At 68.9% G+C, this 56831-nt stretch carries 50 protein-coding genes and 3 pseudogenes; 24 read left to right on the forward strand and 29 right to left on the reverse strand.

Features of this window, described 5'->3' with window-relative positions:
• Together ACFYY1_RS24610 and ACFYY1_RS24615 are read right to left on the reverse strand one after the other, a co-directional pair.
• The coding region (locus tag ACFYY1_RS24610) for a hypothetical protein (protein WP_388589180.1) at positions 1-381 on the reverse strand (381 nt) is incomplete at its 3' end.
• 359 nt (positions 382-740) lie between these two features.
• Entirely contained in the window at positions 741-1577 is an 837-nt protein-coding gene (locus ACFYY1_RS24615) for a LysR substrate-binding domain-containing protein (protein WP_388589648.1), read from the reverse strand.
• A gap of 96 nt (positions 1578-1673) precedes the next feature.
• On the opposite strand from ACFYY1_RS24615, the gene ACFYY1_RS24620 reads away from it, so the two are divergent.
• Positions 1674-2168 carry a cupin domain-containing protein gene (locus ACFYY1_RS24620; protein WP_388589182.1) on the forward strand — a complete coding sequence of 165 codons (495 nt, stop codon included), beginning with the start codon at positions 1674-1676 and terminating at the stop codon, positions 2166-2168.
• 143 nt (positions 2169-2311) lie between these two features.
• A complete protein-coding gene (locus ACFYY1_RS24625; RefSeq protein WP_388589184.1) occupies positions 2312-2671 on the forward strand; it encodes a DoxX family protein in 360 nt (119 codons plus the stop codon).
• Between the two features lie 687 nt (positions 2672-3358).
• Here ACFYY1_RS24625 and ACFYY1_RS24630 read toward each other — a convergent pair.
• From ACFYY1_RS24630 to ACFYY1_RS24665, 8 genes and pseudogenes are all read right to left on the reverse strand, one after another.
• Complete coding sequence (locus tag ACFYY1_RS24630; RefSeq protein WP_388589187.1) at positions 3359-3490, reverse strand: hypothetical protein; 132 nt, start codon at positions 3488-3490, stop codon at positions 3359-3361.
• Between the two features lie 1382 nt (positions 3491-4872).
• A complete protein-coding gene (locus ACFYY1_RS24635; RefSeq protein ID WP_388589189.1) occupies positions 4873-5400 on the reverse strand; it encodes a GNAT family N-acetyltransferase in 528 nt (175 codons plus the stop codon).
• A gap of 420 nt (positions 5401-5820) precedes the next feature.
• Complete coding sequence (locus tag ACFYY1_RS24640) at positions 5821-6711, reverse strand: aminoglycoside phosphotransferase family protein (protein ID WP_388589191.1); 891 nt, start codon at positions 6709-6711, stop codon at positions 5821-5823.
• Positions 6712-8234: 1523 nt separating this feature from the next.
• Positions 8235-11792, reverse strand: a complete 3558-nt coding sequence (locus ACFYY1_RS24645; RefSeq protein ID WP_388589193.1) for an indolepyruvate ferredoxin oxidoreductase family protein — start codon at positions 11790-11792, stop codon at positions 8235-8237.
• A 446-nt stretch (positions 11793-12238) separates the two neighbouring features.
• Positions 12239-13906 (reverse strand): FAD-dependent monooxygenase, encoded by a 1668-nt coding sequence (locus ACFYY1_RS24650; protein ID WP_388589194.1) that lies wholly within the window; start codon positions 13904-13906, stop codon positions 12239-12241.
• Entirely contained in the window at positions 13903-14418 is a 516-nt protein-coding gene (locus tag ACFYY1_RS24655) for a VOC family protein (protein WP_388589195.1), read from the reverse strand. Before ACFYY1_RS24655 ends, ACFYY1_RS24650 begins: the two co-directional genes overlap by 4 nt.
• A 97-nt stretch (positions 14419-14515) precedes the next feature.
• Positions 14516-15082, reverse strand: coding sequence for a TetR/AcrR family transcriptional regulator (locus ACFYY1_RS24660; protein WP_388589198.1), 567 nt, complete (start codon positions 15080-15082; stop codon positions 14516-14518).
• Positions 15083-15155: 73 nt separating this feature from the next.
• Positions 15156-15620: pseudogene (locus ACFYY1_RS24665) on the reverse strand (transposase family protein).
• A gap of 234 nt (positions 15621-15854) precedes the next feature.
• Between ACFYY1_RS24665 and ACFYY1_RS24670 the strand changes: the two are divergent.
• The gene (locus ACFYY1_RS24670) at positions 15855-16778 is read left to right on the forward strand and encodes a fumarylacetoacetate hydrolase family protein (RefSeq protein ID WP_388589200.1); all 924 of its coding nucleotides are present in this window, start codon (positions 15855-15857) and stop codon (positions 16776-16778) included.
• Positions 16779-17477: 699 nt separating this feature from the next.
• Here the strand turns inward: ACFYY1_RS24670 and ACFYY1_RS24675 are convergent.
• Positions 17478-18236, reverse strand: coding sequence for a DeoR/GlpR family DNA-binding transcription regulator (locus tag ACFYY1_RS24675; protein ID WP_388589203.1), 759 nt, complete (start codon positions 18234-18236; stop codon positions 17478-17480).
• Between the two features lie 48 nt (positions 18237-18284).
• On the opposite strand from ACFYY1_RS24675, the gene ACFYY1_RS24680 reads away from it, so the two are divergent.
• The gene (locus tag ACFYY1_RS24680) at positions 18285-18668 is read left to right on the forward strand and encodes a DUF4406 domain-containing protein (protein WP_388589206.1); all 384 of its coding nucleotides are present in this window, start codon (positions 18285-18287) and stop codon (positions 18666-18668) included.
• Positions 18665-19339 (forward strand): NUDIX domain-containing protein, encoded by a 675-nt coding sequence (locus tag ACFYY1_RS24685; protein ID WP_388589208.1) that lies wholly within the window; start codon positions 18665-18667, stop codon positions 19337-19339. The genes ACFYY1_RS24680 and ACFYY1_RS24685 overlap by 4 nt, the downstream gene beginning before the upstream one ends.
• Before the next feature lie 405 nt (positions 19340-19744).
• Here the strand turns inward: ACFYY1_RS24685 and ACFYY1_RS24690 are convergent, their stop codons facing one another.
• The gene (locus tag ACFYY1_RS24690) at positions 19745-20755 is read right to left on the reverse strand and encodes an alpha/beta hydrolase (RefSeq protein ID WP_388589211.1); all 1011 of its coding nucleotides are present in this window, start codon (positions 20753-20755) and stop codon (positions 19745-19747) included.
• Positions 20756-20851: 96 nt separating this feature from the next.
• On the opposite strand from ACFYY1_RS24690, the gene ACFYY1_RS24695 reads away from it, so the two are divergent.
• Together ACFYY1_RS24695 and ACFYY1_RS24700 are read left to right on the forward strand one after the other, a co-directional pair.
• Positions 20852-21232, forward strand: coding sequence for a MerR family transcriptional regulator (locus tag ACFYY1_RS24695; RefSeq protein WP_388589213.1), 381 nt, complete (start codon positions 20852-20854; stop codon positions 21230-21232).
• Positions 21233-21294: 62 nt separating this feature from the next.
• A complete protein-coding gene (locus tag ACFYY1_RS24700; RefSeq protein ID WP_388589214.1) occupies positions 21295-22560 on the forward strand; it encodes an MFS transporter in 1266 nt (421 codons plus the stop codon).
• Positions 22561-22597: 37 nt separating this feature from the next.
• Here ACFYY1_RS24700 and ACFYY1_RS24705 read toward each other — a convergent pair.
• Both ACFYY1_RS24705 and ACFYY1_RS24710 read right to left on the reverse strand, forming a co-directional pair.
• Positions 22598-22816 (reverse strand): annotated as a pseudogene (locus tag ACFYY1_RS24705) (transposase); the annotation flags it as partial.
• A gap of 78 nt (positions 22817-22894) precedes the next feature.
• A complete protein-coding gene (locus ACFYY1_RS24710; protein ID WP_388589216.1) occupies positions 22895-23317 on the reverse strand; it encodes a DUF6223 family protein in 423 nt (140 codons plus the stop codon).
• Positions 23318-23511: 194 nt separating this feature from the next.
• Between ACFYY1_RS24710 and ACFYY1_RS24715 the strand changes: the two genes are divergently transcribed.
• From ACFYY1_RS24715 to ACFYY1_RS24725, 3 genes are read left to right on the forward strand one after another with little or no spacing between them, the layout of a single operon-like run.
• Positions 23512-24639: a sensor histidine kinase gene (locus ACFYY1_RS24715; RefSeq protein WP_388589219.1), complete on the forward strand. Its 1128-nt coding sequence runs from the start codon at positions 23512-23514 to the stop codon at positions 24637-24639.
• A complete protein-coding gene (locus ACFYY1_RS24720; protein ID WP_388589221.1) occupies positions 24636-25304 on the forward strand; it encodes a response regulator in 669 nt (222 codons plus the stop codon). The genes ACFYY1_RS24715 and ACFYY1_RS24720 overlap by 4 nt, the downstream gene beginning before the upstream one ends.
• A gap of 8 nt (positions 25305-25312) precedes the next feature.
• Entirely contained in the window at positions 25313-25462 is a 150-nt protein-coding gene (locus tag ACFYY1_RS24725) for a DUF6328 family protein (protein ID WP_388589224.1), read from the forward strand.
• A gap of 24 nt (positions 25463-25486) precedes the next feature.
• On the opposite strand, the gene ACFYY1_RS24730 is transcribed toward ACFYY1_RS24725, so the two are convergent.
• Complete coding sequence (locus ACFYY1_RS24730; RefSeq protein WP_388589225.1) at positions 25487-25939, reverse strand: hypothetical protein; 453 nt, start codon at positions 25937-25939, stop codon at positions 25487-25489.
• 173 nt (positions 25940-26112) lie between these two features.
• Positions 26113-26760 carry a TetR/AcrR family transcriptional regulator gene (locus tag ACFYY1_RS24735; protein WP_388589227.1) on the reverse strand — a complete coding sequence of 216 codons (648 nt, stop codon included), beginning with the start codon at positions 26758-26760 and terminating at the stop codon, positions 26113-26115.
• A gap of 134 nt (positions 26761-26894) precedes the next feature.
• Here ACFYY1_RS24735 and ACFYY1_RS24740 point away from each other — a divergent pair, with 134 nt between their 5' ends.
• The 3 genes from ACFYY1_RS24740 (at position 26895) to ACFYY1_RS24750 (ending at position 29378) form a co-directional block, all read left to right on the forward strand.
• Positions 26895-27857 carry an alpha/beta hydrolase gene (locus tag ACFYY1_RS24740; RefSeq protein WP_388589230.1) on the forward strand — a complete coding sequence of 321 codons (963 nt, stop codon included), beginning with the start codon at positions 26895-26897 and terminating at the stop codon, positions 27855-27857.
• A 47-nt stretch (positions 27858-27904) separates the two neighbouring features.
• Positions 27905-28717, forward strand: coding sequence for an aminoglycoside N(3)-acetyltransferase (locus ACFYY1_RS24745; RefSeq protein ID WP_388589233.1), 813 nt, complete (start codon positions 27905-27907; stop codon positions 28715-28717).
• A 211-nt stretch (positions 28718-28928) separates the two neighbouring features.
• Entirely contained in the window at positions 28929-29378 is a 450-nt protein-coding gene (locus ACFYY1_RS24750) for a hypothetical protein (RefSeq protein WP_388589235.1), read from the forward strand.
• A gap of 541 nt (positions 29379-29919) precedes the next feature.
• Here the strand turns inward: ACFYY1_RS24750 and ACFYY1_RS24755 are convergent.
• Positions 29920-30600 (reverse strand): response regulator, encoded by a 681-nt coding sequence (locus ACFYY1_RS24755; protein WP_388589237.1) that lies wholly within the window; start codon positions 30598-30600, stop codon positions 29920-29922.
• Between the two features lie 265 nt (positions 30601-30865).
• Here ACFYY1_RS24755 and ACFYY1_RS24760 point away from each other — a divergent pair, with 265 nt between their 5' ends.
• From ACFYY1_RS24760 to ACFYY1_RS24775, 4 genes are all read left to right on the forward strand, one after another.
• Entirely contained in the window at positions 30866-31837 is a 972-nt protein-coding gene (locus tag ACFYY1_RS24760) for an ABC transporter ATP-binding protein (RefSeq protein ID WP_388589239.1), read from the forward strand.
• A complete protein-coding gene (locus ACFYY1_RS24765) occupies positions 31834-32652 on the forward strand; it encodes an ABC transporter permease (protein WP_388589240.1) in 819 nt (272 codons plus the stop codon). Before ACFYY1_RS24760 ends, ACFYY1_RS24765 begins: the two co-directional genes overlap by 4 nt.
• 131 nt (positions 32653-32783) lie before the next feature.
• Positions 32784-34508 carry a sensor histidine kinase gene (locus tag ACFYY1_RS24770; protein ID WP_388589650.1) on the forward strand — a complete coding sequence of 575 codons (1725 nt, stop codon included), beginning with the start codon at positions 32784-32786 and terminating at the stop codon, positions 34506-34508.
• 95 nt (positions 34509-34603) lie between these two features.
• A complete protein-coding gene (locus ACFYY1_RS24775) occupies positions 34604-35269 on the forward strand; it encodes a nitroreductase (RefSeq protein WP_388589242.1) in 666 nt (221 codons plus the stop codon).
• 247 nt (positions 35270-35516) lie between these two features.
• On the opposite strand, the gene ACFYY1_RS24780 is transcribed toward ACFYY1_RS24775, so the two are convergent.
• The 3 genes from ACFYY1_RS24780 to ACFYY1_RS24790 all read right to left on the reverse strand — a co-directional run bounded on the left by ACFYY1_RS24780 (position 35517) and on the right by ACFYY1_RS24790 (position 36721).
• Positions 35517-36050: a DinB family protein gene (locus tag ACFYY1_RS24780; RefSeq protein ID WP_388589243.1), complete on the reverse strand. Its 534-nt coding sequence runs from the start codon at positions 36048-36050 to the stop codon at positions 35517-35519.
• Positions 36051-36063: 13 nt separating this feature from the next.
• Positions 36064-36345, reverse strand: coding sequence for an antibiotic biosynthesis monooxygenase (locus ACFYY1_RS24785; protein WP_388589246.1), 282 nt, complete (start codon positions 36343-36345; stop codon positions 36064-36066).
• Between the two features lie 130 nt (positions 36346-36475).
• On the reverse strand, positions 36476-36721 hold the full coding sequence (locus tag ACFYY1_RS24790; protein ID WP_388589249.1) for a hypothetical protein: 246 nt from the start codon (positions 36719-36721) through the stop codon (positions 36476-36478).
• Here ACFYY1_RS24790 and ACFYY1_RS24795 point away from each other — a divergent pair.
• The gene (locus tag ACFYY1_RS24795) at positions 36708-37100 is read left to right on the forward strand and encodes a hypothetical protein (RefSeq protein ID WP_388589250.1); all 393 of its coding nucleotides are present in this window, start codon (positions 36708-36710) and stop codon (positions 37098-37100) included. The two genes, ACFYY1_RS24790 and ACFYY1_RS24795, sit on opposite strands and share 14 nt — an antisense overlap.
• 121 nt (positions 37101-37221) lie before the next feature.
• Positions 37222-37560, forward strand: a complete 339-nt coding sequence (locus ACFYY1_RS24800) for an NAD(P)-binding protein (protein WP_388589253.1) — start codon at positions 37222-37224, stop codon at positions 37558-37560.
• Here the strand turns inward: ACFYY1_RS24800 and ACFYY1_RS24805 are convergent.
• The 3 genes and pseudogenes from ACFYY1_RS24805 to ACFYY1_RS24815 form a co-directional block, all read right to left on the reverse strand.
• On the reverse strand, positions 37557-38459 hold the full coding sequence (locus ACFYY1_RS24805) for a hypothetical protein (protein WP_388589255.1): 903 nt from the start codon (positions 38457-38459) through the stop codon (positions 37557-37559). The two genes, ACFYY1_RS24800 and ACFYY1_RS24805, sit on opposite strands and share 4 nt — an antisense overlap.
• A 237-nt stretch (positions 38460-38696) precedes the next feature.
• Positions 38697-39277, reverse strand: a pseudogene (locus ACFYY1_RS24810) (DUF6766 family protein).
• A gap of 150 nt (positions 39278-39427) precedes the next feature.
• Complete coding sequence (locus tag ACFYY1_RS24815; protein WP_266752715.1) at positions 39428-39670, reverse strand: hypothetical protein; 243 nt, start codon at positions 39668-39670, stop codon at positions 39428-39430.
• Positions 39671-40005: 335 nt separating this feature from the next.
• Here ACFYY1_RS24815 and ACFYY1_RS24820 point away from each other — a divergent pair, with 335 nt between their 5' ends.
• Positions 40006-40227, forward strand: a complete 222-nt coding sequence (locus tag ACFYY1_RS24820; RefSeq protein WP_388589258.1) for a hypothetical protein — start codon at positions 40006-40008, stop codon at positions 40225-40227.
• A 423-nt stretch (positions 40228-40650) separates the two neighbouring features.
• Positions 40651-41073 carry a hypothetical protein gene (locus ACFYY1_RS24825; protein ID WP_388589260.1) on the forward strand — a complete coding sequence of 141 codons (423 nt, stop codon included), beginning with the start codon at positions 40651-40653 and terminating at the stop codon, positions 41071-41073.
• A 210-nt stretch (positions 41074-41283) separates the two neighbouring features.
• Here ACFYY1_RS24825 and ACFYY1_RS24830 read toward each other — a convergent pair whose 3' ends face one another.
• The 3 genes from ACFYY1_RS24830 to ACFYY1_RS24840 all read right to left on the reverse strand — a co-directional run bounded on the left by ACFYY1_RS24830 (position 41284) and on the right by ACFYY1_RS24840 (position 50754).
• The gene (locus ACFYY1_RS24830) at positions 41284-41466 is read right to left on the reverse strand and encodes a hypothetical protein (RefSeq protein ID WP_388589263.1); all 183 of its coding nucleotides are present in this window, start codon (positions 41464-41466) and stop codon (positions 41284-41286) included.
• A gap of 51 nt (positions 41467-41517) precedes the next feature.
• A complete protein-coding gene (locus ACFYY1_RS24835; RefSeq protein ID WP_388589264.1) occupies positions 41518-45696 on the reverse strand; it encodes a carboxypeptidase regulatory-like domain-containing protein in 4179 nt (1392 codons plus the stop codon).
• Positions 45697-46371: 675 nt separating this feature from the next.
• Complete coding sequence (locus ACFYY1_RS24840) at positions 46372-50754, reverse strand: S8 family serine peptidase (RefSeq protein WP_388589266.1); 4383 nt, start codon at positions 50752-50754, stop codon at positions 46372-46374.
• A 484-nt stretch (positions 50755-51238) separates the two neighbouring features.
• Between ACFYY1_RS24840 and ACFYY1_RS24845 the strand changes: the two genes are divergently transcribed.
• A complete protein-coding gene (locus ACFYY1_RS24845) occupies positions 51239-51385 on the forward strand; it encodes a hypothetical protein (RefSeq protein ID WP_388589268.1) in 147 nt (48 codons plus the stop codon).
• A 77-nt stretch (positions 51386-51462) separates the two neighbouring features.
• On the opposite strand, the gene ACFYY1_RS24850 is transcribed toward ACFYY1_RS24845, so the two are convergent.
• Together ACFYY1_RS24850 and yidD are read right to left on the reverse strand one after the other, a co-directional pair.
• Entirely contained in the window at positions 51463-52320 is an 858-nt protein-coding gene (locus ACFYY1_RS24850; RefSeq protein ID WP_388589270.1) for a methyltransferase domain-containing protein, read from the reverse strand.
• Positions 52321-52826: 506 nt separating this feature from the next.
• Positions 52827-53192 (reverse strand): membrane protein insertion efficiency factor YidD, encoded by a 366-nt coding sequence (gene yidD / locus ACFYY1_RS24855; protein WP_388589652.1) that lies wholly within the window; start codon positions 53190-53192, stop codon positions 52827-52829.
• A gap of 254 nt (positions 53193-53446) precedes the next feature.
• On the opposite strand from yidD, the gene ACFYY1_RS24860 reads away from it, so the two are divergent.
• Positions 53447-53710 carry a hypothetical protein gene (locus tag ACFYY1_RS24860; protein WP_388589272.1) on the forward strand — a complete coding sequence of 88 codons (264 nt, stop codon included), beginning with the start codon at positions 53447-53449 and terminating at the stop codon, positions 53708-53710.
• 542 nt (positions 53711-54252) lie between these two features.
• On the opposite strand, the gene ACFYY1_RS24865 is transcribed toward ACFYY1_RS24860, so the two are convergent.
• Positions 54253-55464, reverse strand: coding sequence for an MFS transporter (locus ACFYY1_RS24865; protein ID WP_388589275.1), 1212 nt, complete (start codon positions 55462-55464; stop codon positions 54253-54255).
• A gap of 61 nt (positions 55465-55525) precedes the next feature.
• On the opposite strand from ACFYY1_RS24865, the gene ACFYY1_RS24870 reads away from it, so the two are divergent.
• Positions 55526-56542 carry a winged helix-turn-helix domain-containing protein gene (locus ACFYY1_RS24870; RefSeq protein ID WP_388589278.1) on the forward strand — a complete coding sequence of 339 codons (1017 nt, stop codon included), beginning with the start codon at positions 55526-55528 and terminating at the stop codon, positions 56540-56542.
• Positions 56543-56831 lie beyond the last annotated feature (289 nt).

The raw sequence follows: 56831 nt of genomic DNA on the forward strand, positions 1-56831 counted from the left end.
CCCCGCTACGACGTAGGCAAAACCGTCAAACGCCCCGAGACCCTCAAGGCCATCGGCAAGCCCGGAAGATCTTGGTAGATAAAGAACAAGCTCAGTCATCGTGCGACAAAAGACGGTCGCCAGATCGACGTCAAAGCGGCGGGCCAGGATGAGCACCGACCACAGACAGTCCGCGAGCTCGTGCTCCAGTGCCGCTCGCCCGCCCGGCATGTCCCGCGCTCCCTCTTCGGCCATGACCAGCTTGGCCAGGTCGCCGACATCGCCCACGAAGCCGAGCATGAACTCTTCCCGCGTCCAGACCCGCCCCCGTTCACGCAGGTTCAGCCGGTCGTACAGATCACGTACTCGCATGGCCTGCTGCTGCAGTTCATCAAGGCCCATCCACGCCTCCCGCCGGTCTGCTCGGAACATGCCCCGAAACCGGGGCGCTCAGCCACACCGATCCAGCCCTCCCCCCGTCTCGGGCCTGCAAATCCGGCGCAGCTCGACGTCCGGCTCCCTCAGTGCGGCGGCTGGCCCGCTGCTGGGCGCGCAGCTCCTGACCCTCCGTGATTTCCAGTTCCCGGATCCGCCCCCGAACCTGACGCAGCTGCCGTCCAACTGCTGCTCCGGCGCTCGGTTCTTGTCGGGCGGGAGGGGAGCTGCTCGGAGCGTTGAGGCCCTTGACCGGGCCGAGCAGACGAAGTGAGACCGCGGCGTTCGAATTGTTCACGGGATGCGGCAGCGCCGGTTGCCGGTGCTCAGTGGCGGTACGCGGCTGTCGCGATCTTGACGAAGGATCGGATCAACGGGTTGGTGTCACCTTCGTTCCACACTGCGACCACTCGGCTCGGCGCCATGTCGATCAGCGGTACCAAGGCCAGCTCCGTGGGCAGGTCGTGTGCGAGCGGGGCCAGGCCGACCGTGCCGTTCCACAGCACGGCCTGCAGGCATTCCTGGACGGCGCGCACCACTGGGCCCTCGCGCGGCCTGCCGCCGTTCCAATACGACTGCCAGACGGGGTCAGTGCCCTGCGGAAACTGGAACCAGCGGCGGTCGCCCAGCTCGGCCAGCCGCAGCCGGTCGCGGCGGGCCAGCGGATCGTCGGCGCGCAGAACCACGCCGACCGGATCGGTTCGCAGCGCACGAACCGTCAGGGCAGTCTCGTCGAACGGCGCCCGGGTCAGGGCGATGTCGACCAGCCCGGCGCGCAGCCCGCACGTCGGGTCGGTCAGGTCAGTGTCGCGGATGCGGATGTCGATGCCGGGGTGACTTCGGCGGTAGGCGGCGGCCAGCCTGGACACTCCCGGATCGGTGCCATCTCCCAGGATGCCGACTGTGATGGTCGCGACGCCGGCCGCCGCGCTCACGCGTACACGGACGCGGTCGGCGTGGTCGAGCAGGGCCCGCGCCTCGTCGAGCAGCACCGTGCCCACCGAAGTGAGCGTGACGCCGGTGCGCGAGCGGGCGAAGAGCAGGGCCCCGACATCGGCCTCCAACTGCTTCATCGCCCGGCTCAGCGGCGGCTGGCTCATGTGCAGTCGGGTGGCGGCCCGGCCGAAGTGGAGTTCCTCGGCGACCGCCACGAAGTAGCGCAAGGTCCGTAGCTCCACGCTGCAACGATACCCACGGGGTATTGGCTTTGCGGGATGGGTCTTGGACATTGGCGGGGTCCCGGCGGTGCACTCGTAAGCATGACCGAAGAAGCGAAGACCAGCGAGCCGCAGGCCGACCCCGCCGTATCGGTGGTGGGTCCCGGCGACGGCGAGACGATCGTTCTGGGCACCACGCGCATGCGCATTCTGGAGGACGGCAGCCACACCGGGCACCGCCTCGCGATCGCCGAGTCCGTCCTCGCCCCGCATACCCAGGGACCGCCGCAGCACCGCCACGCCCAGCATGACGAGGGCTTCTACGTCCTCTCCGGCACCGTGCGGTTCACCGTCGGGGACGAGGACTGCGACGCCACCACGGGCACGCTCGTGATGGTTCCGCCCGGTACCCCTCACACCTTCGCCAACCCGACCGACCAACCCGCCGTCATGCTGAGCACATTCACCCCCGACCTGTACGTGCAGTACTTCCGCGACCTCCAGGAGGTGTTCGCCGGCGGCCGGCCGCTGACGCGACAGGCCGGCATCGACGCGATGAGCCGCTACGCGACCGAGCCCGCCACCGACCTCGCCTGAAGTCGATGGATGGAACGGCCCGGCCGCCCTCCTCTCGATCGCGGGGCTGATCCTTCGGACGACTGACCAAGCCTTCTCCAGGGCTCTTCCGGCCAACGGCGCAATCGAGGGCTCCATGAACCGGTGGCCCATGAACGGAAACGATGAATATCGCGTACTGGATCGTCGCCGGACCGCTCACACTCTTCTACTTCTACTCAGGCACACTGAAGGTGATCCGCAGCCGCGATCAGCTCCGATCGATGATGGCCTGGGTCGACCGCATACCCTTGCCCGCCCTCAGGGCGCTGGGGACGGCCGAAATACTCGGCGTGGCCGGCTTGGTCCTGCCACCGCTGACCGGCATCGCGCCCTCGCTGGCGCCGGCCGCAGCCATCGGCTTCGTCCTCCTGCAGATCGGTGCGATCACCGTCCACCTGACCGGCGAAGACCGCAGGATCGTACTCAACGTCTGGCTCACCGCCGCCGCGGCCGTGACCATCTGGCTGGCCACCAGGCTGTGATCGAGCACAGTCCTTGACCGGATGATGCCAATCCGGGACCAGCCGTCCCACGGCCGCTGTCATTTCTCGGTTCTGGCACGGATCTCGGGGGCGTCTCGGAGCATTACCTCGATGCTCGATTGCGAGGAGCCCGGCTCGTGCGAGACGGCGTACGCCGTGTCGCACGACAGACAGAAGTGACGCTCCTTCAGATGTCGTCCGTTCGATGCCGTGGTCGGATGAGAATGGTGACGGTGCTGGTCATGCAGACCGACACGCTTTTCTGGGAGTCGCTGCTGTTCGAGGGGATCAACGATGGGGAGGCCGAGGCGGTTTCGACCTCCACATTCGGCATGGTCGAGGTGGTGGCTACAGGTCGCGCAGGCGGCCCTCCATGTCTGGGCCGCGGCCGCTTCTCAGGCCGAGTCCACGACCGTTACGAGCACAGGCTGAGGGACCTTCCAGTGATCAATGCCTTGAACGACCCGAAGCCCCGGCCATCGGAGGGAGCGGCCTGGAGGCGGCTACACACTGAGCTTCACACGGAGCCCTTTCTCGAAGGCGCCTGCGCCTCGGGCCAGGGGCGGCTGCGGGCCAGACGGTGTTCAGGACCGTCAAGCGGCGCAGCGACCGGTTCATCCGGTAGGTGAGGGTGACGACGCGTCCTCTCTGTGAACGCCTGGCGGGCCGACCTGTCGTAACAGGAGGTCAGTTCGCGTACACGAAGATGAGGCACAGAGCCGCGAAGGACACAACGGACTCGCCGAGCAGCGCCGGCACCGCCGGGACCGCCGCCGTAAGCCGCTTCTTGCCCTTGCGCCGGCCCGAGCGGAACACCACGCCGGCCAGGACGGAGGCCCCGACAAGCCCTACCAGGAGGCCACCCGGAGTACGTCAGATACGTGCCGTGGGCTTCTTCACAGTCCGTCGAGCGGGTACTGAGTTTCACTCGGCATACCGCTGCCGAGGAAGGCCTGTCGCCGGCCTCGGAAGCCGTATGCGGACCACGGCTAAATGCGCCGGCCACCTCACCGGTGTTGGCCCCGATGAACCGCAGCCCCGGGAACGTTCCGCCGCCCTCGTCGAGCGAGGTGATAATGACGAGCACGTCGTCCGCGCCCCACAGCACCCCGTCGGCGTCCTCAGGTACCTCAATCACCCGAAGTCGTACGGGGCGTTCACTCATGTCCCATACCTCGACGCGGCCCTCGTCGGTCAAGCAGGCGGCCCGACTGCCATCCGGCGGCCACACCCACGTAGTGAGGTCAGGCATGTTGTTCCCGGCCGGACGGAGCGCCAGATCCAGGTCGTAGTCGTGCTCCCCGGTCACCTTGACGATCCTCACGCCCGGGCGCGCGCCCTCGTCGTTGTGTTCGGGCACCACGACCGCAAGCCGTCCGGCCGGACCCCACGACAGCAGCCCGGTACCTGGGCGGGCAGCATGCACCGCCACCACTTCCCTGGTCGCCGCATCGCTGATCACCAGACGGCCAGTGCAGCACACCACCGTCGTCGAATTCCTCCCCGACCCTGCTCCCGGGTGCCAGGTTCCGGCTACAGGGGCTGAGCACGTGCGTCAGCACCTCGGCCCGGTGTGTGTCGGCATGGCGGAGTTGGGCGCCGTACGCCTTGATCTTCGCGGTCGCGTAGCGATGCGCCTCGGTGACGCCGTGCACCCCTTCCAACGCGGTGAGCGCATCTCGGAGCGGCGGCAGGTCGCGCGCAGGCGGGAAAGCGGACCTGTCGGCGGCGTCAAGCGCCTCCAACACCGCGTCGGGTCCCTTGTCCGTCTTGAGGGCGGTCGGGCGAAGGAGGAGTAGCGACGCATCATGTGCTCACCAGCCATACGGGGGACTCCGAGCGTCAGCACTGACAGTCCAGTTACCCGTCCCCCGCACGGCCTTTGGCTCATGCTGTGTGCTGCTTCGGGCTGTCTTCTTTGCTGACGTCGCGGTCTTCGTCGTCCCTGAACGCCTTGACCGCCTTGCGCTGCTGGTGGTGATCTTCGGTTTGGGGCCGGAGCGTTTGCCGCGCCTCTTCTTCGCCTCCCGGGCGCCGGCGGCACGTTCGAGCATGAAGATGCGCTCCATGTCGGCGAAGAGGGCCGAAAGCTTCATGGAGATCTGGGCCATGACGGAGGTGTCGGCGGTGTCGATCGAGATCGGGTCGTCCAGGGAGCGCAGCCGTAGGCGTGATGGTCGGCCATGGCGCCCAGACCTCGGTCAGTCGCCGAGAATCCGCTCCCACAGCAGTCCGTCCCGCCAGCTCCCGTCGAGAAAGATCGAGGAGTGCGCGACGCCGTGCGGGCTGAACCCATTGCGGCGCAGCACCCGCTGCGACGGCAGATTCTCCAGATTGGTGGATGCCTCGGCGCGGTGCAGCCCGAGTTCGTCCGTCATCACCCGGAGTACAAGCCCGACGGCGCGCCCGGCGTGCCCTTGGTTCTGGGCGACGCCGGCGATCCAGTATCCGACGGAGCCGCGGCGCAGATGCGGCTGCGGCAGGATGCCTCCGACGGTGACCTGCCCGATCACCTGGTCGTCGGCGAGCACAACGCCCGGCCAGACCGTGCCGGCCCGGTATCCGGCCAGCAGGCTGTCGATCCGCTCCGCCTGGCCCTCCGGAGTGAAGAAGCCGGCCGGCTGGGCCGGTTCCCAGGGCCGGAAAGCCTCGAAGTCCCGCACCCGATGCGCGACGATCGGGGCGGCGTCGGTGGGCTCTATCAGGCGGATCCTGGTGCTGCTGCGCATGGGCTGATCCTCGTCGCGGTGCGTCGATGAGGCGGCCAGCCTATGCGAGGGTGCTTGCGACGCCGCATCCTACGCCCGCCGGAGGATCGAGTCGATCGCGCAGCCCGTGCTCTCGCCACCTGTTCATCGTCCCAGCTCAGAAGGCACTTTCGTATTTCCTCCCCGCTTCCGGCCTCCTCTCAACCGAAACGGCGAGGTGAGGAGTACTGACGAGACGCAGCCAGTTCCCCACCGAGTCGGACTGGTGAAGCACACGAACCTCGCCCGAGCGAGGAGATGGGGACGACGGTCCGCAGAGGAAGGTCGGCGCAGACCGGCTGCCCGTCGCCGCCGAGGCCGATCAGGACCTTGGAGGTGGGCAGCGCTTCAGGGCGAGGACCTCGACGGAACGTCCCTAACAGCCCCTGAGCGAGGCCTGCATCAAACGCCCTTCAGGGCACGATCAAGCGCTGCCCGGCCTGCAGGTCCCCAGTTCGGCTTGCCTCCGGGAAGGCCCCTGTCTCCGTTCTGCCCCATGAGCATCAGGAAGAGGCCCTTCATGGCGGCCAGCCCGCGGGCTCGCCGGATCGCTGCCTCGTCTGCATGCTCGTACATGTCGAAGAACCGTGAGGCCGTGCCCGCGGGTAGCAGCACCCATGCGGCGGCGAGGTCCCACGCCGGGTCGCCGGCGAACATGGCACCGAAGTCGACGATGCCCGAGAGTGTCCCGTCCGAGACGACGACGTTCGCGGGATGGAGGTCGCCGTGCACCCACACCGGCGGGCCCTCCCACGCGTGGGCTGCAACGGCGTCGTCCCAGACAGCCCGGATGTCGGCAGCGATGTCGTCGGGGGCAACGGCCTGGAAGAAGTTCTCGAAGTCGTCCGTGCAGTTGCTGGGATGGGCAGCGCGATCCGCAGCGCTCGGCGCCTCGGCGGGCGCCTCCACATGGAGCGCCCGGAGGAAGCCCGCCAGCGTGTCGGCCGCGTGGGCACCGCGGCTGATCGAGCTGTGGTCCAGTGGCTCGCCGGCAACCCATGTCATCACGGTCCAGTGCTTGGGGAAGCGCTCGGACGGTTCACCGAGCCGCACCGGGGTCGGCACCGGGAGTGGCAGGCGCGGAGCCAGCACGGGTAGCCACCGCCGCTCGTTGAGCTGGAGCTCCGGGGTGGGGTCCATGCGCTGCATGCGTACGGCCAGCTCGTCCCCGAGGCGCCACATCTGGTTGCCCCAGCCGCCCGCCACCTCGCGGATGGTCAGCCCCGCAAGGTCTGGATGTTGCTCCTGCAGCAGCTCGCGTACCAGTTCTGCGGTGATCTCGATCTCGGTCATGCGAAGCCACAGTACTGAGGTGGCGGGCGGAGCGGCTCTCGCTCTTCGGAACGTCTCGCTGTGATTCCTCCGGCGTCACCAGTTTCGGTTTCGGAGAGCTGCCGATCAGAGGCTGTGGGACGGCAGCGGTCTGCTGGTCGCTCAGGGAGGGCCGGCCCTCCCTGGCCCGCATTTCCACCATGACGTCGTACAGCTCGGCAAAGCTGTCGATGAGGTCGGGGGTGATCCGCGAGCGGCTGGAGAGCGCCTTGCCAATTGCGCAGGGGTGGGGCAGAACCTCTCACTGTTCCGCCCTGTACCGGCGGGCTTGGGTCAGTCCCCGTGGAGGCCCTCTGGCACGAGGCGTTCCGGGTACTCTTCGCCATGGCCTGGTCAATGGCCCGACTGCGGTCGCCTGGTCCGTCCACTTCGTCGCCACCCCTTTGTTTTTCGCCATGTTGGCCATCATGTTGTCGTCGGGCTTCACCTCGTCGTTGGTGGCCCGCCGTGCTGATCAGGAGTCCGCCGCCGATGGATATGCCCACCAGGCGTGTGGTGTCGTGGCGGAACGTGTCGGTCACGCGTTGAGCCGCCGACTGCCCGGCTTCCGGGTCCGTGGCGTGTACCCACCTCGCCCACACGCACATCGCGGATGGCCTTGCGCGAACCGTTCGCGGCGAAAACCCGCGTGCTGCCCGGAAGCTGTTGGTCCTGCAGAGCGTGATCAGGTCCTCGTAACTGTTGACCGCCTTGAAACTCCCGCTCCCCAGATGCAGCGTGTCCGACTCGGGGCCCCTCGGGTCGTGACCTCGGTCAGGGATGTGCTGTGCGGTCAGCGGGGGCGCTCCAAGGACACCATCAACGGCCTGTTCCCGCTGATCAGCCGGAGCCTCGAAGACCGGCACGGCGCGGGCATCGTGCCCGCGCCGTGCCAGGCGACGCTGTACCGTCTCGTCACTTCCCTCGCCCGCCCCGGTGAACTACCTGACGGCCCTTTCCGCCAGGTCCCCGCAAGCTTCGAAGGACGGGCTTTCACGCCCGCCACGGCGCTGCGGCCGGGAGAGCAGGCAGGTCCACGGTCGGCACCACCCGCCTGGACGTCCTGGCTCTCTTCGACGACGGCCGCCCGGCACGGCCCGAACTCACCGTCGATGTCGGTGCCGCCGTCGATGTCGATGTCGATGTCGCCACGGTCGCCCAGCGCATGCTCGGCTCGCACAGCGAGGCGGAGGACGCGGTCCAGGAAGTCTGGCTGCGGCCGGACCGGACGGGAGCCGACGCGTGCACAGCCCGAGCGGCCGGCTCACGACGGCGGTCCCCCCATCTGCCTCGACATGCTGTGGGCCCGCGCATCGCGGCGGGAGGGCCGGCCAGGCCACCCGATACCCCATGGGGACCCCGGTCCCGCTGCAGGTGGCCGTCCGGAACAGGAGGTGGTGCCGGCCGATTCGGTGGGCCGCGCCCTTCTGGTCGTGCGGGCGCATCACCGAGTTCGGGGCGCCTTGAGCCACCCGCGCGTTCATGGCGGTCAGTGTGTGCCGCGTTCACAACACGTGCCGGGGTGCCCCCGTGTCGGCAGTTGTGCGTTTGCGTTCCGGGGACAGCCGGCCGACGAGTTCCGCGGACCGGGCCCGGTATCGCGCCACCGATGCCATCTTGATCTCCTCGTAGCCGCGCACGATGTCGGGCAGTGAGGCGATCTCGATGGCCAAGCCGTGGCTGCCCTCGTCGAGATTCCGGCAGACCTCGGTGATCGTGGCCTCGTACTCGACGACCAGGGCCCGTTCCGTACGGCGCACGCGTGCCGCTCCGAAGGGGTCCAGGCAGGTGCCACGGAGCCTGCGCATCGCGGCCAGTGCTTGGAAAGCGGGCTTGAACCAGGGCCCGAGTTCGATCTTGCGAGTCATTCCGAGTGCTCGCAGTACGGGCGGATGGAGACGGTAGGAGATCCGCGCGCCGTCCCCGAAGCGGGCCTTCACCTCCCGCTCGACCTCGGGGTCAAGGGAGAGCCGGGCCACCTCGTACTCGTCCTTGTACGCCATCAGCTTGTGCAGGTGCCTGGCAACGGCCTCGGTGAGTTCGGTCGAGCCGGGCACGCTCTCGCCCTCTGCTTGACGTACCTTCTCGACGAAGCGTGCGTACCTCGCTGCGTAGCCGGCGTTCTGGTACGCGATGAGGTCCGGTACCCGGACCGCCAGGAGCCGGGCGAGATCCGACTCGGGGGTGGCACCGACCAGTTCGAGGATGCGCCGGGCCTCGGCGGACAGACCGTGCTCCGGCTTCGGTGCGGCGGCGGCCCGCCCCGCCAGGAGATCGGCGAAGGCCTCGGGGTCGGCGACGGCCTGGCGGCCGAGACGGAACGCCTTGAGGTTCGCCTCGACCTTCACGCCGTTGAGGGTGATCGCCTCTTCGATGGCACGGGCCGGCAGCGGCAGCCCGCCGGTCTGGTAGGCCGCGCCCGCGAGCAGGAGATTGGCGAACTGGTCCTCACCCAGCAGGTCGTCGGCGAGCCGACGAGCGTCGAGGAAGACCGCGTCCCTGGACTCTGTCCTGATCCGTTCCTTGAGTGATTCGACGGGTGGGAACGACACCCGCGGGTCGATCACCATCTGTCCGGTCGGGACCTCTGCTGTGGAGACGACCGCCACTGTTCGCACCGGGGCGGCCGTCGTCAGTTGTCCGGGATCGGCGGCGACGAGCAGGTCACAGCCGAGGTAGAGATCGCACTCGTCCAGGGCCGCCTTGCCGGCCTGATCCGTCGCCTCCTTGGTGATCTTGATGTCGGAGACCACCGCCCCGCCTTTCTGGGCCAGGCCGGTCTGGTCGAGGGCCCGGACGTGCCGGCCCGCGAGTGAAGCCGCGGTGCTGAGGATCTGGGCGAGGGTGACCACGCCGGAGCCCCCGACGCCGGTGATCCGGGTGGTGTGGGATGCCGGTACGACAGGCTCCGGATCGGGCAGAGCAGCGTCGTCCGGCATCGGGACGGGGGTGAAGACGGGCTTTCCGCCGGCGGGAACTACGGTGAGGAACGAGGGACAGTCCCCCGCCAGACAGGCGTAGTCCTTGTTGCAGGAGGACTGGTCGATCCGGGTCTTGCGGCCGAACTCGGTGTCGACGGGCTGCACGGAGAGGCAGTTGGACTGCTGTCCGCAGTCGCCGCACCCTTCGCACACCCGCTCGTTGATCATCACGCGCTCGACGGGCTCGGGCGCGAGGCCGCGCTTGCGCTTGCGCCGGAGTTCCGTCGCACATTCCTGATCGTGGAGGAGCAGGGTGACACCGGGGATCCGGGCGAGCACCTCCTGGGCCTCGGGCAGCCGGTCGCGGTGCCAGACGACGACGCCCTTCGGAAGCGTGACCCGCCGGTAGCGTTTGACGTCCTCGGTCGTGACGATGATGCGCTTGACGCCCTCGGCCAGGAGGCCTTGGGCTATCGCGGGCACGGGCATGACGCCGACGGGTTGCTGGCCGCCGGTCATCGCCACCGCCGAGTTGTAGAGCAGCTTGTAGGTGACGTTCACCCCTGCCGAGACCGCAGCGCGGATGGCGAGGCTGCCGGAGTGGTGGAAGGTGCCGTCGCCGAGGTTCTGGATCAGATGGTCGCGTGCGAGGAAGGGCTGCATGCCGATCCACTGGGCGCCCTCGCCCCCCATCTGGGTCATGCCGATCACGTCCCCGGCCTGGGAGGGGTCCATGAGCGTGACCATGGCGTGGCAGCCGATCCCGGCCCCGACGGCGGCGCCCTCGGGCGCCTTGGTCGAGAGGTTGTGGGGGCAGCCGGAGCAGAAGTAGGGAGTGCGGGTGAGCAGGGGCAGAAGCGGCAGGGTCCTGCGTCGGTTCGTTGCCCGCATTTTCTCCAACCAGCTCTGCACGGTGGGGAATTCGCCCAGTTCGTTCAGATGGGGCGCGAGGCGTGCGGCGATGGTGTCGGGATCGAGTTCTCCGTCGAGGGGAAGCAGGGCAGAACCGTCGGGTGTGCGCTTGCCGGAGACGGACGGCTGGTCACTCTGGCCGTAGAGCAGGTCCTTGAGGGCGGTCTCGACGAGTGGCCGCTTCTCCTCCACGACAACGATGTGGCGCAGTCCCCTCGCAAACCGTTCGACGACCGTGGGTTCCAGTGGGTGGATCATGCCGAGGTGCAGCAGTCGCACACCGCGGTGCTCCAGTTCCGCGTCGTCGAGTCCGAGGATGTGCAGGGCCTGGCGGATGTCGAGGAAGGTCTTGCCCGCCGCGACGATGCCGATGCGGTCGTCGGGGCCCGTTCTGGTGATCCGGTTGAGGTTGTTGGCGGCGGCGTAGCGACGGGCGATCTCCAGGCGTGCGCCGTCCCGGCTGCGTTCCAGATCGCCGAGGGCCGGTTGCACCATCCGGCTGCCTACGGTGTGGCGGTACGGCACTCCGTCGACCGCGAGGTCCGGAACGACCGGTGACATCCGTCCGGCACTCACGTCGACGGTGCCGGAGCCGTCGGCGACGGCCGTCACGATTTTCAGCGCCACCCACAGTCCGGACGACCGGGACATGGCCACGCCGTGCAGCCCGAAGTCGAGGGCTTCCTGGGGGTCGGACGGGTAGAGCGTGGGCAGACCCAGGTCTGCGAGGAGCAGTTCGGAGGCGCCGGGGACCGTCGACGACTTGGCGGCGGGATCGTCGCCGACCAGGGCCAGTACGCCGCCATCCGGGTGGGTGCCCATCAGGTTGTTGTGCCGGATGGCGTCCGAAGCGCGGTCGAGGCCCGGGGACTTTCCGTACCAGATGGCCGTGACGCCGTCGACGCGCTTGTCCGGCTGCGCCGAGGCGAGTTGGGTGCCCTGGACGGCCGTCGCCGCGAGTTCCTCGTTGACGCCTGGGCGGAAGACAATGTCGCACTCGTCGAGAAGGGACCCGCAGCGAGCGAGTTCCATGTCGTACCCCGCGAGCGGCGAGCCTTCGTATCCGGAAACGAATCCCGCAGTGCCGCGGCCCTCGCGACGGTCGGCGCGACGGATGTCGAGCGGCAGCCGGGCGAGGGCCTGGATGCCGGTGAGGTGAATGATGCCTTCCTCGCGTACGTATCGATCCTGAAGCGTGGGGCGGGAGCCGGTTGCTTTCTGGGGGGTCACCACTGCGTTCCTCCGGATGGGGCATCTGTGGCCGTCGGGGCGGACGAGGAGCCGGCCCGGCACGGCAAGGGCGGGCGCCCGAAACAGCCGTGCCGCAGGGCTCGGCCATGGTGTGTGTCAGTACTGGGGGGCTCTGGTCGGCGCGGGATTGTGCGGGCCGGCGCGGGACTGCGCTGGTGACCGGCGGTCATCGCAGGTCGGCACAGGCCAGTACCGGTTGGCGTCGGCCGGAACTGCGACCTCCGCGAGGCAGGCGTACCGCGGCCGTCGAACTCGGTCTTCCAGCGGAAACGCCGGAGCGTCGGAACGCTGCGGTGGCGAGGACGCCGAGCCAGGGCCCGGCGGCGGGCGGGCCGTGCCACCGGACGGGTCAGAAGACCGGGAGTGAGGGTTGGAAGAGCGCCGGGCGCGCGGCCCGGCGCCCTATGGACGTGCTCCGCGCCGGGCTATGCGGACTGCTCGGCTGCGTTGAGCAGGGCGGCGAGCGCGGAGGCAGGGGATGATCCCTCGGCGCTGTGCCACGCGATGTGACCATCCGGCCGGACGAGAAGGGCTCCGTCCTCACCGATCCCGAGCAACTCGGGGCAGTGGCCGTCCGGGCTGGTGACGTCCCGGCCGATCACAACGGTCCGCTTCGCCACGTTCTCCCCGGTCCCCGCGAAGGCATCGGCCCAGTTGGCTCCCCCGGGCCCCGTGATGAGGGTGAAGCCCGGTATGAGGAGGTCGTGCGTGGAAACCCGTTCGCCGGCACGTTCGATCCAGGCGTGCGGTAGTCGTGCTCCGGGGGCGGCGAACGGTGTGTGGCCGGTGGCCGGGAGCGGGGCGCCGTCGTCGTGCCGGGCCGCTCCGTAGACGTATCCGATCTCTCGGCTGAGCGCGTCGAAGTGCGGGCGCTGTGGCGGGATGGCCTCCGCGATCCGTCGGCGTTCCGCCGCGGCGACTGCCGGGTCGGGGCTTTCGAGGCGGGCGGCGATCCTGGTCGTTTCGGGCCCGATCCCGACCTCGGCCATCTTGATGGCGTTGAGCATGCTGTGGCGGGCGTTGTCGACGGCGACGGGACGGCGTTCACGCTCGTACCCGTCGAGTAGGGCGTCGGAAGCACCGCCCCTCAGTACGGCGGCGAGTTTCCAGCCGAGGTTGTCCGCGTCGGCGAGGCCGCTGTTCATCCCCAGGCCGCCTGTCGGCGGGAACTGGTGAGCCGCGTCGCCTACGAGGAACACACGGCCGCTGCGGTACGTCTCGGCGGTCCGGGCCGTCATGGTCCACGGCCCCACGGAGCGGATGTCCACGTCGAGTTCGGTGGTTCCGACGGCCTCCCGGATGATCCGGGCACATCGTTCGGGCGGGTAGTCCCGCGGCGATTCGACAGCCGGGTCGAAACTCCGCTGGAAGGTCCACCGGCGAACACCGTCCATCCCTATGAGGAGTCCCGGGGAGGCGCTGTTGATCAACCAGACCAGCAGAGCGGGATCCTCTCCCATCCACGGGGAGAGATCGGCGTGGAAATAGATGTTCAGCTGGTGGCCGAGAACCGGGGAGCCGTCCATCGCGATGCCGAGCCTGTCGCGCATCCCCCCGGTCGCCCCGTCCGCCGCCACGGCGTAACGGGTGCGCAGGATCTGCCGCCCGCCCGCGCCTTCCACGGTGACGTCGACGCAGTCGCCGAGGTCTGTCACCTCCACGACGGTGGTGCTGTAGTGCACGGTGGCCATGCCCTGGGCGAGTACCGCATCGAGGAGGTGTCGCTGTACACGGTCCTGGGCGCAGGAGGTGAGCTGCTCGGCCGAAGCATGGATCCGGCGCAGTAGTTGGTCCTCCGGGCCTTCGGCGAGGTCGATGCGGCCCAGTGGTTCCCCGGCGAGGGTCTGCTTCCAGAGGATGGTGCCGGCCCAGGCCGGGTCGGCCGCCTCCGCTCGGACGGCGTCCGCGATGCCCCAGGTGCGGAACAGTTCCATGGACCTGGTGTTGACGACATGGGCCCGGGGGTGCGGATTGATCCCGTCGTACTGTTCGAAGACCACGCTGCGGACGCCGTGCCGGCCCAGGACGAGCGCGGTGGCGAGCCCCACGGGGCCGGCTCCGATGATGACGACCGGGGCGTCGATGTCGGTCATGCGCGCCTGACCAGTTCGGCGAAGGACTCACCCGCATCGAAGCGACGCACCAGGTCGTCCGGGTCGAACACGACCCCGATCGGATTGGCTTCGAAGGCTCCGGACCGGAACCACTCGTCGAGGGCTTCCTCGGTGGCGAAGTTGTCGATCTGGAGCTCGATGTGATTGCCGTCGGGGTCCTCGTAGTACATCGAGGTGGTCGGACCGTGGTTGATGCACCAGAAGGGCAGGATGCCGCCCCTCTTCAGCCGCTGGTACGTCTGGAGCAGATCTCCGAGCGTGGTGTAGGTGAAGGCCGCGTGGTGCAGGCCGGTGTGCGCGTCCGTCGGACGCTCGGACGCTCCGGTGGCGACCAATGCGACGCGGTGGTGCTCGTCGTCGTAGGTCAGGAACGCGAGGGCCTCGTTGGCGAAGGTGACGCGGCCTTCGAGGACGCGGACGTACCAGTCGGTCATGGGCGACAGACGGCCGGTGCGCAGGACGATGTGGGCGAGTTTGCCTGGAGAAGCCATGAGGTGGCGACCTCCTTATCGAGGGCACGACAGCCCTCTTGACTGTCATACAAGAGAACTTTAGGCAGCCTCTTGTATGACAGTCAAGAGATCGGTGTCAGCGTGCCCCCGCGACGGCCTCCAGCGCCTCCACGAGGAGGTCGACCAACTCCCCTGTCGACCGGTCCAGCCCCCGGACGCTGACCAGCAGCCCCTCGAAAAGCACATGTGCCATATCCGCCACGGGCGCGACATCGCCCCCCTCGGGCAGCCGGTTCGCCACGGCCGCGAGCAGGCGCCCCTCCAGCCATTCCCGCATGCGGGAGTAGACCTCGGCGAGGGCGGGCGACTCACCCATGCGGACATACGCCTCCCGGTGCAGCCCGCGATACACCTCCAGGTCGGCAAGGAACGTCACCAGCTGCCGCTGCGGATCCCCCCCGATCACAGGATCCGCCTCCACACGCTCCCGTTCGCGCAGGAAGAGGCGGTCCAGGGCGGCAGCGAACAGGTCATCCTTGGTCGGGAAGTACCAGCGCACGGCGTTGGCCGCGACGCCGGCCGCCTTTCCGACCTCGGTCAGACTGGTCCCCTTGTATCCCTTGACGGCAAAGAGCTCCCAGGCGCTGTCGACCAGGGCGGCCTCGCGCTCGGCTTTCGGGATCTGTTGACGGTTCCTTGGCATAGCAGCCCAGCCTAAAGCGTGTCGCAGAAGGCCGTGGGCGGGCGGGTGGAGCCGGGTTCCGTGACGTTGTGGATCATGCGGCGAGGGCGTGGTTGTGGAGGGTGGCGACGGCTCGGACGGCGCAGTCGAGGCCGTTTCCGTTTCCGTGCTGTCGGCAGTCGCGGAGGATCTCGTAGTGCTTCGTGCGGGCGAAGGGTGTGTTCCACGCGGACCAGCACGCGTCGATGTTCCGCGCTGCCCGTTCCCTGGCCGGGCAGGAGCGGGCGCCACCCACGATCCACAGCCGCTCCACGGCGTCGCAGGGGCAGGTGGCCGGCTCGATGGCCCGGAGCGGTCGCAGTCGCTGGATGACCCGGCATACGGTGGCCGACGAGCGGGCGAACAGCGGCGCGAGCTGCCGCATCGTGAGGTCGGTCCGGTAGTGGACCGCTACCAGCAGGACCCGGTCAGCCGACGGCAGGCACCACGGCCGACCCCCGCCGGGCCCGTCACCGCCCCGTTCACGCACGGCATTCAGCGGCCGGCCGAACTGCCGCATCCGTAGCCCGGTGAACGTCTCCACCCACAACGACTCAGCCCGCAACACCCCACCCCTGCAGGAGAAATACCCGCCGCACAGCCTTCTGCATCACGCTTTGGGCAGCACACCCCCGCCCCCCATTGGCTGCATCCGAGAACAGCGACTCGGCAACCGATGCACTCTTGACTTCAGAACAAGAGATGTCTTGACTCATGAACAAGAGAACATGTCCCCAACACACCGGAGTCCGTGATGCGCCTGTACAGCACAGCCCTGGGCATCGCCAGGGAGGAAAGCCCCGGCGAACTCTCCGTACTCGACCTCCCCTTCGCCGACCTGGGCGCCCTCCTGCACGGGCCGGGTATCGACGCCGCACGCGCGGCGGCAACGGTCCGGCGCGTCGCCCTCGGCGAGGTCCGCGTGCACGCCCCCGTTCCCCGGCCGGGGAAGATCCTGATCATCGGCCTCAACTACCCCAGCCACGCGGAGGAGGCCCTGGAGATGTTCGCCGCGATGGGACGGCCCGACATCACCCTGCCCGCCGAGCCGAATTTCCAGCTGGTTGCCGGATCCGCGGTCACCGCACCGGGCGACGACATTCGTCTCCCGGCCGTCGCGGCCGACCATGTCGACTACGAGGGCGAGTTGGCCGTCGTGATCGGCCGGTCCGCGAGCGCGGTATCCGCCACCGAGGCTGTGAGCCACATCGCCGGCCTGACCATCGCCAACGACGTCTCCGCGCGCGACATCCAACAGCGCGCGATGTCGGGCGATCCGACCGCGTCCATCGGAGTGGCCAAGAGCTTCGACACCTTCAAACCGCTCGGCCCCTGCTTGGTCACCCCGGACGAGTTCACCGCGGCACCCGACCTGCGGCTGCGCACCCTGGTCAACGGTGACGTACGCCAGGACGACCGCACCAGCAGCTTCATCCACGGCGTGCCCGACCTGATCTCCTTCCTCTCCCGCTATCAGACCCTTGAGCCCGGAGACGTGATCCTCACCGGAACGCCGCGCGGCGCCGGCATATTCTCCGGTCGCCATCTGCGCCCCGGCGACGTCGTCGAGGTCGAGGTCGAGCAGATCGGCACGCTCCGCAACCGTGTGAGGGCCGCCTCCGAGGACGCGAGCTCGACACATGACAGCCGGAATGCACCGCCCGTCGGGCACTCATGACGAGATGCCGCGAGCGGCAACACTTTCTGACCAGCGATCCGGTCTGCGACAGAGGGCCAGAGGCAGCGCAGGCCATCGGCGCGAACCGACAGGATGACTCCATGGATGCAGTGGGCCCTCGGCCGGACGCGAGAGAGGTCCTCTCGGCCGCGCGGCAGTGCGTGTGGGCCTTGACCGCCCCGGACCGCTTCCTCACCTCCGAGGCATCAGGTACAGCGAAAAGGGTGCAAGGTGTCCGGTATCAGCGGGCCCGTCCATGGCGGCAGTCTTGTCTGCGGGGTCTTGCGTGTTGCCCCCTCGCCCGGGAGACGACGTCGTCGCTGATCGACCGCGTCGCGGCCTACTACGGGACGGAGGCGAAAGCCCTGAGGTCGTGCCGGCAGCGGCGCGGCTCCCGGCCCCGGCATGAGAGCGGGGGTGTGCGGACGGATGGCGAGGTGGTGCTGAACACGGTGGGGCGGGAGGTTCTGGCCCGGTTGTGCGGGGTCGGTCAGGAGGTGCCGCGGCGGGCATTGCCGCCCTGAGGGGTGGGAGGATGCCAAGTTCCGTGCTGGGGAGGGTGGGAGCCGTTGGCGGTGTGGCGTGCCGGGGGTGCGGTGGGCACTGCCTGGGGACGGGGAGTCCTGCTGTCGCCTCGGCTCTTCTGCCCGTCCGAGGTGCCGGGTTCGGCTTTTCATCCGAGATCCCGGGTTCGGCTTTTCATCTGGCTACGAGGACCTCCACGCCGAGTGTCCTGAGCTGCTCGATGGCCGTGTCGTGGGGATCGGCGTCGGTGATCAGCCCGGTGGTCTTCTCCCACGGCAGGACGCGGTACGGCGAGGCCGTCCCGATCTTCTCGGAGGAGGCGAGGATGTAGGTGTCCGCGGCCCGTGCGGACAGGGCACGTTTCATGGCCGCCTCGTCGGCGTCCGCGGTGGTCAGTCCGGCCTCGGGATGGACGCCGGTAACGCCGAGCAGGCAGAGTTCGGCGGAGACGTTCTGCGCGGCCTCGACTGCGGCGGCCCCGCAGGTGACCGCCGAGTGCTTGAAGACGCGCCCTCCGAGCAGGAAGAGCTCCGCCCGTGGGTGGTCGATCAGAGCGGTGGCGATCGTCGGACTGTGGGTGATCACAGTGCAGGCGAGGTCCTTCGGAAGCGCCCGGGTCACGGCGAGGGCGGTGGTGCCGCCATCAAGGATCACCGAGCTGCCAGGCCGCACCAGTGCGGCGGCCACTGAGGCAACCTTCTGCTTGCCGTCCCGGGCCACTGTCTGCCGGGCGTCGTAATCCACCACTGCGGGAGACGCGGGCAGCGCGCCGCCGTACACCCTCTGACAGAGCCCCTCAGCGGCGAGGTCCCGCAGGTCGCGCCGCACGCTGTCCTCGGAGATGCCCAGCTCTGCGGCGACATCCTTGGCCACGACCTTTCCCGTTCGGGCGAGCAGATCGAGCAGGTACTCACGTCGTTCAGCGGCCAGCATTCATGTTCCTTCCCGTTCTTGCACGATTCTGCATGTATCTTAGCCATCGTGATCGACAAGCCTCTGCTCATTCTGATCGCCGGCCCGTACCGCTCCGGCACCGACGGCAACCCGCAGGCCATGGCCGCCAACCTCGCCCGCCTCGAAACCGCGGCCTGGCCCGTCTTCGCGGCCGGCCATCTCCCCGTGATCGGCGAATGGATCGCCCTCCCCGTCCTCCGGTCCGCCGACGCGGGCCCCACCGACCCCCTCGCCGACCAGGTGCTCTACCCGACCGCTGACCGGCTGCTCGCCCACTGCGACGCCGTGCTGCGCCTGCCGGGCGAATCCGCCGGCGCCGACCAGGATGTCGCCACCGCCCGCCACCGCGGCCTGCCCGTCTACCACGACATCGCCGAGATACCCCGCCGCACCCCGCAGGAGACCGTGTGACGAGCCGCCCGGGTGTCGACACCCCCGATCACCGTGGGCGCACCGGTCTCCACCTCGCCGGACGCGACCTCGACCGCAACCCCGACGTCCGGGTTCGCGATGTCGAACTCACTTCCCAGGGCTGGCACGTCCTTCGCCGCACCACCTTCGACTACCGGCGCCGCGACGGACGGTGGGAGACGCAGCAGCGTGAGACCTACGACCGCGGCAACGGTGCCGTCGTCCTGCCCCACGACACCGAACGCGGCTGCGTCCTGCTCACCCGTCAGTTCCGCTATCCGGCCTATGCGAACGGCCACCCCGACGGCATGCTCATCGAGGCGGCGGCCGGACTGCTCGACGAGGAAGACCCACCCACCGCGATCCGCCGCGAGAGCGCCGAGGAACTCGGCGTCAGGCTCGGCCCGCTCACCCACGTGCTCGACGCCTACATGAGCCCGGGTTCCGTCACCGAGCGCCTCCACTTCTTCGCCGCCCCCTACACCGCGGCCGACCGGGTCGGCACGGGTGGAGGACTTGAGGAAGAAGGTGAGGACATCGAGGTCCTTGAGCTTCCCTTCGCCGAGGCCCTCGCCATGACCCGCGACGGACGCATCACCGATGGCAAGACCGTCCTGCTCCTGCAATGGGCAGCCCTGTACGGGCCCTTCACCCAACAGCGAAACGCCTGAAGGACCGCCTTCGTCGGATCCGCCCAGAAAGGCGGAGCGTTCGATCCTCGGGGCGGCCCGGTTGCCTCCCAAGGTGGCGAACTCTGCGGTCCGTTCCGGGGCTCCGGCACAACTCCTGTTTGCGCCGTGAGGCGCTGTTGGTTCGAGTGGAGAGGGAAGAGCTGCACCAACCCGCTGTCGCAGCAGTCGGGTTGAAGCCGAGGGCAGCCTGATCCGGGTGATGCCGGGGAGGGCGAGAGCGGCCCTGACAGCGCCGGGACGTGTCCAGTTCTGCCGGATGGGGGGCGGGTCCGGCAAGCGCGATGGAGAGGAGCACGCGAGGAACCGGCGCGAAGTGGAGCCGTTGGGGCGGGCAGACCGGCACGGCAGCGGTGCGGAGCGCGGTTCGACCCGATTCCGGTTGGGCTACAGGCGTCCGCCCGCTGCCGGGGACGGGTTCAGGGCCCGGTTGAGTGCGGTCATGCGGTAGTGGGTGATGCGGGCGCTGAGCTCGGCGTCGGGGGCGAGCAGTTCGCCGGCGTGGATACCGCCGGGATAGACGTGGAGTTCTACGGGGACGCCTGCTTGCATGAGCCGGCTGGCGTAGGCGATGTCTTCGTCGCGGAAGAGGTCGAGGTCGCCGACGTCCAGGTATGTGGGCGGCAGCCCGCTGAGGTCGTCGGCCCGGGCGGGCGCGGCGTAGACGCTGACGTGGTCGGTGCCGAGCCTGTCGCCCAGGAGGGACTGCCAGCCCTGGAGGTTGGCGGCGCGGTCCCAGATGCCGATGTCGGTGATCTCGTGGCTGGACGGTGTCGTGTTGCGGTCGTCGAGCATCGGGTAGGGCAGCATCTGGAAGGCCAGGTGAGGGCCGCCGCGGTCGCGGGCGAGCAGGGCGACGCCGGCGGCCAGGCCGCCGCCCGCACTGCCGCCGTAGAGGGCCAGTCTGCCGGGGTCGACACCGAGCGCGGAGGCATTGCGGGACATCCACAGCAGCGCGGCGTAGCAGTCCTCGACGGGGGCGGGGTCGGGGTGTTCGGGTGCCAGACGGTATTCGACGGAGACGACGACCGCGTCGATCGCTTCGACGAGGGGCAGCACCTGCCGGTGGTCGGTCAGGATGCTGCCGGTGATCATGCCGCCGCCGTGGATGTACAGGATGCCTGGGAGGGGCGCGGTGTCCGTCCTTTCTGTGGGGCGGTAGACCCGTACGTTCACTTCCGGGCCGTCGGCCGGGCCGGGCACGGCGAGGTCTTCGTACTGCACTCGGTCATTGGGCGGCAGCGCCGCGAGGGCTGCCCGGTTCATCTCCTCGTACAGCTCGCGCTGGCGCGGGATGGCGAAGTTGATGAGACCGCCAGGTCCGGTCAGCGCGTGCAGGTTCCGCAGACCCTGGTGGATCTGGGGGTCGATGCGGTCGGTAGTGCTCGGGTCGGACATGTGGGTGAGCCTTTCCTGTCGGGGGCCGAGGTGCAGTAACGTAAAACCCTCACGTGAGCGTGAGGGTCAATCGGACGATGGCGTGAGGTGGGACACATGAAGATCGGCGAGCTCTCGCGGATGACCGGTGTCAGCGTGCGCGCGCTGCGCTATTACGAGGAGGAGGGGCTGATCCGGCCCGCCCGGGGCAGCAACGGCTACCGCGACTTCTGTGACGGAGCCGACGAGGTGGTCCGGCAGATCCGCGGGCTCATCGAGTGCGGGCTGCCCACCCGGATCATCCGCGACATCCTGCCTTACCTCGACGGTCCGTCGGATCTGCTGCCACAGGTCCCCTGTACGCACATGCTCGACCAGGTGGCCGCCGAGCGGGAGCACCTCGACAGTCGCATCCGGTGCCTGACCCGCAATCGCGATGCCGTCGACGCCTATCTCCGGGCCGCCCGGAAAGCGGCCCGCGCGACCACGGAGGCGTGAGAGCGGAGCGATGGGGCCCGGATTTGACCCTCACGCAGACGTGAGGGTTTTAGCCTCCGGGCATGATCTCCGAAACCCACTCTCCGCATTCCGCGAATCCCCCGTCCACCAGCGCGAGTTGGCCCCTGAGTGGGCTCCTGGTGCTGGCCGGATCCGCGTTCGTCACCATCCTCACCGAGGCTCTTCCGGCCGGATTGCTGCCCGCGATGAGCGCCGACCTCGGCGTGGGCGAGGCACGTGCGGGGCTGCTGATCACCCTCTACGCACTGGCCGCGGCCCTCACCGCGATCCCGATGACCGCCTGGACCCTGATCCTGCCCCGCCGCACCCTGCTGCTGGCACTGCTCCTCGGCTTCGCCGCCACCAACGTGGTGACGGCGATGTCCACCGGCTTCGCCCTGACGCTTGCCGCGCGGGTCGTCTCCGGGGTGTTCGCCGGCCTGCTGTGGGCCATGGTCCCGGCCTACGCCGCGCGGCTGGCCCCTCAGCACAGCGGCAAGGCGATCGCCACCGCGCTGGCCGGCATGACCGTCGGGCTGTCGCTCGGCATTCCGGCAGGCACCGCGCTCGGCGGACTCATCGGCTGGCGCGCCACCTTCGGGCTGCTCACCGTGCTGGCCGTGGCCCTGGCCGCCGCCGCACTGTGGCATCTTCCGCAGCTGCCCGGCGAGACGGCGAACCGCGGCTCCGGGCTGATGCGCACAATCCGTACGCCCGGAATCCCTGCCATCAACATCGCGTCGCTCCTGATGGTCCTCGGGTTCTACGTGCTCTACACCTACATCGCTCCCTTCGTTGAACAAGCAGGGCCGGCTGTCGGCACCGGCACCGTATTGTTCCTGTTCGGGCTGGGCTCCATGGGGGGTGTCTGGCTCGCCGGAGTCACCGCCGACCGCCGGCTGCGCGCCGCCACGGTCGTCCTGCTGGCCTTGGCCGCTGCGTGCCTTGCAGTATTCGGCGCGGTCGGGCACAGCACCGTGGCCATGGTGCTCGGTGCGGTCTTCTGGGGCGTAACGCATGGCGGCATTCCGACCCTGACGCAGACCGCGGGGGTGAAGGCGGCCCCGTTCGATGCCGACACGGCCAACTCCCTCTGGGTCACCGGCTGGAACATCGGCATGGCCGGCGGCTCGCTGCTCGGCGGCGCCGTCCTGGACGGCGCCGGGACACGGGCCCTGCCGTGGACGGCCTCCGCCCTGCTGGCTGCCTCCGTGCTGACTGCCCTGCTCGCCCGGCACGACGGCTTCCCCTCCCCCGGCCGCATTCACGCCCGTGACCGCGATCGCGCCCAGCAGGGCTCTGCCATCGCTGCCACGCCCGAGAGGTGAGGCGGGGCCCGCACTGACCGGGCGAGCGGCGATTCTGCTGGAGTCTTCGCAGGCAGATCATGCTGCAGGCCAGTTCGAGAAGACTCTGATGGAGGTCGGCGCGTCGCTCGTAGCGGATACGCAACCGTTTGAACTGGTGCAGCCAGGCGAAGGCGCGCTCGACCACCCAACGCACCATGCCCGACCGAGAACCGTGGGCGACGCCGCGTCGGGCGATCATCGGCTTGATCCCGCGCTTCCACAGCAGGCGGCGGTATCGGCGCCAGCCGGCTCGGCCGCGGGCCCGCGCGAAGGCAGGCCCACAGCCGGACCCTCCCAGGAATTCGCGTTTCGGTCAGCCAGTTCGGCGGGAGCGGGCGAACCAACCGAGTGTGACGGCGACCAGGCCCACCAGCATGGCGACGTAGGCGCCGCCCAGCCCGTTGCCGGTGCCCAGACCACCGTCGGCGGTGGCCGCGACCGCCCCGCCGACGGCCACCGCAATCAGGCCCGCCACGAGAGCCGTGACGGCCCCTTTCCCCCGGACCCAGGTGCCGATGTGGCCCTGACCGGTGGGGCGGGTCATGGCCAGGCCGCCGTTGACCGCTCCGAGAAGGCCGACCAGCGCGGCCAAGGAAGATCCGATACGGCCGACGCTCAGGGTGTAGACACTTGCGGCGACCGGCTGGACGGAAGGGTCCGCGGCCGCCGGTTCGGCGAGCACGAAACCGCCGATCAGGCCGGCTCCGGCCACGGCAAGCACAGTGCGCACTGACATGAGGTGCTCCTTCTCCTACGGGAACTGGATCACCCGAGCATGTCCGCCTGGTCCGCCTCCGGTCGTCCGGCGGACGTGGGCACTTCCCGCTGCTGCGCACGTCGCAGGCTCCACCCACGTACCGCCAACGTGGTAGCCGATCACTCGTCTGCAAGCAGGACTCGCCCGAGGCAGCATCCGGCTAGGGTGCGCGCATGAACACAGGATGGTCCGGTGTCCCGGCCGGTGTGAGGGACTGGATGATCGCCTTCGGCGTGGCGGTGACGCTGCTGGTCACCGGCCTGTCCGAGCGGAACTCCGGTACCGTCCTCGCTCCGCTCGGCTGCACGCTGCTGGCCGCCGGCGGCCTGGCCCTCGTCCGGCGCCGCCGTAATCCCCTTCCCGTCCTGGTCGCCACCGGGCTGTGTGCGGTGGGATACCAGGCGGCCGGTTTCGACGTGCCCGCTGTCGCGTTCCTGTTCGCGGTGTACGCGGCCGTACGGGAGGGACACCGTGGCGTCACCGTGGTGACGAGCGTGGCCGTGCTGGCAACGCTCCCCCTCGCTGCCTTGGCCTCGGGCCTGCACGGCACGGGCGAGGCGTTCGCGCAGGCGCGCGGCGCCCTGGAAATCGCCTGGCTGGTCGCGGCGGGGGCCGCGGGTGAGGCATTGCGGCAGGCTGAGCGGCGGGCGGACGAGGCCGAGCGCACCCGGGAGGAGACGGCGCGCCGCCGCGCCGACGAGGAGAGGCTGCACATCGCGCGGGAGTTGCACGATTCACTCACCCATCAGATCTCGATCATCAAGGTGCAGGCCGAAGTCGCCGTCCACGTAGCCCGCAGGCGCGGCGAACAGGTGTCGGATGCTCTGCTGGCGATCCAGGCGGCCGGGCGTGAGGCGACTCGGGAACTACGCGCGACACTGGGGGCGCTACGAGACGACGGGACGACCCCGCCGCGTGGGCTCGACGACATCCCGGAACTGGTGGAACGGGCCCGTTCCATCGGCCTGGACGCAACGCTGACCATCGAAGGACAACGACACGATGTACCGGCTGCGGTGGACAGGACCGTCTACCGGGTCGTTCAGGAGTCACTCACCAACATCGCCCGTCACGCGGACGCCGCTTCGGCGTCGGTCCGGATCGACTGCCGTCCGGACGCGCTCGGGATACGCATCGATGACGACGGCAGGGCTGCGCCGGACGCCGCCCCGACACCGGGCGTCGGGCTGCTGGGCATGCGGGAACGGGTCACCGCCCTCGGCGGGCGGCTGCGCGCGGAACCGCGCGGCGAGGGCGGCTTCAGCGTCCAGGCCGAGCTCCCCGTGGATCGGACGCCGTGATCCGTGTCCTGCTGGTCGACGACCAGCCGCTCATCCGCAGCGGATTCCGCGCACTACTCGACCTCGAGGACGACATCGAGGTGGTGGCCGAGGCCACCGACGGAGTGGAGGGCCTGGCCATGGCCAGGGAACACCTGCCCGACGTCGCTCTCATCGACATCCAGATGCCGGTCGTGGACGGCATCGAGGCGACCCGGCGCATCGCCGCGGACCCGGCCCTGGCCTCGGTGCACGTCGTCATACTGACCAACTACGGTTTGGACGAGTACGTCTTCAATGCGCTGCGCGTCGGCGCTGCCGGATTCCTCGTCAAGGACATCGTGCCGGAGGACTTCCTGCACGCCGTACGCGTTGCCGCACGCGGCGACGCCCTGCTCGCGCCCTCGATCACCCGCAAGCTCATCCATAGATACCTCACCCAGCCGCTCGACGCCGGCGCCGGCGCCGGGACAGGGCTGGACGAGCTGACCAACCGCGAACGCGAGGCCGTCACCCTGGTCGCACAGGGCCTGTCCAACGACCAGATCGCCGACCGCATGGTGATCAGCCCGATGACCGCGAAAACACACATCAACCGGGCCATGACGAAGCTCCACGCCCGTGACCGTGCTCAGCTCGTAGTCCTGGCCTACGAATCCGGCCTGGTGACTCCACGCAACTCCTGACATCCACCGTGGCCTTCACCAGCCGATTCACGCACCTCGATTCCTTCGGGCACACCACGTATGTGGTGACGTCGCTGCTCGCCGTGGTTTCCTCGGCAGTGCTCGCGACTCCAGTCACACTGCACCGGGTACCGCCGGGGAAGCCCGGTCCCAGGTAACAGCGGTCTCGAATTCGATCGCTCTCACCAGGCCGGAGGCCGAGACCCGTCGCCGCCCTCGATCTCCTCCGGCCAGTCGATGGGGCGACCGTCCGTCCTGCTCAGGATCCCGGGATCGGGTGGGAACTCTTCGTCGTACGGTCCGGACCAGTAGGCCCGCCGCGTGCGCGGAAGCGGTATCTCCGCCAGCTTGCCGTCGTGGATCATCCACAGCCCGAAACAGTCGTCCTCCTCGTCATGGATCAGGACCTGCACCGTCTCCGGCCGGGGCCATGGCAAGGACTCCAGGTACTTCAGCAACCCGGATCTACTGCCCATCCGCACGAACTCCGCACCCCAGCCGAACCCCCAGTTTCCGCCGGGACTCATCTCGAAGAACGTCCCGTTCCAGGTGCGCGTGTCGTCGCGCCGCGTCAGTGGCTCCATGACTTCGTCCGCGTCCTGCGCCAGCACGATGACCTCAGCGATTCTGCTCATGCCGGAATACCACCGTGAACCACGGATGCACCGCAACTGAGATCTGCTGCAGGTCGGAAGTCGAAGCAGGGCAGCACCACCCCCACAGTCGCCCACGACCGTCAACACCGGGTAGCAAAGGCGCTATCCGGTCCTACGCCGCATCCGCCGGCTCACCGCGTCCCACCACAAGATCAGTCATCGGACGCGACCCGGAGGGCAGCACGGTCCTTGATCCCGGCGAGCACGGTGTCGAGCATCCGGTCGAACTCTGTCAGGGATCCGAAGTCGGCCATGAGCGGGCTGAGCGCGGCCATCGCCGGGTACGCGGTGGCATCGAACGCGGGCACAGCGATGGGGTCGTCGCTGGTACGCGCCAGCAGGTGGCCGTTGAGGAAGCTGAACAGCACCATGGGCGCGTCCGCGACCATCTGGTCGGGCAGGCCGGCCTCACGCATCGCGGTGACCAGTCTCTCCAGGGCGGAGACGGCCACCGGCGAGGTCTGGGCGCGCGTCACCAGCAACGGGAAAACCTGGGGGTGCCGGTAGGCCATCTCGCGGTAGCCGTGCGCCGTCCGGCGGGCGATTTCCTCCCAGTGGTGGGGTGCGTCATCGTCCGCGGCGGCCGCCACCTCGGCGAGCACCGCCTCGGACATCGCGTCCAGCAGTGCCGCCTTGCCCTTGATGTGGTGGTAGATCGACATCGGGTCGACCTCCAGCTCCTGCGCGAGTCGTCGTACCCCGAAGCGCTCCAGGCCGTCGCGGTCGACCAGTGCTACGGCGGCGGCAGCGATGCGCTCGCGGTCGAGTCCTGCTGCAGTGCCCTGAGTGCGTCTGGCCATGTCCACTCCCTCCCTTGCAAACCTACGCCGTAGAAATTACCGTACGGGAAGCAACCCTACGGTGTAGGTTTCAGATCGTCGGTCCATCAATCCGGCGATGGAGGAGATGGGGCGATGGAGGAAAAAGAGGAGATATGGGTGAGGTCACTGACGCGGAGCGGCCGCCGGAGCCGGACTTCTCGGCGATATCGGCCGAGGAACTGCTCGCCTACCGCAACGCGGAGAACCGCTTCCGGGCCTCCAGTGCGATGCGGGCGATCACCGGAGAGCCCGACCCCGGCGCCGCGATCGACTGGCAGCGGATCGCGCTGCCCGGTCGCGACCTACCGGTCCGGGTCTACCGGCCGGCCCCGACGGGAGACGACGACACCGCGGCCCGCACCGACCTGCCGCTCGTGCTCCATGTCCACGGAGGCAGCTTCGTGGGCACGGCCGTGCAGTGCGACTGGACCAACAGCCACCTCGCCGCCCACCTGCCCGCGCTCGTCGTCTCGGTCGAGCACCGCCTCCTCGCCCCGGACAACTCGCTCGCGAACGCCGCCGACGACGCCTGGGAGGTGCTGCAGCACGTGCTGCAGCACGCAGCGCAGTGGGGCGTCGACCCGGCGCGCACGGCCGTCTTCGGCGAGAGCTGCGGCGCCCTGATCAGCGCCCTGACGGCCATCCGGGCCCGGAAGACCGGCCTGGAGCTCAAAGCGCAGGTGCTGGTCAACCCCGCCGTCGACGTGACCGGAACGATGTACGACCACCCGTCGATGGCCGAGTACGCATACAGCCCGACCCGCGCCCTGCCGCAGCTGCGGCTCTTCCAGCGGCTCGCCGTCCCGCCGGGAACCGATGCCACCGCACTTTCGCCCCTGTACGCCGACAACCTGAGCGGACTCGCCCCCGCGCTCGTGGTGGTGCCCACCCGGGACGCGGTCGCCGACCATGGCCGCCGCTACGCCGAGCGGCTCCACGCGGCCGGGACGCCCGTACGGCTTTCCGAATACCCGGGGGCGAAGCACGCCTTCCTCGCCATGCCCGGCGTGGAACCACAGGCCAAGGCCGCCCGTTCGGAGATCCTCGCGTTCCTCCGCACGGCGCCGGCCAGGTGACGGAGGAGCGATGCACCCCACCGCCCTGAAGACGGAGATCCTCAAGCATGCGAATGACCGAGCCGCGAACCGACGGGCTGACCACTACCGACCTGGTGGAGGGGTGGCGCAAGGCCGGGGTCCAGGAAGGCATGTCCGTGATCGTGCACTCGTCCCTGTCCAGCATCGGCCGCGTCGACGGCGGAGCCGCCACCGTGATCGGCAGCCTGCGCACCGTACTCGGCCCGACCGGAACGCTCGTCGCTCCCACCTTCACCTGGCAGGTCACCGATCCCGGCCCCGATCGCATCGGTATACCCGATGCCGCGTTGATCGAACGGCGCGCGGCCGTACCCACCTTTCATCCCGACCTGCCATCCACCGGCATGGGCGCCGTCCCCGAACTCCTGCGTTCCTTGCCCGGGAGCGTGCGCAGCTCGCATCCGCAGGCGTCCGTCGCCGCCATCGGCGCCCGGGCAGCCGACATCGTTCGCCGTCAGACGCTCGGATTCGCGGTCGGCCGCACGTCGCCGTTCGGCCGTCTGAACGACCTCGGGGGCCACATCCTCCTCGTGGGGGTGGGCCACGACCGCAACACCTTCCTGCACTACGCCGAAACACTCACACCCAACCCACGCCTGAAGGTCCGTCGCTTCCCACGGGACCTCGACGGAGAACGGGTCTGGGTCGAGACGCTCGACGTCGGCAACGACAACGGGAGGCACTTCCCCGCCATCGGCCGCGAATTCGAGGAGCGGGCCGGCATCGAGGAGGTGTTGGTCGGCGCCGCCCCATGTCGGCTGATCCCGGTGCAGCCGCTCGTCTCCTTCGCGGTTCGCCGCCTCACCGAACTGCTCGACGCGGACCAACACAACCCATAGCCGAACTCGTCCGACCACAAGTCTTGACGATTGGTCCCTGGCAGGTCCCGCCGCCCGCACCTGCGCGACAACCTGGTTTGCCCTCGACCTGCACCTGACCGCGACCGGCCTCGGCGGCATCGAAGCCGCCGTTCCCGGCACCGGGGCCCAGGAGACCCATCGCAGTGACTACGGAATCGCCCTGATCGACCAGGAAGAGAGAAGCACCCTGATGACGAAGCCAATCCGTGCACGAGGGGCGCTCGGAGCGATGTACGCAGGCTTGACGCTCACCGTCCTCGCGACGATCGCCCCGTACGTCGACCACAGCACCACCCATCTGCTGGCCGACCACATCCGCGCCGGCTATCCCACGTACCCCCGCGCGCGGGTCGACTCGGCCACCACCACCTACCTGGTCGTGTTGTCCGTCATCGGAGCGCTCGGCGCCCTTGCCTGGCTCGCAACGGCCTGGGCTGTCAGGGCAGGCAAGCCATGGGCCCGTCCCGCTGCGACCGTGGTGTTCGTGCTCGGCATCAGCGTCGGACTCACCGGGCTGCTCGCCAAGGACACCTCCGGCGCCACCGGTCTGCCTTCGGCGCTGGGCTGGGTTGGGATGATTCCCTGCCTGGCAGGCGTAGTCGCGGTGGCACTGCTGTGGAGAAGGCCGCGACCGATGTGAGAAGCCGCTGTCCCACCGGATATGACCCTTGAGTTTCCGCTCCAGGCATGGGTTCGCCATTTCTGCGGGATGACCGGAACGCGGAATTCGTTCTCGGAGACGGAGAGTTGAACGGTGACGTCGGTGAGGGGACTGGTGGAGGAGGAGCGGGAGACGACTGCTCGGGTACGGGCGGAGGAAGTGCGCGCGGATGCCGAGCGAGCGCTGGTTGACTTGCTGACGTGGAGCGGGTGTTGGAGACCGGGGGGTGCCTGCGGGGAACTCTCCGCGACGCCGGCCGCGCCCAGTGCGGCGGTGGACCTGCGGATGGATGCTCCGTGGCAGGCTGCGGCCGGAAGACGTCCTGGCGGTACGGGACGCGACCGCGCACCGATGGCCCCCGCGGCCCTCCCCCATGCCTCGGGAGCGGTCGAGGGAATGTCGTGACGTGCTGATCACAGGGGCCGTTTCCGCGTCGCTGTCCCCCGCGCCGACCTCAGCTCGACCTGCCTCGTCGTCAGTCGGGTCGGACAGATCGGCAGTGGGGAACGCTGACACCGGGTCAGGCGCGGCGTGACGGCGCCAGGCCTGCCTCGTACGCGACGATGGCCGCCTCCACTCGGTTGCGCGCGCCCAGCTTCGAGAGCACCGCGCTGACGTGGGCCTTCACCGTGCCTTCGACCAGGTGCAGACTGCTCGCGATCTCTGCGTTGGACTGCCCGGCCCCGAGTCCGGCCAGTACCTGGCGCTCCCGTTCCGTGAGCCGCTCCAGCGAGCGGTGGGGGTGTGCCGCCCTGTGGGCACGCATCCCGGTGATGACGCGGCCGGCCACTCTGGGGGACAGATAGGCGCCACCGGCGCCCACCGCCCGTACGCCGTTGAGGAGTTCCCTCGGGTCGTCGGCCTTCAGCAGGAAGCCGTCGGCGCCTTCCTCCAGGGCGCGGGTGATGTACTCGTCCTGGCCGAAGGTGGTCAGCATGATCACCCCCACCGTGGCCAGTTCCCGGTGAAGCCGCGCGACCGCCGTCAGCCCGTCCATGCCGGGCATCTGGATGTCCAACAGGACCACGTCCGGCCGGTGCAGGCGAGTGAGCGCGAGGGCCTCGTGCCCGTTGCTCGCCTCGGCGACCACTTCGACGTGCGGGTCCCTGGCCAGGACGGCCAGCACCCCGGCTCGGACCATCGTCTCGTCGTCGGCCACAAGGACCCGGACCGGCCGACTGCCGGATGTCGTCTCTTCCATGCGGCGAGCCTACGGCCGGAGCGCCGCCGTGCGGACGCCGAGTGCAGCAGATCCGCCCGGGGGCGGAGGGCACCCCTGACGAAAGTAAGGATGCGACTGCCGTTCGACCGGTGGGAGCGGGCGCCGCGGGCTCCTAGCGTCGCTTCCGTACGGGAAACGGGGCAGCCGCTCCGGGCCGATCGCCCATCGGTGTGCGCCTGTCACCACCCCGGTCTCCTTGTCGCGAGCCGTATTCCGCGGTCCGTGACCAACACGAAGGAATTCCGTGATCACCCTCCGAGGACTGACCAAACGCTACGGCGACACCCTCGCCGTGGACGAGCTGACATTCGATGTCCGGGCCGGCCGCGTGACCGGCTTCCTCGGCCCCAACGGGGCCGGGAAATCCACCACCATGCGCATGATTCTGGGCCTGGACCATCCCACGCGCGGGCAGGCCCTGATTGCCGGGCGCCCCTACGCGGACCTGCGCAGGCCGCTGTGCGCGGTCGGTGCGATGCTGGATGCCCGAGCCGTCCACCCGGCCCGTTCCGGCCGCACGCATCTGGTCACCCAGGCCCGCGCCAACGGCATCCCGCTGCGCCGCGTGGACGAGGTGCTGGAGCGGGTGGGCCTGGCCAAGGCGGCCCGTCGGCCTGCGGGCACGTACTCGCTCGGTATGAGCGGGCGGCTCGGGGTGGCGGGCGCCCTGCTCGGCGATCCGCCGGTGCTCGTGCTGGACGAGCCGGTCAACGGCCTCGACCCGGACGGCGTGCGGTGGATTCGCGGGCTCGTCCGGGACCAGGCGGCGGAGGGACGCACCGTGTTCCTCTCCAGCCACCTGATGAGCGAGATGCAGCTGACGGCCGACCATCTCGTCGTCATCGGACGCGGGCGGTTGCTGAGCGACACCTCCATGACCGAGTTCCTGGCTGCTGCTTCTCCCGCGTCGGCACGCGCCGTGGTGCCCGACGCCGAGGAGAGAGCGACGCTGGCGCGGCATCTGATGGCGGCTGACGGGGTGACCGTCGAGTCCTCCGGGACCGGCGAACTCACCGTCGAGGGCCGCACCGCCGCCGAGATCGGCGACCTGGCCCATCACTGCCGAGTCCGGTTGCACCAGCTGCGCGACGTCCAGGTCTCGCTGGAGCAGGCGTACATGGACCTGACCGCACGCAGCGTCGAGTACACGACGGGCAGCGGCGCCGCGGACACGACCGCCGCGGTCGCGGCGCCGAACGAAGGGGGACGACCGTGACCATCCCGACGACACCCGCCAGGCGCACGGACCCGCCACCTGCTGTCCCTGACGCTCCTGGCCGGGGCGCACGGGGAGGTTTCGCCGGGGCCGTCGTCGCCGAGTGGACCAAGCTGTGGTCCGTCCGAGGTCCCTATCTGTGTCTTCTGGCGGGCCTTGCGATCACCGGTGTCTTCACCTACTACTATGCTTCGATCGCCCGCATCAACGAGCATCCGGTGCAGCCTGTCGGGAACGCCGCGGCCTCCTCCACCGTCCTCGTCCAGTTCACCGTCGTCGTCCTGGCCACGGTCGCGGTCACCTCCGAGTACGCGACGGGCAGCGTGCGGGCTTCTCTGCTGTCAGTTCCCCGGCGGCACCGGGTCCACGCCGCGAAGGCACTGGTGGCGGCCGCGGTGGCGTTCGTCGCCGGCACCACGTTCGCCGTCGTGGGCACGGCGGTGGCCTGGGTGGGGTTCGACGGACGGGCCTCCTTCGCGGTCGGCCCAAGCCTCCGTCAGATCCTCGCTGTGGGTCTCTACGAGGCGTTGGTCGCGGTGCTGAGCGTCGGGGTGGCGTTCGCCACGCGCCATCCGGCCAGCGCGCTCTCGATCCTCGTCACCCTCCTGTGGGCGCTGCCCAGCGTCCTCCTGGGTCTGGGAGGCCCGGCGCTCGCGGACCTCAACGACCAGCTGCCGCATGGGGCAGGGGACCATTTCATGCACCCCGCCACCGAGGCACCGTACGGGGCGTTGACGGGGGGCCTGATCGTGGCGGCGTGGGCCGGGGCCGCGCACCTGATCGGCCTGTACGTGCTGCGCCGACGGGACGCCTGACCGCCTGACTGCGACGCCGGGGGCAGTCCCGAGCCCTTGCCGGGCCCCCTGGCGCGCCGGGCATCCGGGCCCGTCCCACAGAATCGACACGGAAAGGTGAGGACATGCACCAGAAGGACGGTCGACGCACCATGCCGTACATACACATGCCCCCGGTCGGACTCGTGTGCGGTGACGTGGCCCTGTGGAGCGTACTCGCCGCTGCCACCGGCTACGGGTTCCGGGACGCGGGCGCGGCGGCCTCGCCGCTCCAGGACCTGTGTCTCCCGCTGATCGTCCTGGCGGTGGCCGTGCCGCTGTCCCGCCGCCGGCCGGGGACCGCGGTCGTCCTGGTCAACGGGCTGTGCGCGCTGGGCATGGCCGACCCGGCGACCCCCGCCAACGCCCATGTCCTCTCACTGGCCGCCCTGAGCTGTCTGCTGGGGGCCCGGGTCGCCGCGGCACGACGCCCGCTCCTGGTGCTGGCCGGCTGCCTCGCGCTCGATCTCGCGACGTGCGCGGTGCTGCGGACGCAGGCCGTGTGGTGGTTCTACGCGCTGACCGTGCTGCCCGCCGCTCTCCTGCTGCCCTGGCTGGCCGGGCGGCACTGGCGCGGGCGGCGCGAACTGGTCCGGGAGGGCTGGCGGCTGGCCCGGAGCCTGGAGGAGCGCCAGCACCTGGTCGCGGAGCGGGCGCGGCTGACCGAACGCGCGGACATCGCGGCCGACATGCACGACTCTCTCGGACACGTGCTGAGCCTGGTCGCGCTGCGTGCCGGGGCCCTGGAACTCTCTCCCGATCTCACCGACCGCGATCGCACCGAGCTCGCCGAGCTGCGCGGCACGATCGCGGATGCCGTGGAGCAACTGCGCGAGACCGTCGCGGTCCTGCACGACCCGGCCGGAACGGAACCGGGTGCGGGTCTGCCCGTCACCGACACCGTCGAGGATCTGCTCGCACGAGCCGTCGCCTCCGGAGTGCCGGTGCGCTGGGAGCAGCACGGGGCGGTGCCCGTGCTGTCCCCCCTGGTCCAACGGGGCATGTACCGGACGGTGCAGGAGGCGCTCACCAACGCGGTGAAGCACGCGCCTGACAGTAGGACCCATGTGCGGATCTCGTACGAGGCCGATCGTATCCGCGTGAGTGTCGTGAACGCCGCTCCGCCGGCTGACCGACCGGCGTTCGCGGCCGAGGGCCCGACGATCGGTACCGGTGGCAGAGGTCTCACGGGGCTCAGAGAGCGGGTGACGGTGCTCGGCGGATCCTTGTGGACCGGCCCGTACCAGGGCGGATTCCGTGTCACTGCGGTCCTCCCGCACCAGGTCGCGACCTGCCCGGAGACGCCGACGCCGCGACCGGGGACGCCGACGTCGCCACGGGAGGCGGCGCCCGCACCCCGCGGGCCGCACGCGGGGGCCGCTCACCCGGCCCCCGGAACGGACACCGCCGTACCCGAGTCCGTCACACGGCTCGCCTCCGTACGAAATGCTGCCCGCCGCCGATCCGTCGCCGCCTTCGCAGCTCCTGGCGTCGCAGCCGCCTTCTTCGTACCCGCAGCCGTCTACCTGGCCTGGCAGTTGACGACCAGCGTGCTGCCGCCGTCCCGGTTCGACGAGCTGGCCATCGGCCGCCCGCGTGCCGAAATCGCTTCCTTGCTGCCGGACCACACCTACCCCTACCCGCCCGACCATGCCCGTTCCGCGCCCCAACCGCCCGGCACCCACTGCGAGTTCTACCGATCCGGCCGCGACCTGTTGACCGAGGTCGACCTCTACCGGCTCTGCTGGTCAGGCAACACGCTGGTGACGAAGGACACCGTGCCCGCAGGCCGACCGACAGTCCCGCGGCCACCTTCCGCACCGTCGAGGAGGGACTGAACCGCAGCGTTCCAGGACGGATGAAGATCATTACCGGATGAAGATCATTACCGACCAACAGGTCGAGCCACGTCGAGTGAGAGGACGAGAATCACGTGGATGTGTATGAAGCCGTGGACGGCCGCCGGGCCGTGCGGGCGTTCAGGGACGAGCCGGTACCCCAGGGGGTTCTCGAACGAGTGCTGACCGCAGCGACACGGGCTCCGTCCAGCGGGAACCTCCAGCCCTGGCACGTCTACGTCGTGGCCGGCGAGCCCCTGGCCGAACTGAAGAGACGCGCGACGGCCAGGGCACTGGCAGGCGACCCGGGCGACGAACGGGAGTACCCCATGTACCCGGCCGAACTGACCTCGCCGTACAAGGACCGCTTCGCCGCCGCAGCCACCCAGCGGTACAAGGCATTGGGCATCGAACGCGACGACCCCGACCGGCCCATGAAGATCGCCGCCCTGAACACGGAGGCATTCGGCGCACCACTCGTACTGTTCTGCTACCTCGACCCGACGATGGGCCCCGGGCAGTGGGCGGACACAGGCATGTACCTGCAGACGGTCATGCTGCTGCTGAGGGCGGAAGGTCTGCACAGCTGCCCCCAGGTGATGTGGACGATGTACCACAAGACCGTCAGCCAGGCAGTCGGGGCCGACAACGGACACGTACTGCTCTGCGGCGTCTCGGTGGGATTCGAGAAGAAAGGCACCCCACCACTACGCACCGGACGGGCAGACATGACCGAAACAGTGAACTTCATCGGACTATGACCACCAAACGGTCAAGAACCGCACGGCCAGCAAGCACGACCACCCCCTCACCCTCACCCTCACCCTCACCCTCACCCTCACCCTCACCCTCACCCTCACCCTCACCGGCCAGGATCAGACGACAGTGGCCGCGATGTGATGAGGACACGTTCTTCCTCGTCGAAGACGTCGCTGCTCGCGCCCTCACCCTTGAGGGCATCGCATTTTTCGTCCGTGCGGCAGAGGGACGTGCCGGGTGCCGCAGGGGTCAGGTGTAGGGGTTGCAGACGAGGTAGCCGTCGACGCGGCTGAGCCGGTCCGAGGCTGGGTCGGGCGGCAGTACGTGGCCCAGGTTGTCGGCACGGACCTCGCTGATCCACTGGTCGTGCTGGTACTCGTGGTTGATGAGCGCGACCAGCAAGTGATGGGCGACGACGGTCAGCTGGGCGGGGGCACCGACCTTTCCGGCGGCGATGTCGCCGATGCGGGCATGGACGCGCTCGGCAACGGTGTCGCGGAAAGCGGTGAGCCGGTCGACGGTGGGCAGCGCGCCGCGGAACTTCTCCGGATTGGCCGAGTCCATGATCCCGTCCAGTTCCGGGTCCGGGCTGGGCTCGGCCGCCGTGAGGTTGCGGATCATGAAGTGGGCGACATGTGCCTGGTGGCCGAGGTGCCAGCCGATGGCGCTGGACTCCTCGTGCGGGCGCCAGGTCACCTCGTCCGGGGTGAGGTCCTTCCACAGCTCGTCGGTGTAGGCGCGGGCCCGGTCGTACTCGCGGAGCAGTTCTTGGGTCTCGTACATGGTGCCTCCGGGCTCAGACGGTGTTGTAGAGGCGCACTTCGGGGTTCGCCTCCAGCAACGGGGACAGCTCTCCTACCACGTCGCGGGTGAAGAGATCGCTTTCCAGGTACGCCTCGGCGTCAGCCGCGTTCCGAAAGCTGTGGAGGACTCGGACGTCCTCGTCGCGGGCGAGGAGTTCCTTGCTGGCAGCACCGGGGACAGTGTCCAGGAAGGGCTGATTGTACTTCTCGTACACGCCTGCGGTTGCGGCGCGGTCGTCCGGGGCCACTTGCAGGGTGATTTCAAGATACGCCATGGTAATGCCTCACTCGGTTGGCAGGGCTGGTGCGGTGCGGCAGATTCCGCATCGTTCCTGCCACGTTGGGCATGCCGGAACGGCTCCGGTAGAGGAATCCTCCGAATCTGGCTATAGGCGTTGTGCATGGCTAGCGGCGGGCTGCCGCGAGGCCGTCGGCGAGGTGGAGCAGATCTGCGGCAATCGGGGAGCCGGCGCTCCAGACCGCTTCGAAGGAGATCTGCACCTCCCTGCCCTCGTTCAGCAATGGCCGGTGGGGAACGTCGGGCGAGGTGAGCTTGGAGCGGAGGACCATGGCCGAGCCCAGGCCGAGCTTCGTCCAGTCCTCCAGGACCTGGTAGCCGGCGGCTTCGCCCGGATAGGTGCGCAGCGGCATCTCGTGCGCCGCCTCGGCGCCCGGAGCGGCCCTGAAGAACCTCGGCGGCGCCGACCTCATCGTCCACACCGCCGCCACCGCCCCGGTGGAGGAGCTGCTGCCCGGGCTGAACCCGCACGGACAGCTCACCCTGGTAGGCGTCGACGCGGGTTCTGTAACCATCCCGGCGGCCCGGCTCGTCACGGGCGGAGACACCTTCACCAGGCACTTGACCGGCAACGCGCGCGAGACGGAAGAGGCGATGGCGTTCGCCGTCACCAACAACGTGCACCCGGTGATCGAGCGCATGCCGTTGGAGCAGGCCGGTGAAGCCGTGACCCGCCTGCGCTTCGGGACTCCCCGCTTCCGCATCGTCCTCGACACCGCCCAGGGCGAATGACCAGCACTCTTCGGCCACCTCGCCGTGCACGGCACCACCGGCTCGGCACGACCCCAGCAGCCGGACGACCAACCCCCGTCGCCGACAGCGGGGGCTCGGCCTGATGAAAAGGACGCCCCACATGCTCCACCGGAACACCCATGACGTGATCGTGATCGGCACCGGTGCCTCTGGACTGGCGGCAGCCACCGCTCTGCACGCCGCCGGCCACGAAACGCTCTGCCTGGAAGCCCGCGACCGCACCGGCGGACGCCTGCTGTCCGCCCCGACATCGCATCCCGAGCGGGGGCTCGACCTGGGCGCCACCTGGTTCTGGAACGGCGAGGAGCGTGTGCGGGCCCTGGCCGCGCACCACGGCACAGCCACACGAGACCGCCCCGACCTGCGCCGCCTTCCTGACCCGCGCTACGGCCAGACCCCAGCCAGCCGCGTCACCAACCTGTCCGGAAAACACACCTAGTCGCGGCGTTGCAGGATGTAGAGGTCCCAGCTGTCGGGGTCGCCGATGTAGACGAACAGTTTTGGGTGCTCGGGGCTTCCGAAAACCTCCCAGGTGTCCATGGAGCAGTCGTCGAGGGACACATCCACCTTCTGGGACCACGGTCCGGCACCTGGGTCGTACGCCCAGGTGCCGGTGCCGGTGCACTCGTGCACCACGGGTTCGAAGGAGTCGTCGAGGTCGAACGTCTCGATGCGGGTCGCCGTGGCCTTGCCGTGCGCCGTGAGGATGAGTGTGCCGCCCTTTCCGTCGGACCAGGTTCCGGCGACCCGTTCCGTGCTCAACCTCGGAGGCTCGTATCCGATTCCGGCCCACAGGCCGATGCCGCCGAGCGTGCCGACGGTGACGACAGCGAGCGTCCCGTACAGCGCCACACGCCAGAACATCGCGCCGCCGGAGAGCCGCGGGCGATCCGGCAACAGCAGCCTGCGGGCGACCAGCGCGGTGACGGCGAGCGCCGCCGTCACCACGAGCCATCCGCCGAGGCCCGCGAGGAGACCGGCCTCCACGAGCACAGCCTTGGCCAAGGTCGGCGGGGCGGTTCCGACAGCTGCCAGCGCCGGGACCCACCACCACGCCTCACGCCCCGAGAGCCGGCGTCCGAACCATCCGGCCACGACCAGCAGCGGCATCACCACGCCGACCGACAGCAGGGCGGCAATGGCAGCTCCGGCCGCCAACACGAACGGCACCATCACGATCAGGAAGATGATCCCCATCGCGTTGTAGGGAAGGCCCGGGCTCTCCTGGGTCTGCCCCCACACGATGAGGGCGATCGCCCCGATCACAGCCTCGACGGACAGCGTCGACATCGAAGCCGTCAGCACCGCACCGAACCTGTCCCTCACGCGCGTCTGCATCTGCCCCGGCACCTGCATTTCTGAACGCATTCAAATCCCCTCCCGTGTCGCATCCTCCTCCATGCGGTACGAGCCTTCGTGACCGGGGCCCCTATGACGGGCGCCGTCTTGCACCGGAGTGCGGCCGGGAGCAGACGGGGCCGTCGGGACGGCGGAGAGGCCAGCCCGCGGGTGACGGGTGCCGATGAGCACGCGACCTGTCCGGCACGGGTCCGCTTCGCCGAGGGCGAGGGACGGTCATCCTTCAACTCCGGTGGATCCGCTGGGTGTTCCTACGGGTTTGGACTCCAAGGATCCACGCCGGCGCAGGCATACGGAGAAGGTGGCCATGCAGGCCACTACGAGGAGTTCGGACTGCCGGCTCTGCAGGCTGCGGCTCCAGAAGTCGGCGGACACGAGGTGACTACCCCAACTGATGGGGCCTGGAGCGGGCGCAGCTGCTGTTCGTTGTAGGCGGCGGCGCCCGCGATGGACTGTGCCAGCCATGACAGCAGGAACAGTCCGGCCATGGCCAGGCCGAGGGAGCGGCTGAACAGCGCTTGGCGGGCTCCGTCGATGCCGGCCCAGCGAGGAGAATCCTCGCGGGCGTGATTGCCCATCCGCTGTTCCCGGTCCGATTCGGTGCCGGCTCTGTCCGGTTTCTTGGACTCGGGCGAACCGCGTTGCAGCAGCCAGACCGTCGCGACGATGTAGAGGAAGAACTGCAGGCACTCCGACTGCCAGTTCTCCGTCACGTCGACGGCGAAGTCCGAGGACATCAGATAGACGACCAGCAACCCACACACCGACGAAGCGTTCTCACCCGGTCGCCTCCCCATTGCCGCACGACCGGCGGCGAGCCGGCACACAACTCCGCGTCGCCCCGCCGCGCATTCACCCAGTTGTTCCGCCGGTGGCACGGAGCGTGGAGATCCTGCTCCCGGTCGCTTCGCCGGTGCCACGGAAGGGCAACGATCGGGCCGAGGAGGTCAGGCGTGATCCACGAGCTGGGACTGGGACAAACCCTTCTCACGCGCGCAGTGTGCGCAGCAGAAGAACTGCCCGTCGGCCTGCATGCCGTGGCCGAGGATGCGGCACTGGCAGTTGACGCAGGTCGGGGCGATCTTCTGGGCGGCGCACTCGATGCTGTCGAAGACGTGGACCGCCCCTCCCGCGGCACGCACCTCGAATGCCAGCTCGTAGTCGTTGTGGCAGACCTCGCACACGGCCATGATGATCATTCCTTGCTGCCGGAGTCGATGAGCGGGGGCGCTCGCACGTTCGCTCGCCCACGAAGGCGCGGCGCCCTGGACAATAGCGAAGGACCGTACCGATCCTCCGGCAGCACGCAAACTGCGACTGCCCGTTCTGCGGAAATCACTCATACAGAGTCCTCCCCGACGACGCTGATGAGACGGGCGACCGGGTCAAGAGGCGTGGTGACACGCTCGCTCGCTGTCGGTCCTCTGCGATTGAGCGAAGGGCGCGCAACGGTTGTCGCGGACCGTGAAGGGGGTCGATTTCGGCTTCTGGGAAAGCCTGGCCGATATGGACACGCAGTGCTCCCGTGCGCCTTGACGTGCAGACACGCAACGCCTTCGAGACAGCCACCATCGTCGCCGGAGGTGAATCCTGTCCGACGCATAACGGTGCGGCCGCGAAGGGCCACCTCGTGCACAACCAGGAGAGCGACGTGCTGCCGGAGGAAAAGTATGAGGAGGCGATCGAGAAGCACAGGAAGTCGCAGGAAGAGCTTGCCAGTCTTGAGGATGCCATGCAGAACCTGTGAGTGCCTCGGCACGCGAGGAGTTGGTGCCGTGGCCGGGCGCCAGGGCGCGGACACCGAGGGACGGAGCTGACGGCCGACAAAGTTCGGAGGCTGCCCGCGCGCCGCCGCAGCACGGTGCGGAGAGCTTGGCGTCGTCGGTGACGGCCTCTACCTGTCCGGGCAGGTCGCCGCAGCGACGCACGACGTCCACGTCGTCTTCGAGCTGGGTGAACGTGATGCGGCCGTCGAGGAAGTCGACGTATGTGACGTCACCAACCATGTGGCATCTCTTCCTGAAGGTGAACCTTCTTGGAAGGGGGAAACAGGGGCCCACCCCGCACGAGGAGCCCATGTGGCCCCGAATCAGCGGAAGGAGACCCTCCGCGGCAATCAGCGGTTAGTGTCCGCCATATGACACAAATGAGGAAGATCCAGACGAGACGAATGGCAGTGGCTCTGGTCGGCGCGGCAGCCGCGGTGGTGCTGGGCGTGGGCGGGGCGATTGCAGCGGCCGACCAGGACGGCGGATCGTCCGACCCGACTCCTGTGCCCACAGAGACGTCCGACACGGGAAGCGGCGGTGTCGTAGGCGGCGTGGACACCGGCGGCGGGGACAGTGGCTCCGTCAGTGGTTCAGGTGGTACCGACGCCGGCGGCTCCGCTGGTACGGATGCGGGAGGCTCGGGTGGTACCGAGTCCCCCTCCCCCACGGACGGACCCACTTCTCATCCCACGGATCCGGCAAGCCTGGACGACCTGGCGGAACGCATCGACGGCCTGGAGAAGAAGGTGGATGAGCTGCCCACCAAGAAGGAGCTGGCCGATGCTCTCCGCGCCTTCGCCGACGAGTTGGAGCAGCAGGACTGAGCCCACGGGACATACCGCGGCGCACCCGGGATGAAGTCGCGCCCCGGGTGCATGGCCCTGTGAGCTTGTCGACCCGGATTTGACGGGCTCCCACCTCCGGCAACATCTCCGGTCCCCCGCCGCATGCAACCGTCCTGGCAAGAGTTCAGCCTCCCTCCGCGGCCTCCCGGGACCGGGGAAGGCGCGGCGCGGCCGGGCCGGCTCCCACCGTCAGGCCGCCCGGCGCTCGGCGCGCGCGAACAGTCCGGCACGTTCGGCGGGCATCGCCAGCACCTCGGCGCGGGCGTCGTCGACTGCCTGGTGCTCGGTGCCGGAGACGATCCCGAGGCGAACACACGAGCGCGTACTCGTCTTCGTCCTGCCATTCCCAGTGGGTGAGGTCGTTGCCGTCATCTGCCGGTGCGGGCCGGGACCGGTCCCGGCCCGGCCCGCACGAGCGCTGGATCAGGTGCAGGTGTGGTCGGGTTTGAGAGAGAAGTCGGCCGTGGTCGGCTTGCGCGGCTCGATCTCGGCCGATGCGGTCTGCGACGCCCAGCCCTCCTTGGACGCGGTCACCGTGAGCGGGTTGTTCCTGACATCGAGCCAGAGCTGGTAATGACCGGCCCGGTCGGTCTGCAGGGTGTAGTTCGCCGCCTTCGTGGTGATCTTCACAGTTGCTCCGGCCAGTGGCGTCAGCCTGCCGGTGCAGTCGGTTCCGGTGACCGTCCCGGTGATCTTCCCCCAGGTCTTGGGCGGGTTCACCACGAACGTCACCGGCACCGGCGCGATCCCGTACGGGGTCTTCGCGCTGATCATGAGCTGCGCGGTGAACGTGCCGGGCTGGGTGATCTCGGCGAGGTTCGCGTTGAAGCTCACGGTGACGTCAACGCTCTCGCCCGGCTGGAGCGTCACGTCGGTCTTGTCCTTGGACAGCCAGGGGACATCGGTGGTGTCAGCGCACTGGTCGAAGCCGGGCAGCAGCTCCGAGGTCGTAAAGGCGACGAAGCTTCCGGTACTACCTCCGATCTTGTGGAAGCCGCAGGCGGAGCCACCGCGGTAGAAAGTGCGGCTGGAGTTGGGCAGTGCGGTCCAGGTGTTGGAGCCCGGGTCGTAGGCGGAGCCCTTGTTGGTGAGCGTCCTGGAGCCGTTGGTCGCTCCGCCGGACACGAGGAGCTTCCCGTTCGCCGCCGAGTAGCCCATCCCCCACAGGTCGATCGGCAGGTCCGCGATGGGAGTCCAACTGCCGGACGACGGGGCGTAGCTGTAGGCGTGCTCGGTGGTGGTACTTCCCGACAACCCGCCGGCGCAGTACAGCTTGTTCGCGATGGCGCCGCAGCCGAGCCAGGAAATCGACTCCGGGTATGCCTTGCTCGAACTCCAGGAGTTCGTGGCCGGGTCGTACACCTGCACGTCCGTCGTGCCACAGACCGACGCGCAGCCGCCGACGATGTAGATCTTGCCGCCCAGCACGGTCACGGCAGCGCCGGCGTGCGGCTTCGGGTTGTCGGCGCCGGTGGACCAGGCGCCGGTCAGCGGGTCGTAAATCTCGGTCTTGGCCACCGGATTCCCGTTCGCGCCCCAGCCTCCGAACACGTAGAGCTTGCCACCGTGGGCAGCCGCCTGCGGCGCATCCCGGGCGACGCTCAGGTTCGGCAGGGCGCTCCACCCCGGGGCACCCGGATAGTAGACGTATGCCTTGCTGAGGATATGCGTGCCGTCGGCTCCGGCGACTGAGTAGACCTTGCCGTCGATGGTCGCCACGGCGTTGTCCATGATCGGGACGGGGTAGTCGGGCACCGTCGTCCACGGTGCCTCGTTCGGCGTCGCCGCCGACTTGGCGGTCGCCGTCCGCGTCGTCCTGCCGGGCCGGAACCGCAGGGGGCTGAAGTTTCCCTTCATCTCCTGCAGCGGAGCCCCTTGCTGCGCCACGGCGGGCCGGTGGACGCCCGGCAGCTCATCGATCTTGGCGGTCACCGGGGCCGTTCCGGTGTTCTTCACGGTCAGGGTGGAGCTGCCCTGTCCCTTCCAGGCGACCGTCTTGCTGAGCTCGGCCGGGCCGACCGCGATCCGGGGCGCGGGCAGGGCGAATGTCCCGTCAGTTGCGTGGTTCGGGGCCACGTCGACGGTGGTGTCCTGTGCGACGTAGTAGTTCCCCACCGTTGCGGAGAACTTGTGCTCCCCGGTGAGCGAGGAGAACATCCAGTAGAAACCGTCGCCCAGCTTCGGGTCGTTCGGCGTCGCCGCCGAGGTCGTCTTCTCCGCGGGCTTGTCAGCCGAGGTCACCGAGGCGCCGTTGAGCCCGGCCCCGGTGTTCTTGTCGGTCACCCGGCCGACGACCAGGCCGCCGTCCACCGGGTCGCAGGTGCGGTCGCCGATGAAGACGTCGTCGACCTGCCACCACCACCCCCACTTGGCGGTGAGGTGGAACCGTACCTGGACGTCGGCCTTGCCGGCCGCCTGGGACAGATCCACGACCTCGGTCCGCGGCCCCCGGGCGCTGTCCTTGGTGTGATGCCAGGCGTTGGTCCACGTCTGGCCGCCGTCGACGCTGAAATCGACGTCCCCGGTCTGGCCGAACGCGAAGCCGTTGTAGTCGGTGCGGAAGATCACGGACGGGTGGGTTCGCCGGCTGAAGTCCATGACCGGGCTGATCAGCGACGTGTCCTGGGTGTTTCCGTAACCGTAGTAGCTGCTGTCGACGGTGGCGAAGCCACCGGACCCGCCGGTCCTGTTGCCGCGCCTGGCCAGATCGTTGAACACCCAGGTCTGGCCGTTGCCGACCTTGTCATCGACGGTCCAACCCATCTGTGTGGTACCGCCGTCGAACGACTCGGTGGAACCGGCGTAGTGGAAGCCGTATCCGGCCGCGTCGCAGGTCATCGGGTCGACCGATGCATCCACGTCATGCGTCAGATCCGCCGAACCCACCTGAACATCCTGAGAATCCTGCTTGTAGCCCGGATACAACGGGTCGACCTGCAGGGTGTACGTGTTCCCGGCGGGCAGGCTCAGGATGTACTTCCCCGTCTTGGGGTCGGTGTAGGCGACCGCCGTCGGCTCGTCCTTGACCCGTACGGTCGCATACAGCGGCCAGTCCTGACCGGAACCGTCATGGACCGTGCCGATGACATCGACACGCGGCTTCGCGGTCAGCGCGAAGTCTTCGGTCACCGTCTTCCCGTCAGCGACCACGACACCCGGCACGGTCTTGCCGTCGTACCCGAACTTGCTCGCGCTGACGTCATACGTTCCCGATGGCATGGTCAGGGTGAAGTGCCCCTGACCGTCCGTCATCGCCGTGACGTCACCCACGGTGACCTTGGCCGCCGCCAGCGGAGCAGCGCCGTCGGTGACGGTGCCCGTGACTGTGCCGTTCGGCCCGGAACGGAACGCGGCGAGCCCGTTCGGAGTGCCCAGGCCGGTCGGTCCGTCATAGCCCGGCCCCGCGGCGCACAGGTAACCGGCCGGTGAGCAGCTGCCGTTCCTGCCGGACGTCACATCGTTGAGCGCGGACGGCTGGGCATACGGGTAGGAGTTCGGGGCCGAACCCGTCGCCGGTGTCCCTGCCAGCGCATAGGCCGAGGCGATGATCGGGGCGGACGCACTGGTGCCGCCGAAGACCTGCCAGCCACCGTGGTAGACCGCGACACCGGTGTTCGGGTCCGCCACCGCGGACACATCGGCGACCGCACGACGCGCGCAGCCGGTGTCCTTCTGGAACGACGGCTTGGACGCATGATCCGAGCAGCCACTGCCCGCACCACTCCATGCCGCCTCGGTCCAACCGCGGCCGGTGGAGGCGTTCTTGACCAGCGACGTACCACCGACCGCCGTCACATGCGGCGACGAGGAAGGATACGAGACGCCGTAACCGAAGTCACCGCTGCTGGCCGTGATCGCAACACCTGGATGGTTGAAGTAGGCATCGTCGGCCTGGGTCTGATCGGAACCCTCGCGGCCTCCGTAGCTGTTGGAGACGAACTTGGCGCCCTGGGCCACCGCCTGGTTCACGGCCGTACCGAGGTTGTGCACGTCGCTGTCGTCGGCCTCGACGAGCAGAATTTTGCAGGTCGGGCATATCGCGCTGACCATGTCGATATCGAGTGCGATCTCCGCGGCCCACCCGGCGTCCGGTGGCGGAAAGTTCGTGCCGCCGCGCTGGTCGATCTTCTTGAAGCAGCCGTTGGCCGTGGTGCATGCCGGCAGCCCGTACTGCTGACGGTAGACGGCCAGGTCCGCCTCGGCGTCCGGGTTGTCGAACGCATCCACGATCGCGACCGTCTCAGTGGATCCGCCGGAGGGCAGGTTGTACGCGCTCTGCAGGTCGGCCGGGCCGAAACCGGTGGGAGCGGCCTCAGCCTGGAGACCCTTCGCCGCGACGATATCGGTTCGGACCATGGCGAGACAGGACATCTCGCCTGCTTTTGACGGCTTGGCGCACACTTGATTGGCGGGGTGCTGGCCGGGCGAGGTGGGGCCGGCGGCCTTTGTGGTCGGGACAGGACTCCCGGCGGAGGCGTGGGCGGAGGTGGAGGTGGAGGCCGCGGTCGCGGTCGCGGTCGGCGCGGCGATCACCGTGAGCGCGGCGACAGCGAGCGTCACGATCAGCGCGCAGACACGTCCGACCGTCGTGGTCAACGCCACCGGAAGCAACCTGCGGCGGAATGGTCGCGCGGGGAGGGGATGAGACACGTACCTCTCCTACGGGGTATCGTTGATCGGTAATCAGCAGATATCTGCTCAGCCGCCCTTCTCCGGCTGCGACTTGCTTCAACGGCCTCGCGTGCTTCAGCGCGGAAAGACATCCGTGATCACGGGAGCTGGAGCCCCATGCGGTCTCTTTCAGCCGGACAGTTTCTGCCGTGATCAATTCCGGCTTGCCGTCGCCGTCATTGCCCAAGACCGAATCCACGGGCAGGTTCATGGGAGAGCACCGGGACTCTTCCACGGTGTCGCGATGACGACCAGGAGGTACGGGCGGCGGATAGCCGACTTGACGGTTACCCGTCAAGCTCGTTGATCTACTCCACGCTGTGCGGGTGGTCCGGAACTGGTCCGTCGGGCCCGCAACTCAAACGGCCGCCACGGCGGGCCGGCTTCGAACAGCTCGTTGCCGCAGGCGGCCCGAAACGCCGGAACGGGAGCCACAGGGCGCAGCACGGCCGGGCGCAGGGCGGCGCTTCGGCATCTGGATCCGGCCGGCAGCGATTCCCGGGTGCTGCTCGGCTGGCACGCGTGGGACCGGGGCCGGCTTCGAACGCCTTCGTCCCGTCGAGCCACCGACTGCGGTGGCTCGACGGGACGGAGTGGCGCCGGGGCCTAGTTACGCAGACCTGCCGGGATCTTCAGCATCACCGAGCTGGACCAGGCGGCGTTCGGGCCGCCCTCGCCGTAGACCATCAGCTGGTGTTGATCGTTGATGTCGAAGCTGTAGGTCGGCGTGAATCGATCACCGGCAGAGAGCGGCACCATGCCGGACAGATCCCAGAGCCGCCCCTGCGGGTCCCACATCGCCGACACCGCGTAGTCCGGGAGGAGTTCGACCGTTCCGAGGATCCACCCGTCGTCGGTGACTTTCTCGCCGGTCGCGTTGTATCCGTAGTCGGCAAGGCGCTGCATTCCGCCGGCCTTGGTCCACACGAACGCGTCGTCACCGCTGGTCCCCACGGTCGTCCCGGAGGTGTTCACATCGTTCGCCTGGGCCGAATGCTGTCCCGGAAGCGTGCCGAGATCCTGAATGACCCCCGACGTCGCATCCCAGGCGACCGCGTGCGGCGCATGGCCATCGGTGTGCGAGGCACCGACGATCATTCCGGCATCGTTGATGGCGCGCGGCTGGGTTCCCGTCAGATCCGAGGACAGGTGGGCCAGCTTGCTGAACGGCCCGTCCGACGTCCGCACGAACCCGTCACTGTAGCTGTGGTACTTGCCGTCGGACTCCTTGACGATTGCTTCGGAGAATCCGGTGACCACCCCCTTGTTGTTCACGGCGGTCGCATAGCCGTTGGAATAGGGCCGCCAATCCGGGACGCCGAGCACGGAAAGCGATCCGTCCTTGGCCCATTGGGCAGGAAGGGTGCGCAATGCACTGTCCGTCGCGATACCGACGGCTATCTGGCCGTCGTTCATGTCCAGAGCCGCTCCGTACTTGCCCCCGGCGAGATCCAGGTTGGTGAACCCGTCGGCGGCCGACCAGGTGGTCGGTGTCATCCTGGAGTTGTACTGGCGGTCCCCCGCCACTACGCCGCTCTCATTGAGAGCCGCGCCGACGAATGGCGGGGCCCACGCGACCAGATCGAGTTTGGGGACATCGACAGTGCCGAGTGTGACGTCCGCCGCCCCGATGATCGTGCCGTGCTCGTTGGCCACTCGGACCCGGCCGACCATGGGATCCTTGGTCAACTGCCGAGCACTGACGATCACTGCCCCGTCGACCGGCATCGACTGGCCTGTGGCAACCGTGTACTTCGTGTCGGATTTCGGCGTGATCGTGCCGAGGCCCTTCGAGTACATCTCCTGGTGGTAGTCGAACGTGACGTTGTCTCCGGGCACGGCGACTCCCGCGACCACGATGAAGTACGTACCCGGCTGTGGGTCATCGACGACGATGTGCTCGGGCGAGTCGCCGGTCGTCGTGCTCTGGCCGATCGGCCTGCCGTTGAAATACACATAGAAGTCCAGATCGGCAGCGTCCCTGGGCGTCAGCGTCACGTCGAGCCGGGTCGCCCGACGCGGAACATAGAGCATGTTGGACGTGGTTTCGCCTTGCGAGACCGTCGAGAACAGATTGCGGACTTCGCCGATCTCGCCGGTTGCGACGTGAGCGATCGCTGGGCCAAAGGTGTTCGTCCCCGTCGAGCCGACATTCGTCGGCGAGTTCATCGTCACCTTGTCGACTGTGACGGTCCCCGGATCGAACGACATGCCCTGCAGCGAAACCGTCGCTGTGTACGGGTTCTGTTCGACCGGAGACGTCCTGCGAGACTCGATCACGAACTCCCAGATGCCGGGTTTGGGCCGGTACACCGGTCGTGCGGTGGCCTTGCAGTTCGCCGGGTCGGTGTAGTTGGTGTAGCAGTGGGAGCTGGCGTTGGAGTCCGCGGGCATGCCGTCGGGGTCGATGGGCAGTGCGCGGACCTGGCTGCCGTCGGCGAGCCCGCCCAGGGTCAGCTGCAGCGCCTCGACGCCCTCGGGAACGGGCACCAGCAGCGAGGTGCTTCCGGTTCGGCCGAGCCTGCCGGAACTGGTGACCGCGTAGTCGGGTTTGGCCAGCGGCTTGGTCGCCAGAACCGTGACGGCGACGAACTGCTCGATGCCACCCGTCGCCGGGTCGTCAATGGTCAGGATCGCGCTGTGCACGCCGGAGGTCGTCGCGGTCGCGGTGACCTCGATATCGGTCGCCTTCCCGAGCTGCAAGGGCATTGCCGCGCGGGCGTTGAACGTGCCGTCGTTGCCGATCCAACCGATCCGGTGCACGGCGTTCCCGGCGGCACCGCTGGTCCGGGTGACGCCGACCTTGTAGGTCTTCTGCGCACCGGTCACCTGGCCGCCTTCCGTTGGCAGACAACGGTTGTAGATGCCGACGCCGGTGTTCGGAGTCGCGAGCTGGCCGGACAACGAACTGCACACGGGAGCCGACACAGTGAGCTCATTGGTGTCGATGCCGGCGCTGAGCTGCTTCCAGGCAGCGACGGTGTCGATGATGCCGGCGCCCTGCGCGACGGTCGGTACGCCGGGGATCCGGTCGGCGGTGCCGGTCAGGGCGGTCTTCAGCTCCGCCGGGCCGACCGTCAGCGAACGGGCCTTGGCGGCCGACAGCAGCAGCGCCGCCGCTCCTGAGACCTGCGGGGCCGCCATGGAGGTGCCGTTGGCCATGCCGTACCCGACCGGCAGCGAGTACCCGGCCTCGGGGACGGCTTCACCGGGCAGCCACATCGGGATCGAGGAGATGGCGGCGCCGGGCGCGGACACCTGTGGCGCCAGCGCCCCGTTCTCGGCGGGGCCGCGGGAGGAGAAGCCGAAGATACCCTGCTCGGTGGCGACCTTCGACCCGTAGTCGGCCCACCAGGTGGCGGAGCTGACGGACGCGGCGACGGAGATGGCCTTGCCCGCCACGGACGGCGAGCTGACGGTATTGGTGCCGAGGCCGTCGTTTCCGGCGGCGGTGACGATCTGGACGCCGTAGTGGCCGATCAACTTGTCGTAGATCTCGGCGATCACGTCGGAGCCGTCGTTCAATGCGGGAAGCCCACCGATGGACAGGTTGACGACGTCGACATGGCGATTGGTGACCAGATCGATCATGCCCTCGGTCAGTGCCGCCTGGGTGCAGCCACCACCCCAGGTGCAGGCACGGGCGGACACGATCTGCGCGCCCGGTGCGGCTCCGTGCATCCGGCCGCCGAACATCGACGTGCCGGCGGTGATCCCCGCGACATGGGTGCCGTGCGAGGCGACCGGCAACCCGATCGACACGTAGTTCGCGGTCTTGCCGACGTTGCTGCCGCCGAGCGGGGAGAGATCGACGTTGTCGCGGTGCTCGACGACGAACGGGATGCGTTCGTTCTGCGGTGTCGCGGGGTCGTCGCTCCCGATGTGGCCGACCTGGCGGTCGACCGCGAACGGGGCCATCGGTGTCTCGTCGGTGAGGTCCTGGTCGTTGTTGCCGTCGACCCAGATCCTGTGTGTGGTCGGGTCGTACAGAACCCCGTAGAAGTCCAGGGTGTCGCCGTCCCGGTTGAGGTCGCCCTCGAAGTCGCTGCCGGCCGTCGCACCCTCGTAGAACGCGCCGAACTGGTAAGTGCCCTGCGGGATCGTCCAGGTCTTGCCCAGGTAGCTGAACGTCGGCCCCGTCTTGGTGGTGGACATCCGCACCCAGCTGCCGTCGCGGTCGGTGACCGGATCGGTCTCGGTTACCCAATCGACGATCTTGGGCTTGCCGTCGCTGGTCGTCTGAAGCGCGGGATGCTCGACGTCGACGCCGGTGTCCAGCACTCCGACGACCGTGCCGCGTCCGTCCCAGGCCGGGTTGTCCTTGACGAAGGCCTCGGCGCCGGTCTCGTTGATCGGTAGGTACGGGTTGTCGGCGGGCGTGTTCGCGCCGGGCGCGGTCGGCCTCGCGGCCTTCGTTGCCGCCGTCCTCGTACCCGCGGCGCCCAGATCCGGGACCGGGACCTTGTACGTCCGGTTCAGGTCGATCGCCGCGACCGACCGAAGGCCGGCCAAGGTGGTCACGCTGCCGGTCGGGACGGTCGCCCGGACGTAGCCGACCTTTCCGGTCACCGACCCGACGGACCCGCCGGCCTTCCCCACCGCGGCGACGACGTCCTCGGTCGAGCCCTTCCGGGCCAGCAGCAACACCGTGACAGACTTCTTCTTCGACGCCTGCGCCTGCTGCAGCAGCCTGGTGTCGGCGTTGCCCAGCTTCTCGGCCGCACTATCCGTCAGCGAATCGTCGGTCAGCCGCTGGAACCCGTCGGTCTTCCCCTCCTTGTAGATCGAATCCGGGTCGTCGCGCCCGGCCCGGTCGTCGAGCCCAGCAATGGGCGACCGACCCGGCCCCTGTGGCCCGTCGGGATCGGCGGGTTCGACCTTGCTCGCGCCGGCACTCTCGGAGCCAGTCCGGTTGGTCGGGTCGGCAGCCGCGGCCGCGGGCGCAATCAGCGCCCCGGCAATCAACACGGCCGACGCTGCGGCAATCACACCTGTTCGTCTTCGTCGCGCCATCGTGCTCCTAACCAAGGAGTGAGACATCACCGTGCGGCCGAGCCCGCAGACACGAGAACACCTGAGAACACCTGAGCCGCTTGGCCAATCTCGCAGTTGGGTCCGGGCAGGATCAACGGACCGATCGGGGCGGATGTCTGCCATGGCGGAATGCCGCCACACTCGGCGCAGACCCACCTCTCCCAGCCGGTTGAAGTTCCCTCAGGGCCGGGTAGTTGGCGTTTTCGCAGTTCATGCAAGGGGTTCGTCGTCTGTGTGATTGCTGTGCGGCAGCCGGTGCGGGCTCTCTTGATCATTCCTTCCCGGTCCGGCAGGCGAGCTGTCGATACGTGGCGACGAGGGGTGACATCACCGAGGAGCTCGACGATCTCCCTTGCGCGCCACGGTCGTTCGAGTTCTCTCTGCGGGATGGCAAGGGCACGTGCCGCGTGCCATGCGGCTGCCGGTCTTACCGTTGCCGGTGTCCTCCCGGACGGTCGTCGCGGGCAGTGCGGGCTCCGGCGCGCATTTCAACCGCCTCTACAACCGGCTCGCGCCGGACGCGCAGGCCCTGCTGATGGTGGCCGACGTCGAGACGCACGCCTTCGTCATCGACCCGGGGTGGTAGCCCGCGACGGGGATGTACAGAGTGGTTTTGGCCTGGGACCGGTGGAAACCAGGGAGTCGGGACGGGAGTGGCCGCCGTCAGGGGCACTTCACAGCGTTGACCACGGTGTATCCCATCTTGTCCCGGCACAGGGCGAGGATGAGTGGGTAGACGGTGTCGAGCTGCTCCATCGCGTCGGTGCCCACCAGCGCCGCGATCTGGGCGCGCCTTGCGGCGAACAGACGCGGGATCAGCTCGTAGGTGGGCTTGAACTCCTGGGACATGTCGCGAGTGCCCTGGATGGTGAAGCCGGCCTCGACGAGCATGCGGGAGTAGTCCTCGGGACCGGCGGGGAGGCGGGAAAGGGCGAACGCGGCCTGGAAGAGCTGGACTTCCTCGGGTGTGAAGGGCACGGCTTCGTAGCAGTCCGCGAGGACGAGGCGGCCTCCGGGCCGCAGCACCCGCCGAACCTCGCGGATCGCGGCAGGGCGGTCGGAGAAGTGAGCGAAGGACTCGATGGCCCAAGCGGCGTCGAAGGTCCCGGACTCCAGGGGCAGGTCCATGGCGTCCGCCTGTTCGAAGGTGACGCGGTCGGACAGTCCCGCCTTCGAAGCGCGGTCGCGGCCGGCCCGGACCTGCGCAGCGCTGACCGTCACGCCGAGCACGCTCGCGCCCGACTCGGTGCCGATCCGCACGGTGGGCCGGCCCGTGCCGCAGCCGACGTCCAGCATTCGCTGTCCCGGCAGCAGTCCGACCAGGTCTACGAGAGTGCCGGTCCAGGAGTCCTGGGCCCGGGTGAGTTCCTCCCACATCTCGTCGGCCGTCTGCTCCCCCGACTCCGTCCGCACGCCGTCGGTCCACATACCCAGGTGCATGCTGTCACCCATGGTCAGGCCGTACAGGCCCCCGAAGCGGTCGTACCACTCGCCGACCTCCCGGGCCGATGGATTGCCCATGTCCAACTCCTCGCTTCCGCACGGCCCACCAGGCGGGCCGGCCCCGTCGGGCCGACCCGGCCGATCGACCCCGCTGCCCTCCATCTTCCCCAGGACCGGCTGGCGATGAGGCCACGCCACGGGGCGCACAGAAGCACGGATGGATCCAAGCGCTGAATCGCCTACATGCGGCAAGTGCTCTTCGTCGGCCGTCGAGATCCCTTGGCAAACGACCAAGACCTCGTGTCCAAGGTCAGTCGAGGCCCCGCAGCCGCGACTTTGCACCGTTGTCCCGTCTCAGGCGATCTGGCTCCTGTCTCAGATGATCTGGTCCGACGGTGCTGCTGTCGGCGACGGGTGGCAGACTGCGCCCCATGAGCTACGACCTTGCCGTGTGGGAGGACGAGCGGCCGGCGGATGGCACTCGAAGCGCTCCTGTCTGCCTCCGGTCACCGACACGATGACCGTCCCGGCCGTCCGCGTGCCGGCCGGCCGTATCGGGATGCCGTCCTCCGCATCCCGGCCCGTCAGCCGGGCACCGGATCGCGGCCTCCGCGCCGCCGGGCAGCTCCTGGCCGACACCGCAGGAGACGCCCCAGAACCAGCCGGCCACCACGCAGCGCGCCATGCTGGTGCAGCGCCTTGACGGCGTAGGTGGAGCAACTCGGCGTGTACGGACAGCACGCGGGCAGCAGTGGGCTGGCCTTGGTGCGGTAGCGCCGGACGACCTCATACAGCGCGCCTGCCGCCCGACCGCTCGGACGGGGCGCCGCCGGATCCTCACCAACGGAACTCGAGAACCCGCCCGCCCGGGGCAGGACAACGAGGAGAAGGGAGACGAGCCACAGATCGGGGCAGCACGTGCGGCTCCAGAAACAGCTGTCGGCGCACATGTCGCCGCAGTTCTCCTTTCGGCTGCTGCCCTTGCTGCCCTTGCTGCCCTTGCGTCGCCCTGTCACTTGGCCTGCCCCTTCTTCGACTTCGCCATGATCCTACGGATGGCTGAGGTCGCGCCCGAAGGCCCCTGGTGGAACACGTTCTGCAAACCCAGCGCCGCAGCGCCCCGACGCATTCCGGGCCGGGTACGAACGGCCGGAAATCATTGCATTACCGGACCTGAGGGGTGGGGAGGCTCAGACCTTCATTAATGGACGGGCGGGTACGTGTCGCCCTGTCCGGGCGGTCGCTGATCGCGCTCCTGATCGCCCTGTGGGACACCCGGGACGCGGCCGAGTTCCTCACCGCCGACTGGGCCCTGGCGGCCACCGCGTACGACCGGTTCGCCAACGAGCTCGACACCGTCGGCAAGGGAACCCAGCACACGGTGCGCATCACGCTCGACGACGGCGCACCTGTCGCGCAGCCCGAACCGGTTGGGGCCGACGCGGAGGCAGGCACACCAGCCAAGTGACGGTGGCGGGGCGGTGATGGCGGGCGGTGGTGCCGTCCGCCATCCCACGAGTACGGGCACTGTCCGTCCTGGAGCCGGCCGCTCTCGCTTGCCGGCATTGCCCACTTCATGGCCGCTCCGCCCCTCAGCGCCCGACGCATCACCCAGGAAACTCGATGAGCAGGCAGCCCACCGCCTACGTCGTGATGAGCGACGTCATTGCCACAGCCGTGGCCACCACGCCCGAAGGCGCCGAGACCGCCCGCCCCGACTGCATCCCCGGTGGGACCCTGGTGGGAGACCGCGGTCCTACGTGCCGCGCTGGAACTTGTGGAGCAGGGCAGCCGGATCGCCGTATTGCGGGGGCCCGGGATCCCGAACGGGCTGACCGGCCAAGGACGCTTCCGTCGGCAGTCGGTGCGACCATGCCGCACTCGGCCGTCATCATGCCGCCGTGGTCCCCAGCCCGAATAGCTCGCGGCCGTCGCGGCGTACGGCCACGTCGGCATGCCGTTTCGGCTTTCTGGTCGGTTGGCGTTCGAGCTGCAGGGCGGCGGGTTGGTTCAGGACGTCGACGCGGGCGGCGAGTCCTCGGAGTTCAGTCGTGATGCGTCCGCCTTTCCTCCGTGTAGCCCGGGTGCCAGCATCAAAGTCGCGGTCAGCGAGGCCGTCGCCGTCACCACTATCCCGGTGGTCGGTGACGTCAGTTCGGCCACCGACCCGGCCACTGCCGCACCGACCCCCTGCATGGTGAACATCCCGGAACTGTGAAGACCCAGCGCCTGCCCGCTCAGTGCGTCAGGTGTCAGCGCGATCAGGCGTTCCTGCAGGAGTAGCCCCGCCGCGTACCCGAAGGTGGCGACGGTGACCAGGACCAGGGTGATCGGCAACCCCGGGCCGAGCAAGAAGAGCAGGTACGGGGCGGCAAGCAGGACACACAAGGGGACGGTCAGCCGCTCCCGCCACTGGGACGGCAGAAAGCGGCCCGCGACGATGTCCCCGATCAGCATCCCCACGGCCCCGAAGGCGAAGAGGAGGCCCGCGTCGTGGGGCGAGTAGGGGACGTAGAGCGACTCCACCCCGACGATCAGACCGTTCGGCACCCACAGCGCGAGGTAGACGTACCGCCGGGGCACCGAGGACCAGAGTCGCGCGTTGGTGCGCCAAGTCGCGACGATCGAGGTCTTCCCGGCGCCTCGGGGTGGCCGGCTGCTGAGCCCGCACCCGGCCGCCACAGCGGCCAGCGCGTACAGGACGGCGGACAGGAGCAGCGTGCCGCGCGCCGAGATGATCGCCACCAGCGCGCCGCCGAGCGCGAAGCTGCAGATCTGGATGATCCCGACCGACATATTGAGGACGGACCGCCCCAACAGGTAGCTGTCCCGGGTCAGGATCTCGTTGAGCAGCCCATACCTCACTCCACCGCTGACCGACCCGATGACGCCGAGCCCCAGCAGTACGACGAACACGGCCCAGACCGGCAGCCCGGGAACGGCCTGCACGGCTGTGCCCGCACCGAAGAGGAGGCCGAGGACCGTCATGGCGGCGCGCGGTGGCAGCCGGTCCGCACCGGACAGTACGGTGACCGCCCCTACCACCTGGGCGAACGCGGTACCGAACATGGCCAGGGACGACAGCAGCGCCGAGTCCGTCTGCTTGTACACCAGAACGCCCAGGGCCAGCCCGCTGATCGTCTGGGCCGTGGTCTGCCCGGCCGAGGCGAGGAAGAAGGGGGTGAACTCGCTGGTACGGAAGAGTTCCCGATACGAACGCATGTCGGAGAGCCTCTCCCGCATGCGATACCGGGCGTTAGATTTTCGCGGGGAGGCGAAACCAATGAGCTGGTGGCGAGTAGATACGGACACTCTCGCAGGGAGCCGTTTCGTCATCTCTCCGCTGGCCGAGGCGCTCGCCGGCTTGAAGACTCTGCATCGCGGCCGCGCTGCCCACGTCGGCGAGCACCAATGGCTCGCCACTCACCTCTCCAGCTACCGGGACCGCCTGGCCGGTGACCCGGTCACGGCCGCGCTGGTCAGGGGCGCGCTGGGACGCCGGTGGAATGCAACCTTTCTCACCCCCACACCGCTGGGCGGTGGAGACCGCCCGTTCGTCGAGGAGTTGGAGCAGGTCCGCAGCACCCCGCCTGCGGCAGCCCGCGCCGACCTGGAGGAGTCTCTCAACCGCTCACTGCCGAGTCTCCTGCGCCGCGATGACTTGGCCCAGCGGGCTGCGGACTTGTTGGAGTGGGTGTGGACGGAGACCGTCGAGCCCTCCTGGCCACGCCGCCTTCGGATCATTGAGGCCGACATCGTCGCCCGCACCGCCCGGCTCGGGCTGCACGGTTGGGCCACGGCTCTGAACGAGATGCGCCCGGGAATGCGCTGGCTCGGGGACGACCGTCTGCAGATCACCGTCTGCGACAGCCCGCCGCTGGAACTTTCCCGGGCCCAGTTGATGTTCGTCCCGGTCACTCTGAACCAGAGCTGGGTCTGTTGGGACGTCCCGCCCGTTGAGCATCGGCGTTCGCGTTCCGCCCGGCGGTACGCGGTCGTCCACCCGTGCTCGGGGGTCCTGGTCGACGACGAACTCCGCGCTGCGCCCAGGGCCCTGGCTGCCCTTCTCGGTCCCGCCCGGGCCGAACTCCTCACTCTGCTCGACACCCCGAAGTCCACCACCCAGTTGGTGGCTCTCACTGGCCTGCCCCTGGGCTCGGTGGGCCGGCACTTGCGGATCCTGCGCGAGGCCCACCTGGCCCAGCGCCGGCGCGCGGGCCGCTCGGTCCTCTACTACCGCACTGCGGCGGGCCGGGTCCTGATGGCAGCACAATTCTCCGAGTCCGGCGATGATTCTTGACGGACGGGCCTGCTCCCATCCGTTGTGATGCAGGGTGATCAGGCTGGGATACGGGTTCCCCTGCAGCCGGTTGAGGCGATGGTGCGCCGGTGCGCCTGAGCGAGGCTGACGGGCAGAGCGAAAAGCTTGCCGCCGGCTGCTCCAGCACCGTTGTGAAGTACGAGGTCGCCGCCTGACCAGCCGGCACGGCATCCTCACCGCATCAGAATCACGGTGAGGGTGCCGCGCCGGTCGGCCCCGGCCGGCACCTCCACGGCCAGATCCGTCTTCACCCGTGTGTACGGCCGTG

The sequence above is a fragment of the Streptomyces sp. NPDC001890 genome, from assembly GCF_042891445.1.
Taxonomy (GTDB): Bacteria; Actinomycetota; Actinomycetes; order Streptomycetales; family Streptomycetaceae; genus Streptomyces.

Bases quoted from the DNA above. Each gene is read 5' to 3' on its own strand.
- ACFYY1_RS24620 (WP_388589182.1), top strand. From the start codon at position 1,674: ATGACCGAAGAAGCGAAGACCAGCGAGCCGCAGGCCGACCCCGCCGTA.
- ACFYY1_RS24625 (WP_388589184.1), top strand. From the start codon at position 2,312: ATGAATATCGCGTACTGGATCGTCGCCGGACCGCTCACACTCTTCTAC.
- ACFYY1_RS24635 (WP_388589189.1), bottom strand. From the start codon at position 5,400: ATGCGCAGCAGCACCAGGATCCGCCTGATAGAGCCCACCGACGCCGCC.
- ACFYY1_RS24640 (WP_388589191.1), bottom strand. From the start codon at position 6,711: ATGACCGAGATCGAGATCACCGCAGAACTGGTACGCGAGCTGCTGCAG.
- ACFYY1_RS24650 (WP_388589194.1), bottom strand. From the start codon at position 13,906: ATGACCGACATCGACGCCCCGGTCGTCATCATCGGAGCCGGCCCCGTG.
- ACFYY1_RS24655 (WP_388589195.1), bottom strand. From the start codon at position 14,418: ATGGCTTCTCCAGGCAAACTCGCCCACATCGTCCTGCGCACCGGCCGT.
- ACFYY1_RS24660 (WP_388589198.1), bottom strand. From the start codon at position 15,082: ATGCCAAGGAACCGTCAACAGATCCCGAAAGCCGAGCGCGAGGCCGCC.
- ACFYY1_RS24670 (WP_388589200.1), top strand. From the start codon at position 15,855: ATGCGCCTGTACAGCACAGCCCTGGGCATCGCCAGGGAGGAAAGCCCC.
- ACFYY1_RS24675 (WP_388589203.1), bottom strand. From the start codon at position 18,236: ATGCTGGCCGCTGAACGACGTGAGTACCTGCTCGATCTGCTCGCCCGA.
- ACFYY1_RS24690 (WP_388589211.1), bottom strand. From the start codon at position 20,755: ATGTCCGACCCGAGCACTACCGACCGCATCGACCCCCAGATCCACCAG.
- ACFYY1_RS24695 (WP_388589213.1), top strand. From the start codon at position 20,852: ATGAAGATCGGCGAGCTCTCGCGGATGACCGGTGTCAGCGTGCGCGCG.
- ACFYY1_RS24700 (WP_388589214.1), top strand. From the start codon at position 21,295: ATGATCTCCGAAACCCACTCTCCGCATTCCGCGAATCCCCCGTCCACC.
- ACFYY1_RS24710 (WP_388589216.1), bottom strand. From the start codon at position 23,317: ATGTCAGTGCGCACTGTGCTTGCCGTGGCCGGAGCCGGCCTGATCGGC.
- ACFYY1_RS24715 (WP_388589219.1), top strand. From the start codon at position 23,512: ATGAACACAGGATGGTCCGGTGTCCCGGCCGGTGTGAGGGACTGGATG.
- ACFYY1_RS24730 (WP_388589225.1), bottom strand. From the start codon at position 25,939: ATGAGCAGAATCGCTGAGGTCATCGTGCTGGCGCAGGACGCGGACGAA.
- ACFYY1_RS24735 (WP_388589227.1), bottom strand. From the start codon at position 26,760: ATGGCCAGACGCACTCAGGGCACTGCAGCAGGACTCGACCGCGAGCGC.
- ACFYY1_RS24740 (WP_388589230.1), top strand. From the start codon at position 26,895: ATGGGTGAGGTCACTGACGCGGAGCGGCCGCCGGAGCCGGACTTCTCG.
- ACFYY1_RS24745 (WP_388589233.1), top strand. From the start codon at position 27,905: ATGCGAATGACCGAGCCGCGAACCGACGGGCTGACCACTACCGACCTG.
- ACFYY1_RS24750 (WP_388589235.1), top strand. From the start codon at position 28,929: ATGACGAAGCCAATCCGTGCACGAGGGGCGCTCGGAGCGATGTACGCA.
- ACFYY1_RS24755 (WP_388589237.1), bottom strand. From the start codon at position 30,600: ATGGAAGAGACGACATCCGGCAGTCGGCCGGTCCGGGTCCTTGTGGCC.
- ACFYY1_RS24770 (WP_388589650.1), top strand. From the start codon at position 32,784: ATGCCGTACATACACATGCCCCCGGTCGGACTCGTGTGCGGTGACGTG.
- ACFYY1_RS24780 (WP_388589243.1), bottom strand. From the start codon at position 36,050: ATGTACGAGACCCAAGAACTGCTCCGCGAGTACGACCGGGCCCGCGCC.
- ACFYY1_RS24785 (WP_388589246.1), bottom strand. From the start codon at position 36,345: ATGGCGTATCTTGAAATCACCCTGCAAGTGGCCCCGGACGACCGCGCC.
- ACFYY1_RS24790 (WP_388589249.1), bottom strand. From the start codon at position 36,721: ATGCCGCTGCGCACCTATCCGGGCGAAGCCGCCGGCTACCAGGTCCTG.
- ACFYY1_RS24800 (WP_388589253.1), top strand. From the start codon at position 37,222: ATGCTCCACCGGAACACCCATGACGTGATCGTGATCGGCACCGGTGCC.
- ACFYY1_RS24805 (WP_388589255.1), bottom strand. From the start codon at position 38,459: ATGCAGACGCGCGTGAGGGACAGGTTCGGTGCGGTGCTGACGGCTTCG.
- ACFYY1_RS24815 (WP_266752715.1), bottom strand. From the start codon at position 39,670: ATGGCCGTGTGCGAGGTCTGCCACAACGACTACGAGCTGGCATTCGAG.
- ACFYY1_RS24825 (WP_388589260.1), top strand. From the start codon at position 40,651: ATGGCAGTGGCTCTGGTCGGCGCGGCAGCCGCGGTGGTGCTGGGCGTG.
- ACFYY1_RS24830 (WP_388589263.1), bottom strand. From the start codon at position 41,466: ATGACGGCAACGACCTCACCCACTGGGAATGGCAGGACGAAGACGAGT.
- ACFYY1_RS24850 (WP_388589270.1), bottom strand. From the start codon at position 52,320: ATGGGCAATCCATCGGCCCGGGAGGTCGGCGAGTGGTACGACCGCTTC.
- yidD (WP_388589652.1), bottom strand. From the start codon at position 53,192: ATGTGCGCCGACAGCTGTTTCTGGAGCCGCACGTGCTGCCCCGATCTG.
- ACFYY1_RS24860 (WP_388589272.1), top strand. From the start codon at position 53,447: ATGGACGGGCGGGTACGTGTCGCCCTGTCCGGGCGGTCGCTGATCGCG.
- ACFYY1_RS24865 (WP_388589275.1), bottom strand. From the start codon at position 55,464: ATGCGTTCGTATCGGGAACTCTTCCGTACCAGCGAGTTCACCCCCTTC.
- ACFYY1_RS24870 (WP_388589278.1), top strand. From the start codon at position 55,526: ATGAGCTGGTGGCGAGTAGATACGGACACTCTCGCAGGGAGCCGTTTC.